The 51,965-nt window shown below is 43.9% G+C and carries 34 protein-coding genes; 9 read left to right on the plus strand and 25 right to left on the minus strand.

Features of this window, described 5'->3' with window-relative positions:
- From KKA81_14930 to KKA81_14990, 13 genes are all read right to left on the minus strand, one after another.
- Positions 1 to 751 (minus strand): hypothetical protein (locus tag KKA81_14930; protein ID MBU2652221.1); only part of this gene is annotated, 751 nt, incomplete at its 3' end.
- Positions 752 to 929: 178 nt separating this feature from the next.
- Positions 930 to 2,666, minus strand: a complete 1,737-nt coding sequence (locus KKA81_14935) for a T9SS type A sorting domain-containing protein (GenBank protein MBU2652222.1) — start codon at positions 2,664 to 2,666, stop codon at positions 930 to 932.
- Between the two features lie 33 nt (positions 2,667 to 2,699).
- On the minus strand, positions 2,700 to 5,273 hold the full coding sequence (locus KKA81_14940) for a DUF1566 domain-containing protein (GenBank protein MBU2652223.1): 2,574 nt from the start codon (positions 5,271 to 5,273) through the stop codon (positions 2,700 to 2,702).
- 115 nt (positions 5,274 to 5,388) lie between these two features.
- Positions 5,389 to 6,606: a T9SS type A sorting domain-containing protein gene (locus KKA81_14945; GenBank protein MBU2652224.1), complete on the minus strand. Its 1,218-nt coding sequence runs from the start codon at positions 6,604 to 6,606 to the stop codon at positions 5,389 to 5,391.
- Positions 6,607 to 6,767: 161 nt separating this feature from the next.
- Positions 6,768 to 8,609, minus strand: a complete 1,842-nt coding sequence (locus KKA81_14950; protein MBU2652225.1) for a T9SS type A sorting domain-containing protein — start codon at positions 8,607 to 8,609, stop codon at positions 6,768 to 6,770.
- 90 nt (positions 8,610 to 8,699) lie between these two features.
- Positions 8,700 to 10,001, minus strand: coding sequence for a hypothetical protein (locus KKA81_14955; protein ID MBU2652226.1), 1,302 nt, complete (start codon positions 9,999 to 10,001; stop codon positions 8,700 to 8,702).
- A 79-nt stretch (positions 10,002 to 10,080) separates the two neighbouring features.
- Positions 10,081 to 12,828 carry a T9SS type A sorting domain-containing protein gene (locus KKA81_14960; protein ID MBU2652227.1) on the minus strand — a complete coding sequence of 916 codons (2,748 nt, stop codon included), beginning with the start codon at positions 12,826 to 12,828 and terminating at the stop codon, positions 10,081 to 10,083.
- 139 nt (positions 12,829 to 12,967) lie between these two features.
- Positions 12,968 to 15,610: a T9SS type A sorting domain-containing protein gene (locus KKA81_14965; GenBank protein ID MBU2652228.1), complete on the minus strand. Its 2,643-nt coding sequence runs from the start codon at positions 15,608 to 15,610 to the stop codon at positions 12,968 to 12,970.
- A gap of 199 nt (positions 15,611 to 15,809) precedes the next feature.
- Positions 15,810 to 17,285 carry a T9SS type A sorting domain-containing protein gene (locus KKA81_14970; protein ID MBU2652229.1) on the minus strand — a complete coding sequence of 492 codons (1,476 nt, stop codon included), beginning with the start codon at positions 17,283 to 17,285 and terminating at the stop codon, positions 15,810 to 15,812.
- A 2-nt stretch (positions 17,286 to 17,287) separates the two neighbouring features.
- Positions 17,288 to 20,035 carry a T9SS type A sorting domain-containing protein gene (locus KKA81_14975; GenBank protein MBU2652230.1) on the minus strand — a complete coding sequence of 916 codons (2,748 nt, stop codon included), beginning with the start codon at positions 20,033 to 20,035 and terminating at the stop codon, positions 17,288 to 17,290.
- 125 nt (positions 20,036 to 20,160) lie between these two features.
- Positions 20,161 to 23,052 (minus strand): DUF1566 domain-containing protein, encoded by a 2,892-nt coding sequence (locus KKA81_14980; protein MBU2652231.1) that lies wholly within the window; start codon positions 23,050 to 23,052, stop codon positions 20,161 to 20,163.
- A 19-nt stretch (positions 23,053 to 23,071) separates the two neighbouring features.
- The gene (locus KKA81_14985) at positions 23,072 to 24,112 is read right to left on the minus strand and encodes a hypothetical protein (GenBank protein MBU2652232.1); all 1,041 of its coding nucleotides are present in this window, start codon (positions 24,110 to 24,112) and stop codon (positions 23,072 to 23,074) included.
- Between the two features lie 128 nt (positions 24,113 to 24,240).
- The gene (locus tag KKA81_14990; protein MBU2652233.1) at positions 24,241 to 26,244 is read right to left on the minus strand and encodes a tetratricopeptide repeat protein; all 2,004 of its coding nucleotides are present in this window, start codon (positions 26,242 to 26,244) and stop codon (positions 24,241 to 24,243) included.
- A 93-nt stretch (positions 26,245 to 26,337) separates the two neighbouring features.
- On the opposite strand from KKA81_14990, the gene KKA81_14995 reads away from it, so the two are divergent.
- The gene (locus KKA81_14995; GenBank protein ID MBU2652234.1) at positions 26,338 to 28,647 is read left to right on the plus strand and encodes a transglycosylase domain-containing protein; all 2,310 of its coding nucleotides are present in this window, start codon (positions 26,338 to 26,340) and stop codon (positions 28,645 to 28,647) included.
- Between the two features lie 83 nt (positions 28,648 to 28,730).
- On the opposite strand, the gene KKA81_15000 is transcribed toward KKA81_14995, so the two are convergent.
- Positions 28,731 to 29,216: a hypothetical protein gene (locus tag KKA81_15000; GenBank protein ID MBU2652235.1), complete on the minus strand. Its 486-nt coding sequence runs from the start codon at positions 29,214 to 29,216 to the stop codon at positions 28,731 to 28,733.
- 102 nt (positions 29,217 to 29,318) lie between these two features.
- Between KKA81_15000 and KKA81_15005 the strand changes: the two genes are divergently transcribed.
- The 3 genes from KKA81_15005 to selD all read left to right on the plus strand — a co-directional run bounded on the left by KKA81_15005 (position 29,319) and on the right by selD (position 32,391).
- Positions 29,319 to 30,578 (plus strand): serine hydrolase, encoded by a 1,260-nt coding sequence (locus KKA81_15005; GenBank protein MBU2652236.1) that lies wholly within the window; start codon positions 29,319 to 29,321, stop codon positions 30,576 to 30,578.
- 108 nt (positions 30,579 to 30,686) lie between these two features.
- Complete coding sequence (yedF, locus tag KKA81_15010) at positions 30,687 to 31,337, plus strand: sulfurtransferase-like selenium metabolism protein YedF (GenBank protein ID MBU2652237.1); 651 nt, start codon at positions 30,687 to 30,689, stop codon at positions 31,335 to 31,337.
- Between the two features lie 13 nt (positions 31,338 to 31,350).
- Positions 31,351 to 32,391, plus strand: coding sequence for a selenide, water dikinase SelD (gene selD / locus KKA81_15015; protein MBU2652238.1), 1,041 nt, complete (start codon positions 31,351 to 31,353; stop codon positions 32,389 to 32,391).
- A 167-nt stretch (positions 32,392 to 32,558) separates the two neighbouring features.
- Here selD and KKA81_15020 read toward each other — a convergent pair whose 3' ends face one another.
- Positions 32,559 to 35,552, minus strand: coding sequence for a hypothetical protein (locus tag KKA81_15020; GenBank protein MBU2652239.1), 2,994 nt, complete (start codon positions 35,550 to 35,552; stop codon positions 32,559 to 32,561).
- A gap of 7 nt (positions 35,553 to 35,559) precedes the next feature.
- Positions 35,560 to 36,369, minus strand: coding sequence for a sialate O-acetylesterase (locus tag KKA81_15025; GenBank protein ID MBU2652240.1), 810 nt, complete (start codon positions 36,367 to 36,369; stop codon positions 35,560 to 35,562).
- Positions 36,370 to 36,524: 155 nt separating this feature from the next.
- On the opposite strand from KKA81_15025, the gene KKA81_15030 reads away from it, so the two are divergent.
- The 3 genes from KKA81_15030 to KKA81_15040 are packed head-to-tail and all read left to right on the plus strand — an operon-like array spanning position 36,525 to position 40,430.
- On the plus strand, positions 36,525 to 37,451 hold the full coding sequence (locus KKA81_15030; GenBank protein ID MBU2652241.1) for an ROK family protein: 927 nt from the start codon (positions 36,525 to 36,527) through the stop codon (positions 37,449 to 37,451).
- A gap of 11 nt (positions 37,452 to 37,462) precedes the next feature.
- On the plus strand, positions 37,463 to 38,629 hold the full coding sequence (locus tag KKA81_15035; GenBank protein ID MBU2652242.1) for an MFS transporter: 1,167 nt from the start codon (positions 37,463 to 37,465) through the stop codon (positions 38,627 to 38,629).
- Positions 38,630 to 38,666: 37 nt separating this feature from the next.
- Positions 38,667 to 40,430 (plus strand): class I mannose-6-phosphate isomerase, encoded by a 1,764-nt coding sequence (locus KKA81_15040; protein MBU2652243.1) that lies wholly within the window; start codon positions 38,667 to 38,669, stop codon positions 40,428 to 40,430.
- A gap of 156 nt (positions 40,431 to 40,586) precedes the next feature.
- On the opposite strand, the gene KKA81_15045 is transcribed toward KKA81_15040, so the two are convergent.
- From KKA81_15045 to KKA81_15085, 9 genes are all read right to left on the minus strand, one after another.
- Positions 40,587 to 41,951: a hypothetical protein gene (locus tag KKA81_15045; GenBank protein ID MBU2652244.1), complete on the minus strand. Its 1,365-nt coding sequence runs from the start codon at positions 41,949 to 41,951 to the stop codon at positions 40,587 to 40,589.
- Positions 41,952 to 42,653: 702 nt separating this feature from the next.
- Positions 42,654 to 43,643: a radical SAM protein gene (locus KKA81_15050; protein ID MBU2652245.1), complete on the minus strand. Its 990-nt coding sequence runs from the start codon at positions 43,641 to 43,643 to the stop codon at positions 42,654 to 42,656.
- 521 nt (positions 43,644 to 44,164) lie between these two features.
- Entirely contained in the window at positions 44,165 to 44,497 is a 333-nt protein-coding gene (locus KKA81_15055) for a DUF86 domain-containing protein (protein MBU2652246.1), read from the minus strand.
- Positions 44,466 to 44,801: a nucleotidyltransferase domain-containing protein gene (locus tag KKA81_15060; GenBank protein ID MBU2652247.1), complete on the minus strand. Its 336-nt coding sequence runs from the start codon at positions 44,799 to 44,801 to the stop codon at positions 44,466 to 44,468. Before KKA81_15060 ends, KKA81_15055 begins: the two co-directional genes overlap by 32 nt.
- Positions 44,802 to 45,440: 639 nt before the next feature.
- A complete protein-coding gene (locus KKA81_15065; protein ID MBU2652248.1) occupies positions 45,441 to 46,601 on the minus strand; it encodes a cytochrome d ubiquinol oxidase subunit II in 1,161 nt (386 codons plus the stop codon).
- A gap of 2 nt (positions 46,602 to 46,603) precedes the next feature.
- Positions 46,604 to 48,169, minus strand: a complete 1,566-nt coding sequence (locus KKA81_15070; GenBank protein MBU2652249.1) for a cytochrome ubiquinol oxidase subunit I — start codon at positions 48,167 to 48,169, stop codon at positions 46,604 to 46,606.
- Positions 48,170 to 48,173: 4 nt separating this feature from the next.
- A complete protein-coding gene (locus tag KKA81_15075) occupies positions 48,174 to 48,398 on the minus strand; it encodes a DUF4492 domain-containing protein (protein ID MBU2652250.1) in 225 nt (74 codons plus the stop codon).
- A 123-nt stretch (positions 48,399 to 48,521) separates the two neighbouring features.
- Positions 48,522 to 48,929, minus strand: coding sequence for a DsrE family protein (locus KKA81_15080; GenBank protein ID MBU2652251.1), 408 nt, complete (start codon positions 48,927 to 48,929; stop codon positions 48,522 to 48,524).
- 71 nt (positions 48,930 to 49,000) lie between these two features.
- Positions 49,001 to 49,351 carry a cation transporter gene (locus tag KKA81_15085; protein ID MBU2652252.1) on the minus strand — a complete coding sequence of 117 codons (351 nt, stop codon included), beginning with the start codon at positions 49,349 to 49,351 and terminating at the stop codon, positions 49,001 to 49,003.
- 483 nt (positions 49,352 to 49,834) lie between these two features.
- On the opposite strand from KKA81_15085, the gene KKA81_15090 reads away from it, so the two are divergent.
- Positions 49,835 to 50,620 carry an SCO family protein gene (locus KKA81_15090; GenBank protein ID MBU2652253.1) on the plus strand — a complete coding sequence of 262 codons (786 nt, stop codon included), beginning with the start codon at positions 49,835 to 49,837 and terminating at the stop codon, positions 50,618 to 50,620.
- 79 nt (positions 50,621 to 50,699) lie between these two features.
- Positions 50,700 to 51,965 (plus strand): cbb3-type cytochrome c oxidase subunit I (locus KKA81_15095; protein MBU2652254.1); only part of this gene is annotated, 1,266 nt, incomplete at its 3' end.

The raw sequence follows: 51,965 nt of genomic DNA on the forward strand, positions 1-51,965 counted from the left end.
GATATTCATCACTGGTTGCCAAATCGGTAATATATGTGCCGGGAGGTAAGCCCGGACCGACAAGATTCCATGTTAAACCGTTATCTGTGCTATGGTACAGCACGGTACCTGAAACTGCAAATAGTTCATTTCCGAGTTTGGCAATTTGTTGGGTTTCATATAATCCAGTACCGTAAGGATTCCATGTAACGCCCTGATCTGTTGATCGGTAAAGGTAATCGCCCGGGTTGATCAATCCTGCCAGGACATCACTGTCGTTATGAAAGAAGCAGAGGGTTGTTTGAGAGGGGGCGCCAATGGTCATTTCCGACCAGTTCTGTCCGTAGTCGTCTGACCTGTATGTTCCGTCACCATTGCCAATGAACAGATTAACGCCATCTGATTCAACGGTATATACATTCAGATTGCTTAAACCGTTATTTACAGGGCTCCAGGAAAATCCAAGCATGGTAGACCGGAAAAGACCGGCATCGGTTGCGGCATAAAGGGTGATATAGGCTCCCTCAACAGCTGAAATCACTTCATAGATAACCGAAGTTGTAATACCCGAATTGGATGGAGTCCAGTTAGTAAAATCCTGCGTTTGAAATACCCCATTCCCGTTGGTTGCGACATAAGCCATGTTTCCGTAAAAAAGGATATCGCTTACTGCATAATTGGAAGGCAGTGTGGATTGTGTCCATTGACCAGTTGCCCCCAGGGAAAAGCACAGTGCAAGAAAGGACAGGAAATAAGTTGTAAATGTTTTCATACTTAATGGATTGATTTTAATGGTTATTAATGGAAATTAGAATATTTTTGCCACATCAGGCATAACAGCTCCAATTTGCAGTTCAATGTACTTTGCCACTCAGGAACTAAGGCCACTGTTGTATACTAAGGATTTGTCTTTATATATGCTTCTTAGTGCCTTAAGTGCCTTAGTTGTTTTATTTTTTTATAAACTTGCTAATCAATATTTTATCTTTCATCTGAATTTTAAAGAGATAGGCCCCTGCTGGCAGTTGACCCACATCGACCTGAACCTTCCCGGAAGCCGTATTACCTTCACATAATATTCCTGTACTTTTTCCCAAAAGATCAAGAATTTCGATTTTGTAGCATGAATAATGAGGAATGCCGAAGCGGCAATGGATTATATCTGTCACCGGATTCGGGTAGATATAAATATCATCCGGTTTGTTTGGATGGTTATTCTCAATCCCACTGCTCGATGAGTATATCAAAATAATGCTCCATGCCTGCAATGATCCTGTGTTTCCGGCAACACCATCATAGATGCTCAAAGTCCATGTTCCTTCAGGATCTGTTCCCGTAAAAAGCGATAATGGGTTTTCCGGTTTGTATATACCAGCGAAGGGTGCAGTTCCTTTGGAGATTGAATCTAACGCATTATCGGTAAGCTTTGTCCCAATAAAATTATCCCCGTCTCCTCCGGCATGGTAAATAATTACCTCACTTATACCTTTGTGTGTCAATGTGAATTCCAGGTCACTGTCAGATGAATGCAGTACGGAATCTATTACTACTTCCACACCGATCAATGCTTGTGTTTTATACCCAAACTTGTTTAACTCAACAAGCAGGTCATCTTCGGTGGTTTGAAAATCTTCTATTGCTTTATTCAGATCAGAGCGATTATATTCAATAGTTTCGCTTCCGGCTGGCAGGTAATAGAATGTGCTTTTATCCTGATTCAGCCAATACGCCTCGCCCTTATAATCAAACCATGTCTGCGACAGCATTTTAACCTGGTTGTTTTTATTATCAAAAGTATAAAGATACCTATGCTCATCAAACCAGCCGGAACCGTCCCAGGTTTGAGTCAACGACATGATCATGTTGTTATTCTGATCAAATGTGGATAAGTATCTTACCGCATTTACCCATTCAGATCCATTCCAGGATTTCCTCCAAATTTCAACCGGGTTATTGTTTTCATCATAGAGGTACGTTAATTTCCAGTAATTTACCCAGTCGGAGCCGTCCCAGTCTTGCCTTACACTTTCAATAAGGTTATTGTTTCCATCATTCAGGTATGTGTGTTTTTCGTCATTCACCCAGGTTGAACCATTCCAATAAGTATTAGTGGTTTGTATCAGGTTATTATTGATATCATATGCGTTAATAAACTTTTTTAAATTGCGCCATTCTGATTGCATTGACCATGTAAAGTGCCGCTCTTCAACCAGGTTGTTGTTCGCATCATAAAAATAGGTTCGCTTATAATTATTTTCCCAGTAAGATGTGTCCCATGCCAGGAGTACATCTTCAACCAGGATATTGTCACCATTATATATGTAAACCCTTTTTGAAAAATTGACAACGTTGTTGGTTGAATAGTACCATTCCTTCAGCTCTTCTATCAGGTTGTTATTGGAAATATCGTATGTGTAGGTAAACTTATATTCTATTTCCCAGATAGATTCATTCTGATCCCAATCTTCATCAACTTGCTCCATTAGCAAATAGTCATTATTGCACAGCATTTTAAAAGTTGTCGTCCCTGGGTTTTCTAAAATGAGTTCAGTTGAAAAACCAGCTTTTGATTTAATACCATGCTGCGGTTCTCTGATCGTGGTGCTTCCGGGCGTAATTCTATTTTGAGAAATTGCTGTTATTGAAATCACCATCAAGAACAGTAAGCTTTGTAATATTTTTTTCATGATTTTAAGTTTTATGGATATTTAATATTAAAATTATTGTTTGATGACTTTTTTCACAATCATTTTATTTTTAGTCATTATTCTGACGAAATAAACGCCTGCCGGCAATTTGCTCACATCCAGACTCGTGTCCTCTTCACCTCTCCCTTTCTTTTCTTCTAAAACCACTTTGCCATAGATGTCAACTATTTCAACTTTAATAACATTAAGTGGAACTTTGAACTTTGGACTTTGAATTTTGAACTGAGAGGTAGTAGGGTTTGGATAGATAACAACATCCCAGCTATTTTGGAAAACAGAGCCTTGTTCGTCATCTTCAATGCCTGTAAGGCTGCCATACTTCAGAAAGACATCATTTCCACCAACATATCCCTCATCCGGTGAAACAAAATACACGGTTGTTAATGACATGCCTTCGGTAAATCCCGAAGCATCCAGTAACCATTCTTCCCCGCCGTTGGTGGTCTTTAGGATATGATCGTAGCCAACGGTCCAGCCTTCAGATAAATTAAGAAAGAAAATATCAAAAAGTGAATGTGTAATATTTGTCGTCTGCAATAACCAGCTGGTGCCATCAGTGGTATGAATAATAAAGCCTTCTGATCCGGCAGCCCATCCTTCCAGGTCATTGATGAAAAAGATTGAGAAGTAATCGCGGGAGCTATCATAGAACTGAAGGTTATTCCATGTGCTGTTAAAAAATCTTCTAATGGTCGTATGGCCGCATACCTTTCCATCACCATTACTTTCAGGAAAGGATACAGAAAGTAAATCATCTGATACGCCTGCCGGTGATATATTTGTTATCGTATTATCATCAAACGCCCATATTGTTCCGTTACTGCCACAAGTATATCCTGTATCTGAAGCTGGCGGAAAGGTGATTGCGTTGAGTACCCCTCCGGGTTCGTGGATAATATTCCATTCACTACCACCATTGATAGTTTTCAGTATGACTCCGTTTGCTGTTACCACATATCCTTCCATAATGTTTTTCATGCATATGGAAGTTGTTATTCCAGCTTTTTCCGGCAAATACTGTATTTCGAATGTTTCTCCACCGTCGGGCGTATAGTACATTTTATCTGCGCCTCCTGCCAGCCAACCCTTCTGGCCGATAAAATGCATATCTCTTATTCCGCCTGATTCGGGCAAGTTGTTCCGTAGATTTCGCCAGCCATGTGTAGCAGTGAGTGATGCTGTAAAGTTTCTGATTTCCGATTGATCGGAAATTGTCAGGTTAATTGATGGCGGGTCGAAGGTATAATAAGGCTTTTCAGGTATAAGTGTATAATTTCCAGGAGGTAAATGGCTGAAAGCATAGTCGCCGTTTTCGTTGGTGTGCACGTTTGCATTTATTGGCCCTGATAGTTGAAGTATAGCATCCTTTAATGGTTCGCCCTGTTGCATGATATTTCCCTGAATAGATCCGGGTGTCAGGGGTGAGTTATCATCTCTTACAGGCCACACCCGCCTGAATTTTGCAGGTTCCTTATCCAGTTCGTGTGTAACATCTGTCAGGGTAATACATACATCATGTGTCCTATCTGAAGAACTGGCCGAGGTAGTGGATGTCCAGTATGAAGAGTGCGGGTGAGTAAATGGATGGTTCTGAGGTAAATGAGAATATAAATATTCTCCTCCAAAATCCCTTAATGAAAGCATCTCATTTCGGTTGGGCAGGCGCCAGTCGTTATGGCCTGAATAATATAAATTATTAAGTGAGTCAATATACCCTAATGCCTGGCCCCAAGTTATTCCATCTTCCCAACCGAAGCCGAACAATCCAAAAGGGTTGGCATTTTGAGTCCACATGAGCCCGGTCAGGCGATCGGTAACCGTGCTGTCGTTATGGTCAATAAACCTTGGCGTTGGCCAGGGTATGCCGAAGGAAAGGTCTAAGTCATCTCCCGGGTAATAACTTTTTTCCTGGTGGGTTCGGGGAAGCTTAATCAAGCCGTTTCCCAGCTCGCCTCTCACCGGCAGAACGTAAACTTTTCTTTTGTCGGCATAATAATTCAAATCAAGTTCCTTTCTGTACCAGTGCACCTGTCCGGGCCAGCCATCCGGAACGGAATTGATTTCCCATTCAAACATATTTATAACAAAGGCGATACCCTTGTCGTATCCTGTTGTTGAACTCCAATAGGATTGTTGAATGTTATGGAAAGGATGATTGAGTGAAAGTGCCGTGTCAGGCACGCCGAGGTCAAGCAGCGACATTAATTCCTGTATGTTCGGCAACCGCCAATTGTTATACCCAAGATAATGATCCTGGTTTAATCTGGCGACATAATCCAGTGCCGTTGTCCAATTTACTGATCCGTCCCCGGCATTGTAATCCTGGTCGAAGTCAGGATCACGCGAAGCCATGAGATTGCCATCAGTCAGCCAAATCAGACCTGTCAAGGTGTCCGTGCATGTTCCATTGCCATGATCTGTAAACCGCTGTGTTGGCCACTGAACACCCATCTGCAGGTCGCCATCGTCTCCGGGATAATAGCTTGTTGTCTGGCCGGTGACAGGGAGCTGGATGGCGCCCTGTTGTCCAAATGAAAAATAAAAAATAAAAAATGAAAAATGCAAAATGAAGATGAGTTTTTTCATGGCTGATATTTTTATATTACCAACATATGCACAATAGAACTCAACTTGTCCCGATTTATCGGGATAGTTACAGATAGGATTCTATGTGCCCTATTGTGCCTAATGTGGTTCATTATCATAATTTAACGATCTTTCTTGCAATTATTTGATTTTCAGTTTCTACCGTAAAGAAATAAATCCCCGGCAGTAAATAACTTAGGTCAAATTGAATTACATCCGAAGCAGGTTTTCCTTTGAACAACATTCCCGAACTTCTCCCGGTTATATCAAACATTTCGATTTTGCAAAATGCAAATTGAGAAATGTCGAATCGACAATGAGCAATGTCCACAACCGGGTTTGGGCTTAGCACACATTCGAACTTCTCTTTTCCTGCGCCCAATTCATTTTCCCCGGTCAGTTCCTCCAGTGACCTTCTCCAAATCCCTTCCGATCCTATACCACAATAGGCGAAAACATCATCCTTTGTGAAGGCCGAAGCATACATGGTACTCATACCTTCCTGCCATTGTTCCCATATGTTGCTGTTGTTTTCCAGTTTTGACGGGCCTGTGAACTGACATGCCAAAAGGTGGTTTCCGGCTGGAATTATTTGGATTATAGGAATTCCGTTTATTAGCCCGGAAGTATACTCCCAGCTTGCGCCCTGATCTGTAGAATAATAAACAAAGGAATATGTATAGGCATATAACCTGTCACCGAGCGTTGCCAACCCGTTAATATCCTGCACAAGCCCGGTACTTGCAAACTCCCAGTTTGTTCCGTTATCGGACGACCTGAACACACCGGGTTCGGTGCCAGGACCTGTACCAACCAGACCCGCATAAAGGAAGTCATTGTCATGGGCCATGCAATCCACTCCGTTAGAAGTCAGTCCATTGGTTATCGGATCCCATGACTGCCCGCCATCGGATGACCGGTTCAGTCCCTGGTTTGCTCCATATCCTGCACCGGCAAAGAGAAATCCGTTAAAATAATAGACGAAATTCAGATTTTCAATGGAAGTCGTTACTTCAGTCCAAATACTTCCATTATTTTCAGTCTTGTATATTCCATCAGATGTCCAGGCATAGAATGTCTGGGTACCGGGTACACTGATTATATCCTTCAAACTGGATGGGGGCAATCCTGTTCCTGATGGAGTCCATGTTTCGCCATGGTCGGATGAAACCAGGAAATTGGATTCACCAGTTGAGGCCAGGACGACTTCATCATTAGCTTGCAAAGCATTGACCGTTTCAGTGGGGGCGGAGGTTTGCTGCCATTGGCCATAGAGGCACATGGAAAAGCTCAACGCCATTGTAAAAAGGGAGAAGGTAAAGGTTGTTTTCATGGTAGTGGAGTAACTTTGAATTCATAATAATTAAGGATATTGTCAAGATCAAATTATGTACAGATTTTTATTTACCACAATAGCCACAATAGAGCACAGTAGATATAATGTGTTCTATCCCGATTATTATCGGGACAGGTTGTGTCTATTGTGGTTCATGTTTATGATTTTATAACCTTCTTTACAATCATTTGGCCATCAGTTATTATTTTTAAAAAATAGATTCCTGGAGAAATACGACTGATGTCAAGTTGCAGGTTACTGGTTGCAGGTTCAGGTATGTTGACCATCAGTATCTTTCCGAACAAATCGACTAACTCTACTTTGTCAATTTTTAATTCTTCATTTTTAATGTTTAATTTCCCTAAGGTTGGATTGGGCCACAACATAAGCTCCTCATTTTCTTCGATATCATTGATGCCGAAATGCAAAACGGGGGAGTAGATCACAAGGGCTTTGGAAGGGTCATCGCTGTTATCATATACGTCAAACAATCCCACGTCGCTTTCAGTATCGTGCGACCATTCGTTGTTCTGTGCCCAGATGGTATCGATCAGTTCCGCCGGTGTTTCAATGTACAGGTCATAGCCTCCATTGTTTTTAACTGTATTATAGCCGGTACCGGGTTCATTCAGTCTGCCCATTGTAATTGCATCCTTAACCCAAATGCCGTGGCCGCCATTGTCCCTGATGATATTATGATTCAGTGAAACCGCACTGGTATCCCATTCCTCCGGGAAGTCGAGTACCATACCATCTCCGGTGCACAGTTCAACGAGATTGCTGTCTATCCTGGCCGACGCAGATGACAGGTACAACCCATAATGTGCGTTGTTGATCTCATTCTGAGCAAAGTTGTTTGAAGCTGTGGCATACAGATATGTACCATAGGTTCCGCCGTTTATTTTATTCCCCCTCATTCCTCTGAATGCCACCGAATGGATTCTTATACCGCATATTGCGTTTGTGTCTTCTGCAAAAGGAAGTCCTGATGGTACTATGTAAGGGAGGGTTATGAAGTTATTCTCTATAGTACCTCCGGCAACAGTCTGTAGTTTAATGCCGCATCTGGATCCATCCGTTTGGATAGTGTTTTGACGTATTACAAGATTAGTGGATACACAATGGAAGTAAATTCCACCATTGTTAAGGGTATTGCCGGTTACCTCCGCTGAGTCCAGTGCAGTAAAACTACCTGACAGAGATCCCTGCACTATCTGATTGTTTTTGAACTGAAATCCGGAGGACGAAACAGCGGATAGTTTAGTGTTCAATCCTATTTGGTTATCATTAATGATATCAGGGGCTGAAGCGACAGATGAAATTTCCAGGTTGCCATTTATGTCGTTGTTTGCTACAACCAGGGTATCCTTTTTGGAAATCGTTGAAATTTTCATGTCACCTCCGACCAAATTCCCATTCAAAGACACTTTGCCCTCCCGCAAACTGGAAAAATAGAGTGCCAGATGATCTGCTGTTTCACAATCAATGATTTCAATAATGCCTTTGCAAAGCGGAACATAAAGGTGGATGCTGTCGTCAACCGTATTGGCTGACAAATAGAGACATCCTGTTGAGTCAATAATAGAAATGTCGTTTGAAAAGGTATTTAGTTTACAACCCAGTATGCTCAGCGAAGTTTTCAGGATGCTGCTGTCGCTGAGCACGATGTTTTTGCAGGCCAGATCCTGGATGGTAACCGGCATGATGTCCACTGCTCCGGATAAGATATATAAACCTTCTATGATGGTCTCGGAATTGCTGATACCTTTGATATGTACATTTCTGGTAATCAGCAGCGAATCTTCGGGATAGGTTCCGGCGGCAATGGAGATAGTATTCAGGTTTTGGGCAATATTCAATGCTTCGTTGATGGTATTGAACGGATGTTCCTGGGTGCCGTCCTCAATTCCTGTATTGTTTGTGATATCAACATAAATGGTTTGTGCATGCAATCCATGCAATGCGAACAGGAAAGCAAAAGCAATAATTATATTTTTCATGGCTATTAATATTGAACCACATAGACACTTAGGACACATATAAAAGCCAGGAACCCTTAGCGTTCATTAGAGTCCCAGGCGTCTAAGGGGTTATTCGTTTTTCAAACACCTGACAGATATAGCAGAATGTTTATCATAGCTGCCTTCCAGGATATAAACCCCGTTGCAAACCAAACCGCGGTTGGCTCCGTTAGTAGTGCCAAAATCGTCTGAAGACCAATGATCCCCTTCGAGAGTCAGGGCCAGGAAGCTGCCGCTCCAGTCCATAAAAGCACCACCCGGGATGCCGGTGAAGCCGCTTTCATTGGTTGCCATGTCGTTGCTGCAACCCCAGAGTTCTGTGCCGGCTTTTTTAAGTTTTTCGCTCGGGTAATCTCCCAGGAAAGTAATCAGTTCCGTCCATTCTGCAATAGTAGGGATATGCCATCCCGCGGGACAGATCCCCTGGGTTCCGGGAGTTGTGGAATAGTTCATCATTTCATCCCACTGGTATAAGCCGCCATACACGTCACAATTCGCGGAATTATCGTTGTAACAGTATTTATCGATTGTGCCGTTGTTTTGCATCAGGGTTGTGTGCGGGATCATGGAACCGGCATCCAGGTTGTCCTGCATCCAGCATTGGCCTCCGATCTGAACGGTACGGTATGTTTTCCCTTCATAATCGAACCAGGGTAGTCCCGGACAAGGGATCCCTTCCTTAATAGTGAAGGTATAGGATGAATTTGACTGGGGTGCATCCTGGATGACATCGCTTCCCAGGATATCAATTGAATTATTGGCATATCCTGTAAACCTTAGTTCATCTCCGAGCAGAAAGGGGAAGGCATAAATGCCTTCGTATGCTTTGAAATGGTTTGATACCTGCTTTAAACCCATGTAATGTAAACTGCATTTGTTATCCGCGGCATACGGTGAGTTGGAAATTTTGATAGTACGGATTGAGTTTTTAGAGGATGCCGTAAAGAAACAAAACTGTTCATTGCCCGGGTATAAGCGGTATTTGTGAGTGCCTTTTTCGCACAGGGCGGAGTGAGAACACAAGTCACGCCCGAGAATATCCGTAATGCGAATATTCAGGATTTCATCTTCCGGTATATAGACCTCAATGTTTGTAAAAGATCTTGCCGGGTTCGGATAGTTTTGAAAAACGTTAAGATCACCATTAGCGGATGATGGGTTCTCAGAAATATCTGTTGTTATTTCCAATGAGATGGCCGTGTCGGAATAGACCATTAAAATACCGGGCCGGGTCAGGTTCTCGATAAGGATGCTGTCAAGTGAGACATTTTGACCTTCGTACTGTGCTGTAAAGGTCAAATCAATGGAGGTTTGTCCTGTGATAAGTGTGGACACGATTGCTAAGATCAATGATAAACATGTTTTTTTCATAGTAGTTTTTTTTTACCACATTAGGCACAATAGGTCACAATAGACCTAATATGTCCTATTGTGCCGGTGTGGTTCATTATTATTTTTTAATAACCTTTTTAACCATAATTTGATGATCAATTTGCACCCGGATAAAATAAATTCCTGATGGCAGACTGCTTATATCCAGTTGTATCGCATCTGAATCCGGTTTGCTTTCATAAAATAAGCCAGTGGACTTTCCACCCATGTCATACACATCAACACGGCAATGTGGAATATGGGCCATGTCGAACCGGCAATGGACAATGTCTGAGACTGGATTGGGCCAGATGAATATCCTGCTTCCCCATATATTGTCTTCGCCGATTCCTGCCACAGTGGTGGAAAACCCCCAAACTTCGCTCCAGTCGCTTTCTCCGGCAAGGTTGTCGGCTTTAACTCTCCAGTAATAATGGGTTTCCGGTTGAAGGGTTGCATTGAATTCCACCTGGGTAAGGTTACCGGTATCAATTGTTATGGAAGTGAACCCGGCATCTTCAGCGATTTGCAAGCTGTACACGTCCGTCATTCCTGTCTGCTCCCAGCTTAAAACCGGATTTGCGCCCACTTCCTGGCTATTGTTCCCGGGAGCGAGCAATACCGGAGCGGTGGGCAGGGTGATAAATCCTTCAATGTTGAGGGTGAGGTTCGGGTCTCCTTCATTCAGGATGTCATTTCCCAGGATTTCGGATTGTGTCTCGTGATCCCAGAGGTTATATTTTGCAAAAAGTGTTTCCTGTGAAGCCGGCTGGTACCGTATAACCAATCCATGGGTGCCATTGTATTGCAGGATGTTTTTACCTTCACCGTCGTCAAGGCCTCCTCCCAGGTTAATAGGGGCAAATACCACGATGCCGGCACTGTCGTTTTCAGCAATGGTGTTCATTTCAATGGGGCCGGCAAGTCCGTTGGCTATTATTCCGTTCCCGCGACAATCGGAGATAGTATTATTCCTGACTCTCTCCATTCCGCTGCTCAGAAATCCGGTGTGAGATTTTGTAATGCTGTTGTTTTCGAAAATGCCGGCCTGGCTGTTGCTAATATAGCCGTAATACCCTCCGGTGATAATGTTTCCTGAAACCTCACCGCTTCCTGCTTTGTTGTTGATCCCAGCGGTTTTCGGCAGCGGTGCAGGATCGCTGAAAGTAATCCTGTTTCCTGTAATATTTGTAGGGGATCCGCTTTCGAGGTGCATACCCGTTGCTTTGCCTGTGATATCGAAGGTATTGTTCCTGATGGTAATGGAGCCTGAAGTTGCCTTGATTATCGTATCGCAGGAACCTGATGGAACAACCATTTCGAAGATGTTGTTTTCAATGAAATGGGCTTCCAGGCCGGCCGGGGCTCCTGAGTTATCACGGATACCTGCATTTATAAAGGTGTTATCGTTAATCTGAACGTAGGTCACATCATCTCCCTCAATGAAAATATCACCTTCAATAGTGCAGTTCTCAACAGTCAGTTTGTTTCCTTCGTTTAATGTTTCTCCTTTGGTAGCGGTAACGTACAACAGGTTATGCCGCACCCGGGAACCGCCAATATAGAATTCCGAAAAGACGGGGCCGCCACCCAAAATATTCACTGTTGCCGAGGGGATATCTACATTTTTGATAGCAGTGAGGTGTTCTGTATAGGGGGCGGTATTGATAAAGGGAATGTTGATGATGGTACAGGAAGAATTTTCACCTTTTACAGTAACCCCGGCTTTCAGGTTAAGGGATGTTAAAGGTGTTTCCGGATAGTTTCCGCAAAAGACATATACGGTATCCCCGGCTGCGGCATCGTTCAGACCTTCGGCGACAGTATTGTAGGGGTGGTCGAGGCTTCCGTCTTCAATTCCTGAATTATTGTCGTCATCAACGTAAACGGTTCTGGGCGCTGCAGATCCTGTGTAATGAAGGATCGTGCCATAATCGCCTACGGCCCAGCCATTGGAAGCATTCAGAAAGAATACTCCGTTAAGGTCACGTGTAGTCCCTGAAGTCTGTTTTATCCAGTTTTCGCCAAAGTCATTGGAATACCAAATATTACCACTGTTTCCGGCGACCCAGCCAATATTTCCACCATTCGGGAAAGACATATCATTCAGGTTGGAGGGGGTAAGGTATTGTGCGGTCCAGTTTTGCCCTCCATCGGAGGACTTAAGGGTGATACCTTCATTCCCTGCGATCAATATCTGCGAGCCTCTTGGGATAACGCTCCGGAGTCTTTTGGAGATGCCAACACTGATCTGGGTCCATGTTGAGCCTGAATTTTCTGAGTGCAGGATCATGCCTCCATCTCCAACGACCATGTGAGAGGGTGATCCGTAATTTATACCATATAATCCGAAAGTTGCCGGGTTATCCTGGAAGGTCCAGGAATCCCCGCCATCAGAAGTGTAGGCTATCATGCCATATTCCCCGACTGCAAACCCTTCGGCAAGCGATGAGAAATATACCGAATAATAAATGGAATATGTTCCGGTGCTGATGAGTTCCCAGGAAGTGCCCCCCGAAACCGTTTTTAGCAGTTTCCCGCTTGAACCGCAGATATATCCGCATTCTTCATTCACAAAACAAATGTCGTTCAATGCCTCCACCGTGTTGCTTTCAATCTCAATCCATGTTTGTCCTCCATCGGTTGTTTGCAGCAAGGTTCCGGAATTACCGGAAATGAATCCTGTTGTGGAATTGATAAAAAATACGCTGTTCAACTGGTTGGTAACCGGACTGCTGATTGTAGTCCACCCATCCTGGGCGATGGATGGCATCTGTAAAGCAATCAAATAAGTAGTAATAAGTAGGAATTTGGTAATTTTTTTCATGATTTATACTTTTAATTTAGTTCATTCACCACATTCGGTACAACCTGTCCTGATGAAAATCGGGAATAGAGCGCAATAGTTGTGCTGTGCTTGATTCCGGATATTCAGCAGAACAAGTTGTGATTTAAGTGGTTTAACATTATAATTTTATTATTTTTTTGGCAATTACTTGATTATTAGATATTAGCCTGACGAAATATACACCTGCTGTTAAACTACTTATATCTATATTTATCTTTTCGTTACTTTCATTTTGTAGTTTTTCAACCTTAATCACTTTTCCGTACAAGTCAAGAATTTCAATTTTATCAATGGATAAAAATTGTGTGTTGTATACTATAAATTTTGAATAAGTGGGATTAGGATAAATATCAATTTCAGGATTCATTATCCTGGATGGATTTAGCCAGGTTAACTGGTCAATAAAGTTGCCGTAGGATCGGAAGGTATTTACTTCCTGGCTGTTGATTTCCTGTGTAAATCCTGTGTATGTTGCCAGGATCTGGCCATTGTTCCCCGGACAAAGTTTCGGAGCATACTGGATACCTTCGCTGTTATCAATAGTGAACTCCTGGCCTGCATTCCCATCCGGGCCAACAACAACCCCTACAATATCCTGATCAGGATGTGAATTGGAATAAAGCTGCCAGCAAAGCAAATAATCATTTCCATCGAAGGCAACAGACGGTTTTTGGGCATGTTCATAGGTAGAGGCAGGAAAGTAGGTTTGAGAATTAATAATTATTGAACCATCGTTTGCTACAATGCTCCCATAAATTGATTCCTTTGATATGCTGCCGGCTTGCCAGGAAACCATGAAATTATTTCCATTGCTGCATACCACAGGATTGCTTGCTGAATTTTGTCCGTTTGTAAGCTGAATACCATCCGGATTTAATATTGTTCCATCGGTACTGATCAGCGTACCGTAAATATCGTGTGTGCTATTGCGGTAATCTTCCCATATAACGAGATAATTTGTCCCGTTAAAGGCAATTCTTGGGAAATCCTGGTCGCCATTTGCACTGCAAAGCGTAAAGATTTCACCAAATGTTGCATTCTGGTCTACTAGTAATCCAAATATATCGTAGGCATTGGAAGTATATTCATACCAGACAATTAAAGATTGTTCTCCATCGGAGCAGACATTAAACTGCCAGCAAAAATCACTTTCATCGTATATAGTGATACATGGGTCATCCAGCACTTCGCCATCACTGGTCACGCGTGACAATCTGCCACCTGCTGAATATCCCCCGCTGGTTGAGGAATTCCAGGTTACCATAAATTCAGCACCATTGAAAGCGACTGAGGGGTTCCAGAATTTCAACGTGTCGTTGTAACCGATCCTGATTCCATCGGGATCGAGAATTACGCCTGAAGTATTCACTCTTGTTCCCCATATTTCTATCTGTCCGGTGCGCCAGTCCTCCCACACCACGAGGTAGTTTGTACCATCGAAGGCCGAGGTTGGATTTGCATGTGCATAGGCGCCAATACTGATATTAAAGCCTTCATTGTCGGGCATGATATAATCCGGAATACTGATTCTGCCGCCCTGAACATCAACCTCCAGGGGATATTTTTTATTTTCCCACACTGCAAGGGTATAATTTGTTCCGCAGGAGATATCACCGTACCTGGCATTCGTGTTTTCCCAGGCGCCGACGCCATAGCCTTCTGGGTTGATCACTGTTCCATCCGGACTAACACAAGTTGCGTAGGTATCCCATCCATTCCTGAGGTCGGTAAACGATACGATGAAATTTGTGCCGTCAAAATCTATGGCAGGAAACTGTTGCGCTTCTGACTGGTTAGCTATCGGGAATCCGGAAGTATTTGCCACTGTGCCGTCGGGTAGTACAATGGTGCCAAAAACATCTCCATCATCATCTTCTGAATCATCACCCCAGACTACCAAATATTTTCCGTTTCCAAAACTTACGTCAGGAACCCATTGGTCACCCTGTTTATTGGCAATAATAAAACCACCCTGGTCCATAACAATTCCATCTGTGCTTAACCGGGAACCGAGGATATCATCATGAATTGAATACATTCCGGATTCCCATACGATCAGGAAGTTGGTTCCATCGAAGGCCGCTGCCATATCCCCGGTATCATCGTCGATCGTATCAGATACAATTATTCCTTCAGGATCAAGAACATTGGCATTTTGATCAATTCGAGTACATTTAACGGCATGGACCCCTTTTGCCATGTCTTCACACCACATAATAACGGTCATGTTGTTCCCTGAGGCTGCAGCCGGGTTGATGTAGGAAACCATGTTAATTGCGGAGGCAGCCTGGATGCCATCAGGGTCTAGAATTTCTCCGGATGGGGTTACACGGGCGAAATAAATATCATACTGGAAATTGTTTCTGCGGTCAACCCAAATTACAATGAAATTGCTTCCATCGAATACAACGTCAGCGATAGCCTGCTGAAAATCAGCGGTACATACGGGTATTCCCCCAATATCAAGCACATTGCCATCTTCATCGATTCTTGTTGCATAGATGTCAGGGTTTTGACTTGTCTGACCTCTAAAGTCTGTCCATGCTGCTAAAAAAACATTTCCATTTGAAGCAATTTTCGGGGAAAGTTGTTCATTGATTATACCGGAATACGCAATGTTTTCGTCGAGTAAAAATGATTCTCCAGTAAAATGTTCATGGGATTGCTTTAACTGAAGATCTCCTTTATTGTCCTGGGATCTGATTTGAATTGATATTCCTGACAAAAAGGTTAAAATAAAAATTAGATAAAGGTTTTTCATAATGGTGTTGTTTTGCGTTTTGTTTTTAAATATTGTGCCTTTAAAGATTTAAAAGTTTAAAAACAGTTATTGAATTATTAGTTTTTAATGATCTTTTTTCACCACAATAGGCACAGTAGGGCACAAAGATTCACATAGAATCCTATCCCTAGTTTTCGGGATAAGTTGTGTTTCCTATTGTGTTCTATGTGGTTTATTATCATAATTTGATGATCTTCTTCACAAGTATTTGATTTTCATGATATATTCTGACAAAGTAGATACCCGCAGGGAAAGCACTCACGTCAATACTTGTTTCCTCTTCTCCTCTGCTCCCTTTCTCTTCTTCCAAAACGACCTCGCCAAACAAATCAAACAATTCCACACGGATTATCCGCTGACTAAAGATCGAAGACTTCAGGTAGACAACCGAACTTGCAGGATTGGGGTATAGTATCCAATCATCCTGGTACAGCTCATCTATTCCCGCGTTTCCGGAATAGAAATAGTAATCTCTGAAATGCAATAAATACTCACCTATGTGAACCACGTAGCTGTAATACGAGTCGGTATGCAGACGGGTCAGGCTGTCGTATTGAAAGAGATGGCAGTCAACCAGTTCCCATGCCTCATCGGGTTGTAACCATTGAAAAAGTGAATCCGACAATTGTATGGTTCCATCCTGATAAGAATATCTCCGCTCATAGGTAGGCACCCATTGTGCCTGGTCATTTCCTGAATATGTCCGGTAATGCACAAGACTACCATAGCTATTATAGGTCATTTCCGCTTTAAGGTCAGGGTACCAAGTGACCAGATCTTCACCGATCCTGTAATAGGCATAAAGGATCAGGCTGTCGCTATCGTCCCAGCCCCAGTCATCCTTCTCTTTATCAATCCAGATTTCTTCGCCTTCATCGTATTCAGAGTACAAAGAGTTGGTTTTTCTGTTATAAGTATCGTACCAGTATTGATGCCTTACTGTCAGGTACCATAACCCGGTGCCGGTATTATATATCTGATGAATATTTTCAATCTCATTGCCCGAGCCATCGTATTGGTAGTCAATTCGTTCAGATGGATAGATCACCCCTCCGAAATCTTCGTCCGGTTCCCAGATGGTCAGGTGTTGCAGCAAACCATCCAAGCCGTAATCATAAATGTCGTAAGAAGCAGTATCCCATTGCTCCGATGCCGTGTTCCACTCGAGATGGTTTCTTCGCAGGATCTTATTTTGTGCATCGTACAAAAAAACATCCCAGTGATAGTTTTGCCAGTCGCTCAGTGTATAATTCCAGGTATAATAATAATATTGGACTTTATTCCCATTGTTGTCGTATTCGATGGTCTCTTTCATCCATCCTTTATATGCTGAGGTATTGATATCCCATTCGTAGATTGCCCACAAGGTGCGTCTGTCGTGGCTATCGTATTCCCATAAATCTTTTCGTTGGGGTATCCAAAGGTTCAGGGACTGTTCTCTGGTGAATTTTTCCGATTCGATCGTATGCATATGACTGTCGTAGCGATATTTTGTCAGGGTGTTCAATGTTGAATCCCCATAGGCATCGAATTTCCATGCAATAATAGAATCGGGACAGGCCGGGGGCATGATCCCATTTTCTGTTTCCTGGGCAATGATTCCTGGAAAGAGGCCAAGGCAGAAAAGCAGCAAAATGAAATAAGGCTTTGTCATGGTTAATTATTATTAAGGATGGTAATTTTCCCGGTAAATATTTCCTGAGGTGTCCTGATCACACAGGTATAGATCCCGTTACTTATATTTCCTGCATTCCAGGTGATTTCGCGTGTACCTTTGTCAAGGTACCTGGGATTGCTTTGATATACAATGCGTCCCTGTATATCCCTTATTTCCAGGATTGCGCTGCCTGACTCGGAGAGGTTAAACTCAAGAACGGCATTGTCAGACACGGGATTCGGATAAACAGAAATGGTTTTAAACGCTGTATTACCGGATATCAATGGCATTTCATGGATCCCCAGCGGGGGCATGGGCAGCATGGTGAGTTTGCCGCCTTTGCGGTAAAAGACGATGTTCCAGTTTCCGGCATCACCGGCTATTCTGCCATCACCGGTGGCTATATACCCACCGTAAGAGGTTGGTTGTGCATCATACGCCCTGGCAGTTGTGGGCATGTAAACATACCCGGGAGACCATCCAATGGTATCGGATGAAATAAAGTTTCCTTCCGTATCATAGGTTCTGATGTTCATAAAGTACTGCGAACCAAACTCTTTTCGGCTTAACAGGATGTTGCCGTCCGGTTTTTTTGCTATGGTATTAAATCCTCCATGCTCAATGGTTTCGGAAGTTTTTTCCCATAGTGTATTGCCGTTGGGATCCAGTTTAGCTATATATTCTTTGTTCTGGTAATAACCCACCAGGAGGAAGGAGCCATCATCCTGCTCCAGGATGTCACCGCCGGCTTCCCAATAATTATCATCGCCGATTTCCCTTGTCCAGAGAGTATCTCCGTTGGCATTGAAACGAATAGCATAGATATTGGTGATGTATCCCAGGTCCAGCGAGTGTCCCCTGGTACCGGCGAATATGTATCCGCCATCTGCAGTTCTGTGCACATGGCCTACCTCGTCCCTGCGGTTTCCACCGTATCTTTTTGTCCACAGACTATCCCCCTGGGAATTGATTTTCATGAACCACAGGTCTCCGGAGCCATCATAGCGGTATGTCTTTCCTGCAATAAAATAGCCGCCGTCGGCAGCGGTAACAATGGAATAGCCTGCCTCATCGGTATCGCTGGCATAGATTTTTTCCCATTCTTTGTTACCGTTTTCGTTTGTCTTTACAATGTAAAGATCTTCGCTTGAGCCACCGGATGACTTTGTTAAGCCCGTGAGGATGAATCCGTTGTCGGGGCAGATAGCCACGTCAAAGGCCCGGTCTTCATTATTGCCTCCATAGTTTCGGGTCCAGAGGGTATCACCATTGATGTCGGTCTTAATGAGCCTCATATCGTAAGTAGAAGATGTGATGGATGTTCCCTGGTAGCCGGCAACAATGAAGCATTTATCCGGAGTTTCCAGGACGGCATGGCCTCTTCCCCAGGTTGCATAGCCTTCAAGGTTATAGTATCCGTCGGTATTTTTCGGAGGTTCAAGTTTCCATGCATAAACATCATGGAGCCTGTTTGCCTTGTAATCGTATCCGGTTACATAGAGGAAGCCGTTTTCATCGGAAGTGATCGCATAAGCCACATCCATATCTATGGCAGGGCCGACGTACCTCATGACCCAGAGGTCGCGCCCGGTGCGGTGGTCAATGCTGATAGTTCCTGCCTCGGCCAGCAAACCGCAGAAATAGCCTGCGACATGAACATTGGTGTCAGGGGTCTGGGTGATTGAAAATGCCATGTCATAGTTGCCGTACAAGCCCTCGTAGCGGTGGAACCAGACCGGGTCTCCCTGGAGGTCAACCTTCAAGACAGCCGCATCCATATCGGTGTCAACCTGGTTGTCACGGCCTCCGGCGCGTCCTGTGATATAAATATTATTATCGATGCCATAGATCAGTTCGTAGCAGGTCTCTCCCCAGTAGGGTTCGGGACCCGGGCCATCTACATTGCAGTTCCACTGGTACTGTCCGTAAGCATCCAGACAAACAACTCCCATATCTGAGTTGATCATGCAACTGGCATAAATCCTTCCATCCTTGCCATAAACGATATCGGTTGCCCAGGTTGCCCCTACATTGAAAAGTGGAAACAGGTATTTCCAGTTTTTTTCACCGGTGGGTGTGAGGCTGACTATGACGAGTTGTTTTTCAGTGGATTCGGTAGTATAGCCGGCTGCATAAATATTTCCGTCATCACCAAGGGTAATGGCAGAGGCCTGATCATCACAAAGAGCATATGAGCAACCTCCATCGAACCAGTATATCCATTCCTGTTCACCGGAGTTTGCATTAACGGCGGCTACAATGAAGTCGTAATTGGCTTTACCGGCAACATAGACCATTCCGGTTTCATCATAAACAAGGGAGTATCCTGAACTTAAGTAACTTCCGGCATCGTCATAAATGTATTCCCATCGAAAACTTCCGGCGGAGCTTACACTAAAAACCACGATTTTATCATCTTCGTTTGCATTTTCTGATGTACCGCAAACATAGATATTGCCATCACCGCCATAAACGATCTCTGCCACTTCCATCACTTTATCAGGATGTCCTTCATAGGTATAGATCCATTCCTGGCCCCCCTCCTTATTGAGTTTGATAACGATGATGTCATAATCAAGATCATCGTTTTCCGTACCGGCAATGTAGATGTATCCATCTGCGCCGTAAACGATATCCTGGCCTATTTCACTGCGGCCATTGTTATAGCTGTAGAACCATCTGTGATTCTGTCCGATGCTTTGAAGGAAAAGCGTGAGGATCGCTGTGACTAATAATGCTTTTTTCATAATGTGAAAATTTCTACCACATTAGGCACAACCTGTCCCGATAAAAATCGGGATTGAGCACAATAGTTTCTGAGTGTATCTCTTCAGGTTTTCAATGTGACAAGTTGTGCCTTTTTTGGTCATTGTTATTTTTTTATAATCTTCTTTGTTATGATTTGATTCTCCATTTTCAATCTGATAAAGTATATTCCAACCGGCAAATAGCTTATATCCAATTGTATTTCACCGGATCCCGGTTTGCCTTCATAGAGTATACCCATCCTCCTTCCGACCAGGTCAAATACCTCAATTCCAATAAATTGAAAATTGCTTTTACTGGGTGAATCCGGGTGGACAAATGACAATTGAAAATTGATTATTTCTCCAGCCGGGTTAGGATAGATTTTGATATCCTGGATCACTTCCTCATTAACTGAGGTCGTAATATCCACGGTCACTGTCCATTCCTTCAACGTTTGTCCATTTTGCGAAGTGACCATATAGATAAACGGGTTGGAGAAATTCTGCATCGAACCTCCAGGTGGATCTATTGTTGCCCCGGCAGAAATATATATTTCAGGGATCAGTTGCGTGAGGTTGGTACCTTGTTCAACGACTACCTGTATTGTTTGGTCTTCTGAGTTAATCTCAGCCGGTTGTACCTGCTGGTCAACCACAAAGTCCAGGATGTCGGCGACTCCGGCAGGGAACCCTTCGAGCAGGCCATAGCGATAGAGAGATCCGTTGTTGCCTATCGCCCAGGCGTGGTACCCGTCGACGGCAAAGACATCCGTGAGCCAGGAATCTGAGAGATGGTCCAGGTTGAAATGCACGGTGTCGCCGTTGGCGTTCGATGACATCAGGACATCCCCTCCGGTGGTCACGGCCCATAGACTATCAATGTCCAGGGTGAACACGCCCTGGATGCTCTGTGCCGTATCCTCGTAAAGATGTTGAAACAAACCGTTCCTGAGGCGCAGCAATTCACCTCCATAACTTAGCCAGGCCTGGTCGGGTGCGTTGAACTGAACATCCCCGAAGCATGGGAAATACTGCGCCCCGCCGTAGTAGGTCCATACGCCATTCTCATAGATGGATTTCCTGCCGAAACAACTCACAGCCCAGCCGTATGTGTTCGATCCGAAGGACATGGCGTCCCAGTCCGTATAAGTAAAGAATTGGGATTGCAGGCCAGTTTCGGTGATCTCCGACAGCCATCCTTCCGTTCCACCTACCCAGCCTATGGAACCGTCGGGCGAAAAGGCGATGCTGCGGATCTGCGAAGGGGCCACGGCAAAGAAATTCCAGTTCTGGCCGCCATCTGTTGTCTTACAGAGCAGGCCACTCGCTCCTCCTGTATAGCCCACTTCAGAGGACTGCATCCATATATCGTGGCACTCCGCCAGGGGAGTTTGCACATCCCATGTTTCGCCACCGTCGGTGGTGTGGTAAATCTCAGCATAGCTGCAGCTATTGGTGATCCATCCCTCATTGCCGATGAACCAGAGGCTGGAGAGGCAGCCTCCTGCCGCGCCACCTACCGGGAACAGCTTCTCGCTGATATCCACCCAGCCATAAGCCCGTGTGTATGTTGCATCGAAGTTGCACGTGGAGGTGCTGCTGTTCAGGCTTACGCTGTAACTCAACGGATCGAAACGCGCATATTTATGGGTAGGGTAGAGGGTGTAATTCCCGTTAGGGAGATGATTGAACTCGTACTCCCCGTTGAGGTTGGTGCGGGTAAAGCCGCTGATCGGACCGTTCAGATAGACTTCCGCCCTGGGGTAGGGGTTGCCATCCAGGGTGATGGTACCGTGAATAGAGGAGGTTGGTAAAGGGGTGTTGTCGGTCCGCACGGGCCAGACATGCCAGTCGGCTGTTTTCAAATATTGCAGCCTGTTTCCTCCACCCATCATGCCATCTGTAAACCAGACAATCCAGGCCTGGTCGGCTTCATCAGCACGTGTTGTAGAAGTCCAATACACATAGGCGAAATTATAACCACTTAAATTGGAAAAAGGATTTCTTTCGGGCAGTGTTGGATTTTTGCGGCTGATGTCCACCAGGCTGGTCATCTCGTTGCGGTTGGGCATTCGCCAGTCGTTGTGCCCGAGATAATTTTCTGAATTTAAGAGAGCTACATAATCCAGGGCGTGCTGCCAGTTGATGGCGCCGTCGACCCACTGGTTGGTATCAAATTCCGGGTCGCGTGTGAGCATCAGGTTGGCATCCTTCGTCCACATTAGGCCTGTGAGCCTGTCGGTGACCGTGCCGTTGTTGTTATCCACCAGGCGGGGGGTAGGCCAGGTGGTGCCCTCTTTCAGGAAACCGTCATCACCGGGATAAAAGGTATATTGTTGCCCTGTCATCGGGTTTTCGATCGTACCAGTAGCTGAAGAATTTCTTACCGGTAGGAGGTAGTACTTCCAATAGTTGGCGCCGGTAATGTCCGGATCTTTGGCAAAATCCTCCGTTTCTCCGGCGGGATTTATGATGTTGGAATGGGCGTAGTGCTCCTGCAGCAGGACCCCTATAGCCAGGCTACGCAGCTCTTCCGAGGTGGTGGAACTCCAGTAAAGGTCCTTCAGGTTGATGAACGGATGGTCCGGGGGCAGGGCAATATCAGGATATTGCAGATTGACCAGCGACCTCAGCTCCACCATATTCGGCATGCGCCAGTCATTGTGCCCGAGGTAATTGTCGTTGTTCAACAGGTCGACATAATCGAATGCCGTTTTCCAGTCGATGTCCCCGTCTCCGGGTGTCCGGTCCTGGTCAAAGGAAGGGTTACGGGTGGCGATGAGGTTGGCGTCTTTCACCCACATCAGTCCGGTGAAGGTATCGGTGACAGAGCCGTTGCCATTGTCGGTGAAGCGATCGGAAGGGATAGGTATGCCTAACTGAAGGTCGCCGTCATCACCCGGATAATAGCTTGTAGTTTGCCCGGTGGCAGGAAGTTGTATAACTCCTTGTTGTGCAATGGAATACTGTAATATCGAATTTGTTGTAATGATTATCAGGAATATGTATTTTTTCATAATGTCATGATTGTAATTTTCACATTTTAAAAGGCTCCGATAATAAATAGCTTTGATCTCTATTTCCGGGATCGAGGGACGGATCATATCCTTTATTCCGGGAGCAGATCACGTTACCGGCGGAGTCTTGCCAGCGTTCCTGCCAGTAGCTTGTCCCGAATTCCTTTTTTCCGTTAAAGGGATTTTTAAACTTCCTGACCGGGGAAATATCCGTAAACATGCTTTCCATTATGGCTTCCAGGCTCAGGGAATTGCTTGTTTCCTTCAACGACTCACTTGCTTCGAAAATGGATTCAGGGTTTATGATTTTCGTATACAATACAGGATCGAAAACCATTGAAAGTAGTACGGTGCTCAGGACTGGTGCGACATTCCTGAAATGTTTTTCCGGTGCTCTTACAGACCATGTGTTTCTGCTGGCCCACATTCCTCCGCCCATTTGTCCGTAATCCACGATCATACAATGGAATTTTTCCAGGAATAATGTGTCATTCTCCTTGTATTCACTTGTGATTATTGCTGAGGTTAGCTTGCATCCTTCATGACCGGGATGGGCAGATCCCGGATCAGAGGACGATTCTTTGAAGCCCGGATTAAAAATAATTTCTGTAATCCTGATATCAGACGCTGTGGGATTTGCTGCCGGAATCAGCATTTTCTTGACGTATTCAGCCGGAGACCGGAATGATGCTACGGTCATACCATTATATATACTTCCCACGGGATAGGTTCCGGTAAGCAAATCGCCGGTTGGACAGCGTTCCATGTCAAAAAATATTTCATCCGGGAAAAGACTGATATATGCTTTGCTATGAGGATCCTTTACCTGGATTCCGGGTATCTTTGATTTGACAACAGGATCCGGAAGAGTATCATCATAACTTTTATCCCCTTGAATAGTCCATCCTTCAGGGCACAGAACATGGATACTATCGCCAAAAGGGGCAATCCCGGATTTAAACCGCTGGATTTCCGGATTTGATGTCAGCTGTCGCTCGGTGCAAGCAAACAGAAAGGAGATAATTATGATAAAGTGAATTCGGGTTGATGTTATTCGCATCTCGATATTTTTATTTAAAAATACTACGGGATGCGTGAGTGTTTGAAATTTAGTGCCCTACAATAATTTTCAGCCGACCCTACAAAAACACTCAAAGCATGTAGGGTGGTTAATAGGCAGAATATCAGCTATATACGGTTGATAAAATTGTTAAGATTTTCATCCCTGCTCAGTCCCATTTTTTTTCGGATTCGTGTACGGGCCACTTCAATGCTTTTGAGGGATTGGCCGGTGAGATTAGAGATCTCCCTGGTATTCATGTCGAGGCGAAGGAAAGTGCAGATTCTGCGTTCCGAGGGACTAAGGTCAGGGAATTCATCGTTTAGCTTTTTCAGGAAGTCGGGATTGGCTTTATTAAAGTATTGCTCGAATTCATTCCATTGCTCGGGGCTGTTTTCAATGCGTATCCTGTTGATGATGTTTTTCAGCCAGGCTTCACCGGCCTGACCTTCATGTGATTCGAGGGCATTTGAAGTCTGGTTTAGCAGTTCATTCTTTTGTTGGATGATAAGGGTCTTTGCCGCCAGCTCTCTTTCTTTGTCTTCGGCATCCTGTTTCAGGCGGCTGTTTTCATCTTTTACTTTTAGAAGGAGGGATCCCGAGCGTAATCGAAAATATGCCAGGGAGGTTATAATCAGTATGATAAGCAGTGCACCCGATGCAAATAACAGCCATATCACCTGGATGGATTTTTTTCCTGAGACCTGCGAAAGGCTGGTATTATCATTTTCCAAAGATTGTATTTCATTTTTCAGGAAATCGTTCATTTCCCTGATCTCCAGTTCTTCGAGTTGCCTAATCTGTTCGAGTGCGATCACGCTGTCTTTGAGGGTCGTATATTCTCTGAAGTAGTCGAGGGCTTTTGAATAGTTTTTCAGTGCATTAAAGATTCGGTAATGGTTATACAACGCGTTCATTTCTTCGTGGATAATGCCGGTCCTTTTAGCTGTTTTCATTGCTTTCATGGCGTGATCCAATGCGAGGATGTATTTTCCCTGACTGGTGAAACATCCTGCCAGGAGATTATTCAGAGCCACTTCACTGTTGATATCTTGTATTTCCGATGCCATTTTTAAAGCTTTCTGAAAATATGCCGTGGCCTGCAAGGTATCCTGTTTGATCATGAAGAATCTGCCCAGGTTGGTGTAACAGTCGGACAGCTGGAGCCGGTCGTTGATTTTTTCAGCCTGTACAAGAGCCAGGTTAAAATGATGCAGAGCTTCGTCGTGCCTGTTCAGAGCTACAAGGGCATTAGCCATGTTGTTGTTTCTCATGATGCTGCGGAAAGGGTCGCCGGTAATTTCAACAATCCGGAGTGATTCTGTGTATTTGGCAAGAGCCACAGAATACTGTCCTGTTTCATAGTACACGTCACCAACATTGTTTAGGCAGTCGGAAATCCTCATTTCTGCACCCAATTCGCGATAGATCCGAAGGGCGTTATCGAAATATTCCGCGGCTTTGGCATATCTTCCTTGCTTTTTCATCACATTGCCCATGTTGTTGTAGCAGTCGGCAACACCTTGCCGGTCGTTCAGAGTTTCTGCTATTTCAAGCGAGTGCCGGTATGATTCAAGTGCTTCACTAAATTGTCCGTTGGTTTTGTAAACGATGCCCTGGCTCAGGTAGCACCAGAATGCCCCGGCAAGTGAATCCATGGAAAGGTAAATATTCAGGGCGCTATCATAATAATTTAATGAATTTTCGAATTCGCTTTTTTCCAGGAAGACCTCGCCGATATTAAACAGGGTTTCAGCGATCTGGAAGGTGTCTTTCAATGTTTCCGCCATCTGAAGCGCTTTGTAATAATGCTCCATAGACAGACCATAACGGCAGTCGAAATAATAGATATGCCCGATTTGTGTTTCCGCCCTGATGATCTTTATTCCGGTTTCATGGGATAAATCCTTATCATTTTGGTGATGGATGTTATCCAGGATGTCATAGGCAATATCCAGTGCCTGGCGGTAAAAAGCAAGAGCGGAGTCGGGTAGTATCCTGCGGTACTGGTCGCCCTTGGCGATCAGGGCTGAAACGGAATCGTCATTCCGTGAGTAGCATTTAACCTGCAATCCAATGAAGGAGTATAATATCAGGAAAATAAATATGGTGTGTGTTACCCTTGGTTGCATTATAAAATCTTAATCCAAATACTAAAGTATAGAAAATATTTGTTAGAGTGTTGCTAAATGAATAACTTTTCATGCTGTTAACCCGAAACCCTCATGAACAGAAAGCGTAAATCCAAGGCAAGATCAGGAAGAAGCAGATTTAAGATAATGATATTCAAGGTAGTTGCACTCATAAGCGGATTGATCGTGCTTTGCATTGCCTTGCTTTTCCTGTTGGTATATGCAGGTGTTTTCGGGCCTTTGCCGGGCAGGGAGGCGATATCTGACATTAGTAATGAGGAGGCTTCTCTGGTTTTTTCTTCTGATGGCACTATCATAGGGAAGTATTTTGCGGAGAACCGCACTAATATCAGCAGGGAGGAGATCCCTGAGCATTTGGTTCAGGCTCTGGTGGCTACAGAAGATAAGCGTTTTTTTACCCACAAGGGGTACGATACACGGAGTTATATGCGCGTGCTGGTAAGAAGTATCTTCCTGGGTGATCGGAGTGGGGGAGGAGGCAGCACGCTGACGCAACAGCTGGTGAAAAACCTTTACGGACGTGAAAACAGCGGTTGGCTGAGCATGCCTGTAAACAAAATCAGGGAGGTCATCCTGGCCACACGATTTGAGGATGTTTTCTCCAAGGAGGAACTTTTACTCTTGTATCTGAACTCGGTGCCGTTCGGAGAAGATGTTTACGGGATAGAATCAGCTGCACAGCGTTTTTTCGGTAAGCCGGCTAATATGCTGAAGGTTGAGGAATCTGCTGTTTTAGTCGGCATGCTGAAGGCCAACACGTATTTTAGTCCCGTCCTGAATCCTGAAAACTCAGAGATACGACGCAACACCGTGCTTAATCTGATGGAGGATGCCGGTTATCTTGATCCTGAAACTTCCGACAGCCTCAGAGAACTGCCTCTTGTAATAAGTTATTCCAACCTTAGCATCAATCCACCGGCGGGTTATTTTATTTATCAGGTCAGGAAACAGGCTTCCGGCCTGCTGGAAGAGATAAATCAGCGAAGCGGCAGGAACTATATTCTGGAGACCGACGGTTTGAAGATCTATACGACCATGAACCTGAAACTCCAGAAAATGGCAATGGAATCAGCCCGGAAGCACATGAAGGAAATGCAGAATAAGCTTGACAAAGAACTTGAAGCCGGGGGGATCCGGAAGCTATGGTACCGGACTATGGAAAGGGAAAGTCCTCATCCCGACAAGGACATTGCTAAAAGGAATGTGAGCCTGTTTTCCTGGGATGGGATAAAGACCATGAACATCAGCCATTTTGATAGTATCTGGTATTACCGTAAGATGCTGAATGCGGCTGTTTTTGCGATAAGACCGGGTACCGGAGAAATTCTTTCCTGGGTAGGAGGGAATCATTTCCGTATTTTGCCTTTTGATATGGTGTTGTCGCACAGGCAGATAGCGTCGGCATTCAAGCCTGTTCTTTATGCGGCTGCACTGGAATCGGGTGCAACGCCTTGCACTTACCTTGAAAATGAAGAGAAATCCTATCCTGAATATGATGATTGGAGGCCGGAGAACTTTGACCATCGTTTTACGACTGACAGTACAGTTGCTTTGTGGTATGCATTGGCTCATTCGATGAACCTCCCGGCCGTTGATCTGTATTTTAAGACTCCCTCCGACAGTCTGGCAGCGATGGGTTCCCGCCTGAAGCTGCCTGATTTTCCTGAAGATGCCCCTTCGGTGGCCCTGGGCACCCTGGATGTCTCTTTATATGAAATCGTGAGGGCATTTGGTGCTTTCGCAAATGATGGTATGATGACGGAACCCTATATGATCACCAGGATTAGTGACGCCAACGACAGTATCCTGTATGAAAGTGATAAGAGTGAAACAGCACGTGTAATCACAGAATATAGCGCGCAGGTGATCACAGCGATCCTGCAAAGAGCGATTAACCAGGGCACTGGAACGGCATTGAGGAACCGATACGGGATCCATTGCGCTTTGGCCGGAAAAACCGGTACAGCCCACAATTATTCAAATGCATGGTTTATTTCATATACACCTGAACTGGTGACCGGTGTATGGGTTGGGGCATCGACACCCGACATACATTTCAGCAGTGCCAACGGTTCCGGATCGGCACTTGCATTACCGGTGGCTGCAGGACTGTTAAAAGGAACCGAAAAAGATCCTGCCTTGAAGAAGGAATTCCTGAAACCATTTCAGATCCCTGAATACATTTATGAAAGCATGGATTGCGACCCATACCGGCAAAAGGGAGCTGATGGTTTCTTCCGGAGGCTATTTGGGGGTAAGGATAAGCAGGAAGAAATACAGGAAAAGCCTGCAAAAACAGATCCTGCTCCGAAATCCGATACGATCGAAAAAGAAACCGGGGTAAAGAAATTCTTCAAAAGGCTTTTTAAGAAGAAAAAATAGTTCTCCTTCCAGTCCGAAAATATAACGTTTGATAATAATTCAGGACTTTAGCCTTGTTGGCAGCAGAAATCAGGATGTAGACTTTATTCAACCAGACTGATGATCACCACATAATTCTTCCCGTATTTTTTTGCACATTTCGGGCAGGTGGTGTACCACATGTACCATTTTTTGATTTCCATTCCTTTCGACGTTACGATGGACTTGTAATCTTCGGTCCATTTTTTGGTATCCCGGAACGGACCTTCATACACTTTGCTGTAAAACTTTCCGCTTAACGTCAGATTATTCGCACCGGGGATGTCCTTATCGACAGCAAGGTACACATCCATGCTCCATTTGGATGTATGATCGGAAAGGCAAAGCCAGCCGGGAATCTCTGCACCGGCGTCTCTAACGGATTTATCGAGTTTCTTCATGATTTTTCCGAAGTTCAGTGGCATGTAGAAAAAAGTACATACACTGGCCTTGATGAACTTCTTATCCTGCCATTCGAGTGTTTTATCGTCCCAGGGCATGGGGTCGAATTCCGGACAGCAGATGGATTCAGGTTTTGATGGGGTTGTCATGGGATGCTTTTGAATTTGTTAAATATTTGTTAAAGATACGAATGGGAGCTTAAAAATGTTGCTATTAAGTGTTAATTAAATGTTATACTTAAATCTGTTAATATGAGAACTATATACATTCACTTTTCGGCATATATTGATAAGGCTAAATACATACTTTTGGCATTATTGCCTTTAATACTACTATTTCTAAGTTCTTGTAAAAAAGATGACAATAGCCAGACGCTTTGTGATCCAACCCCACAGTTTAACATCGATTTGTTTATTCAGAATGTTAATGAAGCATTGAATGATCCTGCCAATCCGGTGGCAGGTTATCAATTCACTGTAAATCAAAATGGGAATCTATACCACGCGGAAGCAGGGGGAAAGTCTGTTTATGCTTCCGACCCGGGAGGTCCTGTTGAAATGACTGAATTTGTCAGGATGAATGTGGCAAGTGTAAGTAAGTTTATTGGCACAATTGCCTTGATGCAGGTATTGGAAAAGCATGGCATTGAAGAGACCGAGCTGATCCGCGAATATCTTCCACAACGTTGGAAGGATGGGATGCATACTGATCATTATGAAGCGTCGTCGGTGAATAAAGTAACCTTTGAGAAAATGCTCCAAATGAAAACCGGGCTTAGATATAGTGCTGACAACACGAACTGGTCTCCCGGAATAATGCCTACTACCGATCAGATGTATACCGCCATTACTCTGCCGGCTGATCCGGCCAGAGTCGATAAATATCAGAATGGTAACTTCACATTGATTAGGGTGCTGATCACTGAGATGGAATATGGGTTGGATGCTTCAGATCCTGAGTACAATTTCATGACAGCCGAAGCCTATTTCGACTACATCAAGAGAAATATATTCGACAAACTTGGTATTGATGCACCGATGACTATTTCCGCCATAAACAATTATTATGATAATACCGCCTTTACCCGTGCTCACCAGTATCCATTCGACAGTACGTTCCGGGATGGAAACAATAATGTTGGTTGGGGAGCATCCAGCGATCCCGAGTTGAATGGAGGATCCGGTGGTTTGGTCCTTTCATCAATGGATCTTGCAAAGGTATTGGCGTATTTTATTCACGATAACGCTACCATAATATCTAAGGATCAGCGCGAGATTATCCTGGAAAAGGACCTGGGATTATGGGGTACGGGTAGTGGTGACCATGGCAAATACTCAAGCAAAGGAGGGACAAGGGGCCCGGAAACCGATTTTAACAGGGCCATTCAAAGCATGGTGATGATGTTCCCGAACGGAGTGGAAGCTGTACTGCTGGTAAATTCCAATAAAACTGACAATGGATCAACCTTGAGGATCGCTTTTGATGAAGCATGGGTTAGTCCATGTAATTAGTGTGTTTATATGCAGTACATGTGGGTTTCATATAAACAACAATTATAATGAACTGAGTTTTATTTGAAACATAGCGACTAAATTTACGGGTAGAAAAATATTATCTTCGTGGGCTTAACCGTTTTCACCAACAATTACACTTCAATAATGATAACAGTTGATGCCAGAGGTTTGAAATGTCCGGCTCCGCTTATTCAAACTAAAAAGGCGCTGAAAGAGGCCGGCACGGATGAGGAGATCAAGATAATCATCGACAACAACGAGTCGAAAGAAAATGTTCTCCGTTTTCTTGCTGATAATGGGGTGGAAGCCTTGTTATCGGAAGACAAGGGATTGTTTGAGATCTGGATCAGAAAATTGTCGGGCGAGCCGGAAATGCTACATCCTGAAGATTACTGCCAGGAAGATACAGGTTTATGCGGAAGTGATTATGTTATGGTTTTTGCAAAGAATTACGTTGGCGAAGGATCGGTAGCTTTGGGAGAGATCCTGATGGAAGGATTCCTGGAAGCCATTTTGTACCAGGAAGAGAGGCCTTCGAAGATCGTTTTTTACAACTCCGGGGTTTTCCTGGTACTTGATGATTCGCCTCATTTACCGACTTTCCGTGGAATGGAGGACATGGGCATAGAGCTTCTTGTTTGCGGAACCTGTTTGAAATTTCATAATAAACTGGAGGCATTGGGAGTGGGAAAGGTATCCAATGCCTATGAGATATTCACAAGCATACGCAAGGCCAGGCGGTCGATACAGCTATAACAACAGCTAAAGAATGACATTTGATCTGTTAACTACTGTTGAACAAGGGGGGTGTTCGGTAAAGTTACCCGCGAAAGCATTAAGTGAAGTGCTGAAAGGGATCCCCATGATACACGATGAAAATCTGCTTGTCGGGACAGAAGCCCATGACGATGCGGGGGTTTATAAACTCAGGGATGATTATGCCCTTATATTGACAACGGATTTTTTCCCGCCGGTTTGCAGCGATCCTTATGACTTTGGTCAGATAGCGGCAGCCAACGCGTTAAGCGATGTTTATGCCATGGGGGGGCAGGTGCTGACGGCGCTGAATCTGATGATGTTCCCTGCCGGGATACCGCTGGAAGTGCTGGCCGAAATACTAAAAGGCGGGCAGGATAAAGTCGTGGAAGCCGGTGGAGTGATTGCCGGAGGCCATACGATCACCGATGATACGCCAAAGTATGGCCTTGCCGTCACGGGATGGGTGCATCCTGAAAAACTGGTAACCAATGCAGCGGCTGAAGCCGGGGATTTACTGCTTTTAACCAAACCCATTGGTACAGGAGTGATGATCTCAGCCAGGAGGAATGCATTATGCACAGAGAAGGCATACCAGACGGCCATCGATAATATGAAGCTTCTCAATAAAAGAGGAGCGGCGATCATGAATAATTACGGTATCCGGTGTGCGACGGATATTACAGGGTACGGTTTGGCCGGGCATTCCATAAAACTTGCCATGGCCAGTGGTGTAACTCTCAGGATCAGAGCATCTTCGGTTCCGGTGTTGCCCGAAACCCTAAGCCTGATCGAAGCAGGCTGCATACCGGGTGCTGCTTTTCGTAATCTCGATTTTGCGGAGCAAGCTTGCACTATGGATAAAGGCCTGGGATACAATGAAAAGATGCTGCTTATGGATGCACAAACCTCTGGCGGTTTACTGATTTGCGTCAAACCCGGAGACGCTGAAAATATAATTGAAGATTTAAGGACAGGAGGTTATCCATCAGCTGAGATAATTGGTGAAGTTGTTCCCGGGAAGAAGGGAATCATGCTGGAAATTGAGGTTTAATCTTGTATTATACCGGTTATATTATTGGTTAAAGTTTCACATTAAAATAGTCCTGATTTTATCCACCTTCTGGCCTTCCCGACAAGTCGGGACTGGTATGAATTCTTAGTTTTTAATCCAAACTACACAATATAAGTTTTCTGCTAAATTGTTTGGATTTATACCTCTTAATGCAACTCATAACCTTGATCGAACATTATTCTTACGGGGCCTGATAACCCTGCTGCTTGTATTTTGCTGCCGGACCGGTAGTAAAACCATGTGGCAAAAGTCTTTCTTCCCTGTGATGGCCGTGGTTTATTGTTAATGAACCATTCAGGATATGCCTTCAAAGCTCTGCCGAACGATTCTCCCCGGTCATTGCCCCATTCGAAATCAGCAGGCTCCTGTTCGTCACCAATCAGCCGGTTGGCCCAGTTTGTAGTTACTGCTATTTCGATATGGTTTGTTCCATTGTTCAGTAATCCTGTTATTTCTGTGATATAGGGTGGATGCCAGAGTACTACGGCTTTTGAACCGTTAACAGTTACTTCTGCAATATCATGTAATTCGCCGAGGTCTAGCCTTACCATATTATTTTTTTCGACCAGGATGGAATCCAGGTGGAAGGTATTTCGGTATATGGCGGTTCCTGAGAAATATTTCACTTTATCCGATGGATTAATGCTAAAATCAGATAATTCAAAGAATTGCAAAGAAAATGATGTGTCGTAAGGGGGGATGAACCGGACATCCCAGGTTCCTGTGATTTCAATGGATTCTGTGGCCGGGGTGACAATTTCTGTCTTTTTATCTGACGCGTAGCTTACGATTGCAGTGTCGGGCGCTGAAGCGAAGAAAACAAGCTTACCACTATCGTATCTTCGTATCGTCCAATGATTTATTGTATCGCTGAGGGTTACGGACACAGGATGGTCAGCATTCAGGGTTTGTTTGCGAAAAACAATAAAAACCGACTGATTTCCTTCCAGGAAGACCGGAACAGTGGTGTTGTCTTGATTTTCTTCCCAGACTAAGGCATCCCTTATCGTTCCGTCTTCAGCCTGCCAAAACTCAGGCTGTTTACCGGAAACAGGGAAAGAGGCATTGAAAAGCATGGCATTGTCTGATATATTTGCTATGAAAAAAATATCAATTTCCCGGGCCTTTCTGTGAACAACCTTTATATTGTTTGATGCCCTTCCTGGTTCAAGTCTGATCCCTGCATCTGTTTTTAAGGATGCCCCGCATGCATCAAGACTGGTAAATACCTGTCCTTTGCCATATTTGTTAAAGCTTTTATTTCCCCAGATCAAATCTGCAAGGCTGTCTGTGATGCAGTCACACCCGGGATAATCCTTCAGGCTTGGGGAGGAAACAGGTTTGGGAGATACGATGCAGGCGCCGGAATGAATAAGTCTTTCCAGTTTTAATAACACTTCAGGCAGCATCAGGCTGTCATGAAAAACCATGAATGGGTAAGTTCTGCCGGAAGGAAGCTGGATATTTCCATTGATAACTTTGATATCGGCTTCAAGGAAGTCGTTTTTCGGGATCACATCGGCGAAGTTGCGGGTAGTTTCGAAGCAGAGGTACGGGGAAGGTTGCTCACCATACTGCAGGAGGGCCTGGCATCTTGCGAGATAAAGGAAAAATGCTTTTCCCGGCTCGAACCAGGTCTGGTTCCTGCCAAAATGGGTACCCCACCAGCCCATGCACATTCCGGGCAGGTAGCGGTCATCAAAAGGCTGATGAACCCAATGATGAAGCACCAGGCGGTTTATCCCATTGGTAAAGCTTCCATCTGCGCTTTTCTTCAGGAAGGCGGGATCTTCAGTAAACATGCTGTTGGTGGGCCAGCCTGTAAAGGCTTCTGCACCTACGACAGTCTTACCTGCTGCTCTGGCTGCGGCCGGAACCAGGGGGTTGACCCTGCCGGTGCCTCCCGTCCAGAATTCTGCCATGGGCAAATCAGCCAGGGCCACTCCCTGAGGAGTACTGAATGGACCTCCGTAAGGCTCAAATTGCAGGGTAAGGTTATTTTCCTGAAGGATTTTTTTCCCGGTCTCAAAGCCATTCCTGAAATAAAGATGGTTAATCACATCTTTGTAATCCCATTCAAAACGCCTTGTCATCTCTTCATTTTGGATAAAACGCAAAGGCACTCCGGAGCTTTCATCCTGAGTGATCACCGGAACCATCGTTATTATCCAGGGAAGAGGATCATATCCTTTTAATGCAATGAATTCCTCTCTGAAACCAGGTGTCCAGTTTTGCAGGCCTGCTTCATAACTGTCGATCAGCATATGCGCGAATGATGTACCCAGATAATCCCCAACATGCTCTTTTAAAGGATCGATAACATTTTGCCAGTGCCAAAGACTTTGTTCTGCACTCATCTTGTCTGCTTCCAGCACCTTGCCGATAAGGTCATCCGGAACGGGGTGCGGAGGTCTTCCCGTGGAGGCATGTCCTATCCTGTATATTTGCCATTTCCCCGGTCTTGCTTCCCATAAAAGTCCTTCTTCCTGGTTATACTCTTTCGTTAGTTCCAGGATTTCACCGGTTTGTAATACTGATTTTCCTTCCGGAACAGCAATAACCGCAATATCCTGAAAATACGACAGCTTCCTGCCCGTGGCGCCCCATCCTTCATCCGCGATCAATTCAGGCAAAGCAAGCTTCAATACTTGTTCGTTTTCCCCTGAAATCGTTGTATCGCTCCATACCAGTCTTTGCATGCTTTTTTCTTCGTTTATCCAGGGCCCACCCGTGGTTGAATATCCGACGGTGTTGTGCAGGCCGATTTCAAGTCCCAGCCTTTCGGCCTCAGATGCAGCAAAACGGACTGCTTCCCAATACCTGGCACTGTGGTATGTCTGTTCCGGCCAGGGGTTGTTCATTGTAGGGGCATGGCTTTCCTGAACGGCAGAGGTAATGTTAAAAATGGTTGCCCCCCCAATCCCGGCCTCTTTCATGGCTTCCAGGTCCTTGGTTATACCCTCTTTCGAAAAATTAGGGCCCATCCAGTGCCACCATACATAGGGTCTTGTTTTTACAGGCGGATTGCTGAATAGCTCTTCAATGTCCTTATTTTCAGTTTGATGAGTGGATTGGCAGGCAAACAGGATAAGTAGCAGGGAAAACCAGGTAACATGGTGATTGCAAAGGCTGAGTTTCATTGGGTATCTATTTGGTGATGGAAATAAAAAGATCATATGCAAACCTGTTAAGGCCTTTCCTGGAAAAATGAACCCCGTCGTGTCTTTCGGTTACATGGTCATATTGGTCCGTATCCGGGCCTGGTCTAACATTTTCGTTTTCCAGGATGAATTCTGTTTGCGCGCTGCGAATGCGTGAGTCCACTCCCTTGTCTTTAATACCGATCATTGCCGGGTGATAGCTGGCCCGGCATACATATAAATCAGCATGGATACCATATTCCTGTAATAATGCCAGTATACATTGAAGATGTTTTTTATAATCCTCCCTGCTTGTTTCTTCCAGATTATCAGATTCACCCTGGTGCCAGAACACATGGGTGACACTGAGGCTGTCTTCTTTAATAAATTGCAGTGTATTCCTGAGTTCTTTGTTACATTCACCCTCCGACCAGCATTGAACGGTAGTTGCCCCGATTCCTGTATTGACCAGGATCACCTGTTGATAATACCCGCTGTCAATCAGCATATCTGCGAGACGTGTCCAGACACTGCACCCTCCATTGCCCGGGGCTCCAAGCAATGGTTCTGAAGCTTTGTATAAGTTTCCCCGGAAATATTCATAAATAGAATTGCGACAATCATAATCACCCTGCCCGTGAGATGTTGCGTTCGACTGTCCCATAGTTAGAATAATAGCTGTATTATCAACATATAGTAAAGGTTTGTCGACTAAAAAACCGGTGGTGTCTGTGATCTGATGAGGCAGGTTTCCAGATGCCTGGAGAATAAAACCTGTCATGGATATCCATAGGAAAAGGCGAATAATGGTTATCATGTTACCTGAGATTTCCCGTAAACAGTTATCTGTTTTACTGTTAGATTAATGGTGTTTGGGGTCCAGGCCAAAGTTACATGTATTTCAATAATTGCTAAGGAAAAAGAATAACTTTGTCTGCTTCTAATGAAGCAGAAATGCTTAATTTTCCTTGAATGATGAAGCAATTCGCAATAGGGGCTGATATCGGAGGCAGTCACATAACATGCCAGCTTTACGATCTTGAATCCCGTGAACTGGTGGAAGGAACGCGGGCAAGACTTGCTGTTGACAGCCATTCTTCCGGTGAATCCATTATTGAAGTGTGGACAGAAGCCATCAGGAAATCTGCCTCAGGGTACGATTTTAATGTTTTGGCGGGGATTGGTTTTGCAATGCCCGGACCTTTTGATTACCACAATGGTATTGCCTGGTTTAAAGGAGTGGGAAAGTATGAAGCACTTTATGGCATTGATATCCGTAAAGAGATCCATGAACGATTCCTGGTGTCGGAAGATTTCCCGGTAAGGTTCCTGAATGATGCATCCTGTTTTGCCATTGGAGAGTCGATATTGGGAGAAGCGTCTGAATATGAAAGGTTTCTGGCTGTTACCCTTGGAACCGGGTTCGGTACCACATTTATTCTCGATCACCTTCCCGTTGCCGGTATTTATGGCATACCCGATGATGGTTTTCTTTACCATATTCCGTTTGGTGACTCCATCGCTGATGATTATTTTTCTACACGATGGTTCCAAAGAGAGTATTCTCTGCGCTTGGGGAAAAGTATCGAAGGGGTGAAAGAGTTGGCTGAACTGGCTGGAATTGAAGGTCCGGAGCGTGAAATCTTCAGGAAATTCGGCAGGAACCTCGGTACTTTTCTTGCACCGTGGCTGAAAAGTTTTGAGGCCGGGTGCCTGGTTGCAGGAGGGAATATTTCAACATCCAATGTCCTTTTTGCAGGAGAATTGGATGAAACCCTTTTAAAGGAAGGCGTAAAGGTTAAAATCATTTTTTCATCACTCCAGGAAGAAGCTGCATTAAGTGGCAGTGCAAGCTTATGTGTTCCTGATTTTTATTCCCGATTGGTGAAGGATCATTAATGCATGATAATATGAAACCAGGAAAAGTCTCTCTGTTAATAGTCTCTCCGGTACTATTTGCTTTTTTTATAATGAGTTTTTGCGATCTGGTTGGGATCGGTGTTGATAATGCAAAGGCCGACTTTCAACTGAGCAACACACTGGCTCAATTAATCCCATTGGCCGTTTTTGCATGGTTTTTTATACTGTCGGTTCCTGTAGGTATATTGCAGGACAGGATAGGGAAGAAAAATATGGTCAACATTAGTATGCTGATAACAGCCGGTGGCTTGTTGCTTCCTTTTTTCTATTATTCATTTCCTACATTGCTGATAGGTTTTGCTTTGCTGGGTATAGGCAATACCATCATCCAGGTTTCGGCTAATCCGTTGCTCATTGATGTGGTTCCGCAAAGAACAAGGTCAAGTTTTCTCAGTTTTTCCCAGTTTGTCAAAGCGGTAGGATCTATGATTGCTCCCTATCTTGCTTCCTTTTTTGCAATACGATATGGAAACTGGAAGCTTGTATTTCTGATTTTCGGGGTGTTTTCCATCCTTTCGGTACTATGGTTGCAATTGACAAAAATCACCGAAACACGGACTGAAGGAAGGAGGGCTTCTTTTACTTCGGCCCTCAGGCTTCTGGGGGAGCCTTATATTGCGCTCATGGTACTTGGAATATTTCTGCTGGTAGGCATAGATGTAGGGATCAATTCGACATCCGGTCAGTTCCTGATGGAAAGACTGGGTATGGAGCCGGAACCTGCTAAAATGGGACGAAGTTTGTACTTTTTCGGTAAGATGCTTGGTACTTTTTCAGGGGCGCTCCTGTTAACCAGGATAAATACCCGCAATTTTCTTTTGATATCCGCCTGGGCTACCCTGGTCAGTCTGCTGGTTTTCCTTTGGTCGCCTTTTCCTGTTTTTGCCCTGGTATTGATGTTTTTGATGGGACTGGCATCGTCAAATATATTTCCATTGATATTTGTTTTAACGGCCGGGAGATATTCATCACACACGAATGAAATATCAGGACTCATTATCATGGCTGTGTCGGGAGGTGCATTCATACCTCCTTTGGCCGGTAAGATCACGGATATGGGAGGCGTTATTGCCGGAATGCTTGTATTCGTGGGATGTGCCATTTATTTGCTGTTCCTGGCATATAAAAATCTAAGATCACCCGGAAAACTCCTGTAATGAAGAACAAAACACAAAGAATAATGCGGGGAAATTTATGGGAAACATGAGAAAAACAAGTCAGTACATTATCCCTGCAGAAAAGCCGGAAAGCGGACCGGGCCATTATACGATTTATCCTTCGCATAATCTGGCAGAGGATAAGATCAAAACAGGATGTGATTCATTGGCCGGGGAACTGGCAAAGCATTCTTTGGTTATCCTTGAAGGGTATCAGGGCGTCTTTTTTGAGGATATCAGAGAACAGCTCGATTCCTTTTTCAAACAGATGGGAAAACGGGTGAAATGGATGGATATCCGGGAAGCTATGAAAACGGAGGAGGAAATCTCAGCCCTTATCGAACCTTTTCTTGGCGGTAATGATCCTCTTTTCGGTACCAGGACGACCCTTGGACTTGCTGATTTTTTTGATCCGGTGAAGCTTCAACAGATAAAGCCGGATGCCTTATATGACCTGAATATTATTTATGGCCCCGGAGCAGCCTTGTTTCAAACACCTGGATTTCTGGTGTATTTCGATTTGCCCAAAAATGAACTTCAATACAGAGCAAGAGCTGCATCCATCACGAACCTTGGTGCATCTGCGGCGACGGACATAAAATCCATGTACAAAAGGTTCTTTTTTGTAGACTGGATCGTTTTGAACCGGCATAAGCAAGACCTGCTTCATCAAATTGATATAGTGGCAGATGCACAACGTGCCGGAGAGCTAAGCTGGGCACATGGCCATGATATCCGTGAAGCATTGCATTTTCTGAGCAGGAATGTTTTCAGGGTCAGGCCATGGTTTGAGCCGGGAGCATGGGGAGGCACCTGGTGTTTAAAAAATATCGAAGGGCTGAATAAGGATGTGCCCAACTATGCATGGTCATTCGAACTCATCGTTCCTGAAAACGGGATAATATTCGAAAGTTCGGGGAAAATGCTTGAGGTTTCGTTTGACATGCTTATGTTCCAGGAGGCTGCTGCCATACAGGGAGAGGCATTTGAGCGCTTTGGATATGAGTTTCCGATTCGATTCGACTTCCTGGATACATTCAACGGCGGGAACCTGTCGGTACAATGCCATCCTCAATTGGAGTATATCAGGGAGCATTTTAACGAGAGTTTTACCCAGGAAGAAACCTATTATATCCTGGATACCCAAGAAAATACATGTGTTTACCTGGGTTTTCAGGATGATATAGATCCCGGTTTTTTTGAGAGGTCACTAAATGAGAGTTTCCTTGGGATGAAGGAGTTGGAAATTGAAAAGTATGTCCGGAAACTTCCAGCCCGGAAACATGATTTTTTCCTGATCCCACCCGGTACCATTCACGCATCCGGGAAGAACAACCTGGTACTGGAAATTAGTTCAACTCCATACATATACACTTTTAAAATGTACGACTGGGTACGTCCGGATCTGGATGGGAAGCCCCGTCCGTTAAATATTAAGCGGGCAATGGCCAATCTTTGTTTTCACAGGAAGGGGAAGTATGTTGTTGAAAAGCTCATTTCAAAGCCAGAGCTGATTGAAACGGGTGATGGGTGGGAACTCTATCATTTGCCCACGCATAATAAACATTTTTATGATGTTCACCGGATACACCTGAAAACCCGGATAGATATCCCGACAAAGAATAAATTTATGGTGATGAACCTTGTCAAGGGCAGTTCCATAATTATTGAAACAGATTCGGGCCATCGAGCTCAGTTTAATTATGCAGAAACCTTTGTTATTCCTGCCGCTGCCGGTTCATTCAGGATAATTAACCTGGATCCCGGAGAAGCGATGATTGTCAATGCATTTATAAAATAGAAATTTGTAATTCCTGGCCCATGCCATTTTTATGGGATAAAAGTCTCTGACAGGGCCGGAGCCCTTGATGGTGCCAGTGTGAAAATTTTATGTGAATTTTCTATTAATTCCTTTATTGGTCCATTTTAATAAGGGATAAAATGTTGAAAAACTCTATTAATCCTTGATGCATCGCACGCTGAACCCGCTGACTTTTACATAATCCTCCATAATTATGTATCCTGCGTAATAATCAAGATATATCAGCCATGCATCGGATTCTGGTATAGATTCACTGGATGACCACCAAAGTCCATGTCTGCCAAAGTCGTAGAACGCCGCCTCTTCACCGCGGAGTCCACCGGGAAGGGCTGAAAATCCAAATTTATCTGTACCATAATTTCCTGAATAAATATCTTCAATCCATCTGGGATGACCGCTCACATTGCACATTCCTCCCAGAGGTGAATTGATTTGTCTGCAGGATTTAATTTCGTTCCCATGTGGAGAAAAGTTTCCACCAATATAGTTTATCATATCCGTCCATTCAGTTTTCGTGGGCACATGCCAGCCTGTTGGGCAGAGAGCGTTTGTATCGACTGTTGCATACCAGTTATATAGAGCTCCATATTTATCTTTCCAGAAAATATCGTTGTTATACCATACATAAGCCCCTGATGTCAGGTTATTCCAGGTATAATCATCTGTCACATTCGGTATGGGGGTCCCGTTTCTGTAAGTTGTTGTTTTAAGATTTTCTTTCATCCAACATTGGGAACCTAATTGTACTGTATTGTATATATTTCCATCAATATCGGAGACTGTTGAAGTGCCTGTACAGGATTCTCCGGTAAAATGAAAACTATAGGTTTCATCGTTTGATGGTGAGCTGGTTATTGATCTTTCACCGAGGATGGTATATGCTGTATACTTCAGATGATCTCCTAAAACAAAAGTAAAATTATTTAAGGGAGTTATTTTTCTGTATTCTTCTGTGCCGGTTTGAAACCCATTATATTCAAGTTTACAGATTCCATGCATATAAAGTTTGGATGGTATATTGAACATTTTTATCGTATGACTTTCATACGCAGTCATAGCATTCAGGAAATAAATGTTATCCATTCCCGGGTAGAATATAAAATGATGGTTACCCTTGCATAAATGGAATTTCTGATGAATCAGGCTTCTTCCTAAGATATCAAATACGGTGATTATAATACTTTCAGTATTTCTTAAGCTGAGTCTGATAATTGTTTTGCCTTTAATAGGATTGGGATAGTTTTGAGAAATAAAAACAACATCCTGTCCTGTTGTATTATGATCCTGTAATTTAGTTATATAATCGAGCAGCAATATGGTGTCTGGAGCATACAGGATGGTATCACAATCCTTAGACAGGTTTTTGATGTATAAACTGTCAATATCTACATGATATTGGTTGCTGTCAGCAGTGAAAGTCAGCATAATTAATGGTTCCTGGGAAAACCCGGTAGCAGATATTCCTATCAAAATGCCGGCAAGTAATGTGCTGTATTTCATGTTCTTGGGTTATTTAATAAAAATTTGCCAGCCCATACAATGGTGAATGTTATGGAAATTACACATTCATACCCCTCTATTGTCCAGGATTTTTTACGCTTTTTTATCAGGTTTACCCACCCCAGTCAATGTTTCCTGATGCAGAAAATAACCTTTCATTTCCTGGACAAACACAAAATACTAAGATACGAAATTTTCAGGAAAAGTGTATACCAAATTATTAGAAATATCCAAAGACATTGACCATTGTTACCCTTCATTAAAGCTCATAATATTCAACGCCCTTATCTGCAGCCGTTGCCGTTCACACGGCTATTAACCATCCAAGTACTGTCAGTTAATTCCAATACTTTTGTTCCTGATTCATGCCGGGGAATCAAGGGGAACAGTGCAAGAGATAAAATGAGGGTTCTGGGGGGCTGGGAACTGGGATACTGGGGGCTGGGAACTGGGATACTGGGGAACTGGGGTACTGGGGTACTGGGTACTGGGGTCAGGATGCAAGAAGCAGGAATGTGTGCCTACTGCGGTTCAAATCCTAACCACAATAGGCACAATAGAACACAATAGAAGTTTTACTGGTTAAGGATGGGCGGGTACAGGATTTAAATTGGCCGGGATTCAGGCTTTGTATTGCGCACAGACAAAATGCTTTATTGTTATGGCCAGATAAATGTAGAAAGTTAAAAACAAATTTTACTCTTAAACTCCAAAGCATTGATTACAAAAAAATATATTGTTGTATGATCTTTTCCTATGAGCATTTCTAAGATTAATGAATGATTGAGAATTCCATATATTAAAAATATTGTCATTATTTATATTTCCAATTATTAATTGCTCAGGATATCGATTATCAGCATAGGAACATACTGGTATATCCCCATTCCATCGAATGCTTAAATTTTTAAAAGGGATAGTACATCTACGTGTCGAATTGTTTATAAAGTTAATAGGTATGTATACATCTTCAGAATAGTCTGAAATATCTGTTTTAATTATATACTGAGGTAAAACTAAATCCACTTTTTTTCTCCAATACTTTATTTCTGATTTAAATGAATTTGATTGAGATGGTCTAATCATTAATCTAATTACTATTAATGTTTTTGATTTTAATTCTTTTTTCTTTTTTATCAGATAATTTATATTACTAATTACTCTGTCATAAGATGCCTTTTCTCTGGAATATTCATACATTTCTTTACCTCCTGAATCCAGGGAAATATCTATTTGAGAATATGAACAATTCAAAAGTATGTCAGCTATTTTAGTGTCAGGCCACTGACCATTTGTTGTAATGCATAAATATTTAGTAACCTTTGCCAGTTTGAATGATAATGCTTCAAAAGATGGATTAAGAGTTGGCTCACCACCTCCTACAGCGACTAACTCAACCTTATGACCACCAAAATCATTGATTATTTTATTTAAAATGGATTCATTTAGAAAGCCTTTTTCACGTTTCTTATAGTGATTATTGCAATATTTACATTTGATATCACAAAAACCTGAAAACTCCAGGGCTATTGATGGTGGTATAGATGCATCAGGTAAAATAAAAGGAAATTGTGTCCTTATTATTGAAAAAATAGATACTCCCTTCTGAATTCTTTTTAAAATAAAAAATGTATAAGGACGAAATCTGTAATAAATCTTATATAGCCTATTTGAATTATCCCAGTTTATCATTTTTTACATTCTATATATTCAAGAAATTAGGAATATTTTGTAAAGTATCGCTTTTTAGTTAATTGGCAATAACATTAAGCATATTATCCATCCTTTCCCTACAAATATAACGGCAGGTTTTCGTTGCCGATTCCGAATCACTGACCTGTCAGGTCACTCGTAAAGAGCAATCAGATGAAAAAACGTTGAAAACTGCTGTGTATTGTCAATAAAATATACGGCCTTTCAGCGCTTTATGAATCATTTCACGAATTTGTATTCATAACTGGAAAATGAAAGTACCTTGCCTGATTCATCAACTGTTTTTACCGTCTCAGCGGTAGTGGGGAACAGGAATGCTGTGGTCACCATACAAGAAGCAGGAATGTGCCTATTATGGGTCGAATTCTAACCACAATAGGCACAATAGAACACAATAAAGTTTTACTGGTTAGGGATGGGCGGGTACAGGATTTAAATTGGCCGGGATTCAGGCTTTGTGATGCGCAACGCCAAATGCTTAATTGTTAGCAATAGAGCATTTATTTTATCTTCTGAAGAACCTCTTCCTTTAAAGGCGGCAGGTGTTTCACAAGAATTGCCCAGATCATTGACGGATCAACCGCATCATAAGTGTGTATCAGGCGGTTTCGAAACCCGACAATTTTTCTGGCATTCTCAAGTGTTGATTCTGGTTGAAGTTTGTCAAATTTATTAACAGCCTCACCAATGATGCTCAGTTGTCGTTCAATAGCACTTTGAGTTTTAAGATCCATTAAGTATTCCTGGAAACTCGCAGTTGATGTTGAAAACTGCTCAATGAGTTCAATTGCTCGAATAATATCAGACAAGTACTTTTTGCTTTCTTCCGTCATAAATTAAAACTTTTGTCGAATCAATGCTACGCCGTAAGTAGGGATTGTGAATAGATGATTCAGTAAGTAAATCCACTTTTCTTTTAAAGAACCTCTCAAATGTATCCCATAATGAGATAAGTGCCTCCCCTCTTTCAACAGGGTCGGGTGTATCAATATCTACGAGCAAATCTATATCGCTATGTTCCTTATCAAATCTCGTTGTGACAGACGAACCAAATGCATAAAGATATTTGACCCTATGTGCCTTACATAAATTTTGAAAATCCTTTACATTATCCGATATTTCTTCTTTTATAAACATAATTGAAAGATGATTAATTATCCAATAAGTTTAATCCCTATGGATTTCGTTTCCATCGTTTTGCTGCTTACGTTCTGATGGTAAAGCATATTGGTGCCTTGCCGCATTAAAGTTAGTACAATAATTTGCATTATCAACATAAGCTGTCAGCAAGGTAGCTAAACCCGTGGATTTTTGCTTTCATTATGGGTGGAATGTAACTCAAGTGGGCATTATCGACCGGAATATGCAGACCTGAATATAAAATCATAATTCTTTCACCGGATCAAACGATTTTGGTGAAAAACATCATAAACCCTGAAGTTTCGCCTGTCATCCCGACAAACAGAATTCAGAAAAATACAATTTCAGTATTTTTACTCCTGGCCAAGCTTTTTATCCTGGTAGCGTACCGCCCACCGGATGATCAGGTAACTGACAAAGATCAGCACCGGCCAGAGAAGGAACCAGATGATTTCGTTGGTGTACATGGTGTTATATTGTTATATTGTTATATGGTTAAATGGGTGCTGGGATACTGGGGATACTGGGGGACTGGGGTGCTGGGGTGCTGGGGTGCTGGGATACCCAGCCTCCCAGTACCCCAGTAAACCAGTCCCCTTTCTCCCTTCTCCTTTCTCCCCTCTCCCTTCTCCCCTTCTAGTACACATGCTCATCCCCCTCCATCACTTCGGCTTCGCTGATGCGGTGTTTATTAATGGAACGCCATGCGTACCAGATATAGGCCAGGACGAAAGGCACCAGCAATGAGACATAACTCATGGCGGTGAGGGTATAGTGACTGGAGGAGGCGTTTTCTATGGTCAGTGAGCTTTGCAGGTCGTAGATCGAAGGGTAAAATGCTGTATTATTGAACCCGGCGATACTCAGAAGGGCAAAGACTGTCAATACGGTGCCAAAGCCGGCGAACCATATCCCTTTTCTGCCGCATTTCTCAAACCGGAACAGGGGAACGGCAATGCCCCACAATACTGCCACCACTCCCAGGAGGAAGATGATCAGCACGACCGGCATTCCGATAAGATTGTGGAAATACTTGAATGGTTGCATATATACTTCCTTTGTAGCCGGATCGACGGCAAAACCTTCCCTCACGAGGATATTCACCACGAAGAACAGGAAAAACACCAGGAAGGGGACAGCATTGCAAAGCAGTCTTTTCCTGGCTCTTTCTACTATGTTTTGGTTATCAACGTGATTGATAAAATACAGGAGACCAAGTATCCTTGCCAGGAAGAAAACGGCCAGTCCGAGGGAGAGATTGATGAACGTGGCATAGCGTGTAAAATCGAAAGCCAGTTCCAGTCCCCGGAAGGGTGTCTTCCAATCCATAAAATTGTTATCATCGATATAAAACATCGATCCTGTGAAGAAAGTAGCAACCGCGGTTCCCAGCAACAAGGTTCCCAGCAGGCCATTGAGGAACAGGAAGACTTCATAGGTTTTCGCACCCAGAAAATTTCCTTCTTTGCTTCTGAACTCATAGGCGATGGCCTGGATGACGAAGGCAAAGAGTATCAGCATCCACACCCAGTATGCACCGCCGAAGCTTGTGCTGTAAAACAGCGGGAATGAGGCGAAGAAGGCTCCCCCAAAGGTCACCAGGGTGGTAAATGTGAACTCCCATTTCCTGCCAAGGGCATTAACCAGGATGGTACGTTCGACCGGGGTTTTTCCGAGGGTGTACAGGAGGGTCTGCCCGCCCTGAACGAACATCAGAAAAACCAGCAGTGAGCCAAGAACGGAAACAATGACCCACCAGTATTGCTGTAATGCTAAATGTGATAATGTTTCAAACATGGTTATTGTCCTCCGTCTTTTGGTCCTTTTTTAATTTGGGTTAACATAATTCGGTATTCAGCGATGGCCAGGATGGTGAATGCCACTGCAAAGAGCCAGAAGGTGATCTGCACTGAAGAAGCTTCAATACGGGTTACGGCGGCAATGGTAGGCATAAGATCCTGGATGACCCATGGTTGACGGCCCATTTCGGCAAGCAGCCAGCCGGCCATTCCTGCGATATAGGTAAGAGGAATGCTCCAAAGAGCCAAATACAGGAACCAGCGTTTCTTCTCCAGCTTGTCCCTGAAGCTGTATATAGTCGACAGGATAAAGATGATCAGGAACAGTCCTCCCAGGATAACCATGAGGTGGAAGGAATAGAACGACACCGGGACATTGGGGATCAGTTTGGCCGGGTCGTCGTAATAGCCGTATCCGAAGTTTTTGAAGTAGGTATTTACCCAGTCGGGATCTTCGAATTTCGCGCGCAGTTCGGCGGCTTTTTCGGTATCATTGCTGTTCACGGCGTCTTTATAAGCTGCCAGTGTGCTAATAGCGATCTTTCCCCGGCGTATCCTTTCATAATAGGAAATGATGCCCTGTTCCTCATTGCCCCTCACAAGGTCCTTGATACCAGGGACATAAGCACGGGGATCCAGGAAGGCCATGTAAGAAAGCATATTGGGGATCTCTATCTTGAAAGCGAAATCCTTTTCCTTGAGGTTGGAAGTGTCGGGATTGACCTTTTCCATAAGTCCGATAGCGATGAGCGGAGCATTGGCCTGGCCGTCGTACATTCCTTCCATAGCTGCAAACTTCATAGGTTGCACACGGGCAACTTCGCGGGCTGACTCGTCGCCGGTGATGATCAGGAATATCGACATGATCAACCCGAAGATGGAAGCCACCAGGATGCTGCGTTTGGCGAAGATGATCTCACGTTTTTTCAGGATGAACCAGGCGCTGATGCCGATCACGAAGATAGCTGCAAGCACGTATCCTGAAGAAACCGTGTGTAAAAACTTGTTGATGGCGGTAGGAGAGAAGAGTACATCCCAGAAATTGCCCATTTCATTGCGGGCTGTATCCGGGTTAAAATGCATGCCGACGGGGTTCTGCATCCAGGCGTTGGCAACCAGAATCCAAAGGGCCGACAGGTTGGCGCCTATGGCAGTCAGCCAGCTTGCCGTCAGGTGAAATCCTTTACTCACCTTATTCCATCCGAAAAACATGATGGCAATGAAAGTACTCTCCATGAAAAAGGCCATTATGCCTTCAATGGCCAGTGGTGCACCGAAAATGTCACCTACAAACCAGGAGTAATTGGACCAGTTGGTCCCGAATTCAAATTCCAGGATGATACCGGTCGCAACTCCGATGGCGAAGTTGATACCGAAAAGCTTCATCCAAAACTTGGTGATTTTTTTCCATTCAGGATTGCCGGTTCTGACGTAGATCGTCTCCATAATGGCGATGATAAAGGTCAGTCCGAGAGTCAGCGGCACAAAAAGCCAGTGATACATAGATGTAAGGGCAAATTGCAACCGCGACCAGTTTACTACTAAGAGGTCAATGTTCTCCATTATGATCTTATTTGGTATTGGTTAATTGTTCGATCACATGATCGCTGCGTTCTTTATCAGTGTCGAAATTGGATTTCAGGAAATTTGGGAAAAAGAAGATTCTCAGAACGGCAAACATGATGAAAAGCTTGATCAGGATGATCAGCCAGAGGCTTTTGCCAACGGTCATGTTCCTGAAGCCGTCGTAATAGAAGTAAAATACCCGCTTGAAGATGTTCCGCTTCATAGCCATATTTTTTCTGTTAGCGGTATCGAAGTTAAATAATTTGAGTAATCAAATACCTAAATATAAAAATTTAGAATCAGTTTAAATTATTGAAATCTGTGCTAATCGGTGTGATCTTTGGTGTAAATCCTAGTAGTCTAAAGTAAGAATCCTTCCCTTTGTGAAGTTAAAGAAATTTTCCTTATCAGCTACGGTCACCCCATCCATAATATCTTCAGGTGTTTTACCTGCGGCTTTCAGGCATCCGGGGCAGGCCATTACGATAATACCTTTTTCTGAAAGCTGTTTTAACTGTTCAAAGCTGGAAGGAAAATGGGCATAAGTGATATCGGGAGCATCTTTGAGAACAACTTCTATCCCTTTGATATCGAAGTAAACGATGACATCCTGTGATTCAGACATTTTATTGGCCATCATCAGCCCCATGAGTACGCGGTGAGGATCATCGGGGCCGCTGGTGATATGGACGAAAACACCGTCTTTAACCGGAGCAGTGGTTTGTATTTCTTCAGCTTCGTAACTGATGCAGGAAGCCATGAAAATAGCAAGGATAAGAAAGGGGATAAATCTTTTCATAATTATGTGGTTTTGGTTTAATAATCAAAAGATTAGGGATTAGAAAGTGTATCAGTGGCCATTTCCATGAGTCCGGTGACTGTATAGCCTTTACTTTCGATTGCGGCTTTGATTGCGGGCAGGTCCGACTGCACGGTATCAAAAACCACGGTAGTTAAGCCATCCGTATGAGAGGCAGTAACATCTTTAACACCAGGCAGTTCACCTACCGATTTTGTGATAGTATTCTCGCAGCCAGTGCAGTGCATACCTTCCACATTTAGCGTAACCGTGCGAATAAATTCCACTGTTGCAGTTTCTTCCTGTTGAGGTTCAGGCTTTTGCACAGTATTACAGGAAAACAGGATCAATAAGGGAAGCAGGAAAAAGGAGATTCGTTTCATTGGGTGTGTTGTTGATGATAAACAAATATAGTGAAAAAAATAAAGAAATTGAAAAAAGTTGTATTGCAACTTTAACTCTTTTGATATTGCCACCTCACCCCCAACCCCTTCTCCTGAAGGAGAAGGGGCTACCGCGCTAATCAAGCCAATCAAGGCAAATCCGGTTCAGTTTTGCAGTCACGTCTCCCCTCTCCTTCAGGAGAGGGGCCGGGGGTGAGGTGGTGTGATCAGGAGAGGGGCCGGGGGTGAGGTGGTGTGATCAGAGAGGGGCCGGGGGCGAGCAGATTCCTCCACTTTACCACATTTCCTTATTTAAAGCCTGTATAAATTTTAAAATTATGCAAAGCAAACATTTCAATTCTTAAATTTGCAATGCGGTACTGCATTGCTTGTTATAAAGGCGGGTAGAAACATTCTAAAAATCAAATGCACAGGAATATCTTTCATTTTTTATTATTTTTGATCAGCTAACAGGAAATTATTATGGTACGAAGAAATATTTTATCCTTTCTTTTTTTATTGGTACTTCCGGTACTTGGCTGGTCACAGTACATCGAAAACGAACCTCAGATCGGGATCTATGAACAGCTGGATGAGTACATCCCTGAAGATCTTGTATTTGTTGATGAACGCGGAGACACCATTCAGCTGGTGTCGCTGATCAATAAACCTACTGTCCTGGTGCTTGTTTATTATACTTGTCCGGGTATTTGCAGCCCCTTGCTCGATGGCGTTGCGGATGTGATTGGAAAAATGGAGCTGGAGTTGGGCAAAGATTACGAAGTTATTACGGTAAGTTTTAATGAGGCTGAGACATGGCAGCTTGCGCGGGATAAGAAGAAAAACTACACGCAGCAGGTGAAGCGGGCAGTTGATACCACGGCCTGGCATTGGCTCACGGGCGACAGCGTGAATATCGCCCGGCTTACGAACAGCGTTGGTTTCAAGTATATCAGGGAAGGCGTGGATTTCATCCATGCAGCTACGATCATCGCCATCAGTCCGAAAGGTAAGGTAACCCGTTATTTGTATGGTACTTATTTTCTTCCTTTCGATCTCAAGATGGCATTGGTAGAGGCTAACCGGGGACAATCGGGACCTACCATCAACAAAGTATTGCGTTATTGTTTCAGCTACGACCCGGAAGGAAAGAAATACGTATTTAACATAACCAAAGTGACGGCAACCGTAGTACTGTTTTTTGCTTTTTCATTTTTGTTGTATCTTATTTTAAGTCGCAGGAAAAGGGCCGGTAAACAAGCTTCCTGAAAATACTTACATGCCGGTTTTGGCCGGGCGGCATCACAGGAGGTATTAAATGATTAAAAGTTATTAAAATTGATATAAAATGGACATAGCAAATAAGGACAGGAAATACGTTAATTTTTACGACGTCCGGAAAGGGATAGGTTCCTGGATCTTTACCATGGACCATAAGCGTATAGCTCTGATGTACTTTTACGCGATAGTGTTCTTTTTCATACTGGCTCTGTTGCTGGGGATATTGATGAGGCTGGAATTGATCGCCCCCGGGGAGACCATCATGGATCCCGGGCAATACAATGCCGTTTTCACCCTTCATGGTGTGATTATGATTTTTCTATTCATAATTCCCGGCATACCTGCTATTTTCGGAAATTTTTCGCTACCATTGCTTTTGGGAGCGCCCGATGTGGCTTTTCCCAAGCTAAACTTATTGTCGTTTTATCTTTACATCCTGGGTGGTTTGCTGGCGCTCAGCACCTTATTATTTGGTGAAGGGGCTCCGGATACTGGTTGGACTTTTTACGCTCCCTACAGCGTTAAAACCGGTACCAATGTCACGGTAGCCGTTACGGCGGCATTCATCCTGGGTTTTTCATCGATACTTACGGGATTGAATTTTATTGTAACCATGCACCGTATGCGTTGTCCGGGTATGTCGTGGTTCAGGATGCCATTGTTTCCCTGGGCGCTGTATGCCACATCCTGGATACAGGTGCTGGCAACTCCGGTAGTAGGGATTACCCTCATGATGATCATTGTAGAAAGGGCTTTTGGAGTGGGGTTCTTTGATCCGGCCATAGGAGGCGATCCCATCCTGTACCAGCATTTGTTCTGGATTTATTCCCACCCTGCAGTATACATTATGGTATTGCCTGCAATGGGAATAGTTTCGGAGATCATACCCGTATTTGTTAAGAAATCCATTTTTGGTTATAAGGCTATTGTAATATCCAGCCTCGCCATCGCTTTTGTAGGGTACTTTGTTTGGGGTCATCATATGTATACTTCAGGAATGAGCGGGACAGCATTGTTTGTATTTTCCCTGCTTACCTTCCTGGTTGCTGTTCCGTCGGGAGTCAAGGTGTTTAACTGGATTGCCACATTATACAAGGGTTCTATCGATCTTCAGACCCCTCTTTTGTATGCCTTGTCGTTCATCTTCCTTTTTTCCATCGGAGGCCTTACAGGCTTGGTTGTTGGGGCGCTGGCAACGGATATACATGTTCATGATACTTATTTTGTGGTTGGTCATTTTCATTATGTAATGTTTGGGGGAACGGGATTCGCTTTCCTGGGAGCCCTTCATTACTGGTTTCCCAAGATATGGGGGAGGATGTACAACCGGAAA

This window comes from Bacteroidota bacterium, from assembly GCA_018831055.1.
GTDB lineage: Bacteria > Bacteroidota > Bacteroidia > Bacteroidales > B18-G4 > M55B132.

What these genes read in the sequence shown, in the direction of transcription:
- KKA81_14985 (MBU2652232.1), bottom strand. Translation starts at nt 24,112, where the DNA reads ATGCGAATAACATCAACCCGAATTCACTTTATCATAATTATCTCCTTT.
- KKA81_14990 (MBU2652233.1), bottom strand. Translation starts at nt 26,244, where the DNA reads ATGCAACCAAGGGTAACACACACCATATTTATTTTCCTGATATTATAC.
- KKA81_14950 (MBU2652225.1), bottom strand. Translation starts at nt 8,609, where the DNA reads ATGAAAAATATAATTATTGCTTTTGCTTTCCTGTTCGCATTGCATGGA.
- KKA81_14955 (MBU2652226.1), bottom strand. Translation starts at nt 10,001, where the DNA reads ATGAAAAAAACATGTTTATCATTGATCTTAGCAATCGTGTCCACACTT.
- KKA81_14940 (MBU2652223.1), bottom strand. Translation starts at nt 5,273, where the DNA reads ATGAAAAAACTCATCTTCATTTTGCATTTTTCATTTTTTATTTTTTAT.
- KKA81_15000 (MBU2652235.1), bottom strand. Translation starts at nt 29,216, where the DNA reads ATGACAACCCCATCAAAACCTGAATCCATCTGCTGTCCGGAATTCGAC.
- KKA81_15050 (MBU2652245.1), bottom strand. Translation starts at nt 43,643, where the DNA reads ATGATAAACTGGGATAATTCAAATAGGCTATATAAGATTTATTACAGA.
- KKA81_15020 (MBU2652239.1), bottom strand. Translation starts at nt 35,552, where the DNA reads ATGAAACTCAGCCTTTGCAATCACCATGTTACCTGGTTTTCCCTGCTA.
- KKA81_15080 (MBU2652251.1), bottom strand. Translation starts at nt 48,929, where the DNA reads ATGGCTTCCTGCATCAGTTACGAAGCTGAAGAAATACAAACCACTGCT.
- KKA81_15035 (MBU2652242.1), top strand. Translation starts at nt 37,463, where the DNA reads ATGAAACCAGGAAAAGTCTCTCTGTTAATAGTCTCTCCGGTACTATTT.
- KKA81_15085 (MBU2652252.1), bottom strand. Translation starts at nt 49,351, where the DNA reads ATGAAACGAATCTCCTTTTTCCTGCTTCCCTTATTGATCCTGTTTTCC.
- KKA81_15025 (MBU2652240.1), bottom strand. Translation starts at nt 36,369, where the DNA reads ATGATAACCATTATTCGCCTTTTCCTATGGATATCCATGACAGGTTTT.
- KKA81_15045 (MBU2652244.1), bottom strand. Translation starts at nt 41,951, where the DNA reads ATGAAATACAGCACATTACTTGCCGGCATTTTGATAGGAATATCTGCT.
- selD (MBU2652238.1), top strand. Translation starts at nt 31,351, where the DNA reads ATGACATTTGATCTGTTAACTACTGTTGAACAAGGGGGGTGTTCGGTA.
- KKA81_15005 (MBU2652236.1), top strand. Translation starts at nt 29,319, where the DNA reads ATGAGAACTATATACATTCACTTTTCGGCATATATTGATAAGGCTAAA.
- KKA81_14965 (MBU2652228.1), bottom strand. Translation starts at nt 15,610, where the DNA reads ATGAAAAACCTTTATCTAATTTTTATTTTAACCTTTTTGTCAGGAATA.
- KKA81_14970 (MBU2652229.1), bottom strand. Translation starts at nt 17,285, where the DNA reads ATGACAAAGCCTTATTTCATTTTGCTGCTTTTCTGCCTTGGCCTCTTT.
- KKA81_14945 (MBU2652224.1), bottom strand. Translation starts at nt 6,606, where the DNA reads ATGAAAACAACCTTTACCTTCTCCCTTTTTACAATGGCGTTGAGCTTT.
- KKA81_14995 (MBU2652234.1), top strand. Translation starts at nt 26,338, where the DNA reads ATGAACAGAAAGCGTAAATCCAAGGCAAGATCAGGAAGAAGCAGATTT.
- KKA81_14980 (MBU2652231.1), bottom strand. Translation starts at nt 23,052, where the DNA reads ATGAAAAAATACATATTCCTGATAATCATTACAACAAATTCGATATTA.
- KKA81_15090 (MBU2652253.1), top strand. Translation starts at nt 49,835, where the DNA reads ATGGTACGAAGAAATATTTTATCCTTTCTTTTTTTATTGGTACTTCCG.
- KKA81_15060 (MBU2652247.1), bottom strand. Translation starts at nt 44,801, where the DNA reads ATGTTTATAAAAGAAGAAATATCGGATAATGTAAAGGATTTTCAAAAT.
- KKA81_15055 (MBU2652246.1), bottom strand. Translation starts at nt 44,497, where the DNA reads ATGACGGAAGAAAGCAAAAAGTACTTGTCTGATATTATTCGAGCAATT.
- KKA81_15075 (MBU2652250.1), bottom strand. Translation starts at nt 48,398, where the DNA reads ATGGCTATGAAGCGGAACATCTTCAAGCGGGTATTTTACTTCTATTAC.
- KKA81_14975 (MBU2652230.1), bottom strand. Translation starts at nt 20,035, where the DNA reads ATGAAAAAAGCATTATTAGTCACAGCGATCCTCACGCTTTTCCTTCAA.
- KKA81_15065 (MBU2652248.1), bottom strand. Translation starts at nt 46,601, where the DNA reads ATGTTTGAAACATTATCACATTTAGCATTACAGCAATACTGGTGGGTC.
- KKA81_15040 (MBU2652243.1), top strand. Translation starts at nt 38,667, where the DNA reads ATGGGAAACATGAGAAAAACAAGTCAGTACATTATCCCTGCAGAAAAG.
- KKA81_15030 (MBU2652241.1), top strand. Translation starts at nt 36,525, where the DNA reads ATGATGAAGCAATTCGCAATAGGGGCTGATATCGGAGGCAGTCACATA.
- KKA81_14935 (MBU2652222.1), bottom strand. Translation starts at nt 2,666, where the DNA reads ATGAAAAAAATATTACAAAGCTTACTGTTCTTGATGGTGATTTCAATA.
- KKA81_14960 (MBU2652227.1), bottom strand. Translation starts at nt 12,828, where the DNA reads ATGAAAAAAATTACCAAATTCCTACTTATTACTACTTATTTGATTGCT.